Consider the following 57671-nt stretch of genomic DNA (forward strand, 5'->3'; position numbering starts at 1 on the left):
TTCATTTTCTCAATTGCTCGATCTTCCGTAATATCTTCTATTGTGCCAACATGACCTATCAGTTCGCCTAACTCGGAAATTATTGGAACTGAGTTCATGTGGCAAAATCGTATCGTTCCATCCCGATGAAGAGATCGAAACTCGCAAGAAAATTCCTGGGGCGCTGCTACTGTTGCATTCCACTGAGGCATGATGATATCTAAGTCTTCAGGATGAATAAACTGCATCCAGCCATTCCCCAAACCATCTTCTAAAGTAAAGCCGCCAATGGTCTGACAGCAGGGATTTGAGTAAATATTTTTTCCTTGTGGATCGGCTTTAAAAATACCTACAGGTGCAAACTCGCAGAGAGAACGAAACAAAGTTTCACTACGCCGTAAGGCAAGTTCTACGCGTTGACGTTCGTAGAGTTCTGCTTGCAGTTGTTGATAGAGTTGTTGTAAGGTTGATTGAGAAGTGTCTAGCTCGTAAGTTCGTTGTTGAACTCGCATTTCTAGTTTTTCATTAAGTTGCTGAAGGCTGGCTTCTGCTTGTTTGAGATCGCTAATGTCCTGTGCAATCCCCACTAAGCATTTAACTTGCTCGAGCTCATCCCTAATTGTATACCCCCGGTCTCGAATCCACCTCACCGTTCCATCAGGAAGGATGATACGATACTCCTTATCAAAATCTCCTTCAACAATTCTGTCATAAAAAACCGTTTTCACATACTCTCGCTCTTCGGGATGAATGCTATCTATCCATTCTTGACTATTGGCGTACAAGCTTTCCCTCTTGCGTCCCCAGATTTTTTTGTATGCGGGACTAATATATAAGACTTGGGAATTTGTTGCATTTGAAATCCAAAAAACATCCTGGATAGTTTCCGCTAGCAGTCGAAATCTCTCCTCACTTTCTTTCAGTGCAACTTCTGCTTGCTTTCTCTCAGTAATCTCCATAACAGTTCCCAGCATTCGTACTGCTTGAGCTTCATCGTTATAGACACATTTTCCTTTCGATTCTATCCAATGGATGCTACGATCCGGCCAAATAACGCGGAATTCTTGATGAAAATCATACCCCGGAGTACAAGCTTGATACGAAGCTGAAATCACTTTTTCTCTGTCATCTGGATGAATACAATCAAGAACAGCGTTGTAAGTTCCTAGAAAAGTTCCCGGTGGTAACCCAAACAATCGTTCGTGACCGATTGACCAAATAACATGGTTAGTCAGCAAATCCCAGTCCCAAATGCCCATATTAGCTGCTTCTAGAGCTAGGGTAAGTTGTTCATTAATCTTCGCTAATTCTGTACAATTACACATAAGTTTGTCACTGGTCACTGGTCACTGGTCACTGGTCACTGGTCACTGGTCACTGGTCATGTGTTTCGTTCCAAACGATTAAAAATATGAGTAATTAATTCATGTTCTACAATTGGTTTCTTTACATAAGAGTCTGCTCCTACTGCATAAACTTGATGCAAAATTTTTTCATCGGAATGCACGGAAAGAAATAAGATGGGCAACCAACTCCAACGGCTGTCGTTACGTACTGCCTGACATAGTTCAATACCGTTAAAGTACGGCATTTCAATATCTAAAATCAGCAGATCGGGAGTTGTCGCTTCTAATATTTGCCAAAATTGTTGAGGGCATTGCAGGGTAGTGACTTGAAGTTCCCAAGGTAGTAGCAATGTTTTGATACGATGGAGTATTAGGGGATCATCATCTACAATCATGACTTTTGCTTTGTTCACAGAAGATTGATTAACAACTTCTGTGATTTTGGAAAGCACTTCATCGACAGGTGTATTTTTTTGTAAAAAAGTATATGCTCCCAATCGTGCAACTTCTACTCGATAGTGCAGTTGATTAGATGTGGTAAAAACTATAACGGGAAGTTCAGGTTTTGCTTCCGTAAGTTGAGCTAAAAAGTTTAAGCCATTTTCATAACTATTACCGAGATTAATATCTAGCAGAACAACATTAGGAGGGCGTGAAGCAACTATACTTTTTGCCAAGGTGAGATTTGCTGCCACCTCCACCTGCAAACCATTAGTAACTGCCTCTTGTTTAATGCGTTCGGTGAGCACGGTATCATAGTCAACAATGAGTAATCTTGTTGATGGTAATTGACGAATAACAGGACTTACAGGTATATATGGCTGCTGCTGTAAGGTCTCTTTTAGCCATATTGTTAATTTTTCAAATCTATTTAGTAATAAAGCTGTATGTTGTCTCCAATTTGTCAAAGTTTGTAATAAAAATTCAGCTTCTCGAGCAACTTTGGAACCTGTTGGCAAACCATAGTTGCCAAAAGAGCTTGCGAGATGATGAGCTTCTGCTTGTGCTTGTTGAAGTAATTGACTATCTAGTACTCCAATAGATAAATGACTGAGGACTTTCTCAAACAATTCCAATCGTTCTGCCAAATTGACTTGTAACTCTTTTTGTTTCTCCAATCCGCTAGCTAAGGCTTCTATTCTAACTTCTTGACTTTTTTTTGAGGATAAATGGTTTGATATTATTGGAGTCTTGAGTTGACTTTTTTGTTGTTTGGCGATCGCAGATTTTTTCTGAGTCGCAAAAACTTTTTTTGCGAGATAACTATTCTTATCTTCTTCATCACACGGTTGCTCTTGTAATGTTTTTTTTAAGTCCGTTGTTAATTTTTCCAATCTATTCAATAGTAAGGCTGCATTTTCCTTCCAAGTTATTAAGGTTTGCAACAGAAATTCGATTTCTCCAGCCACTTTTGAACCCAATGGCAAACCGTAACTTCCCAAGGAGCCAGCCAAACGATGAGCTTCTGCTTGTGCTTGTTTAAGCAAGTGAATGTCTGGAGTTTCAGTTGATAAATTGTTTAATGCCAATTCAAATAACCCAAACCGTTCTCTGAGAAAACTTTCTCTAAAATCTTCCCAAGCCTTTGCTACTACAGCCAAGACTTCTACTTCAACGGTAGAGGAAGATGAGGGAGATATAGGCGACAAGGTAGAAGAATTTTCTTCCTTGCTCCCCTGCTCCTCTACCCCCCCATTTTTTTCCCTTAACCGATACCCTAATCCATAAACTGTTTCAATCAAATCTGCAGTCATTCCTGCTGCTTTTAGTTTTTGTCGCAAACCCTTAATTTGAGTTGTGACAGCCTCCTCTCCAGGAGACTCTGAGGATGACCAAAGACGATTGAGTAATTCATTTCGACTGAAGATTTTGCCCGGATTGCGTAAAAAAAGCTCTAATAAACCGTATTCTTTAGGTGTGAGGTGCAAGCGCTTTTTTTCATAAGACACTTCTTTAGTATTCACATCTAACTGTAAATTTTCCCAAGCGAACACTATCGGTAAGATTTCTCTTCCCCGCCGCAGTAACGCTCGGACTCGGGCAATTAATTCTGATAATTCGCAGGGTTTGACAACATATTCATCTGCGCCTGCTTCTAATCCTCTGACGCGATCGCTTGTGCTGTCTTTGGCGGTTATCATCATAATAGGCAGTTGAAAGCCTTCTTGGCGAAGTTGGCTGCAAAGGCTGATTCCGTCTAACCCAGGAAGCATCACATCCAGTAAAATTAGGTCGTAGTTAAACGCTCTTATCAACTCCAGCGCTGTTTGACCGTCTTTTACTGTCTCGGTTTGGTAGTGATAGCTTAAGAGTGCTTTTGATAAGAATAAAGCACTGTGTTCATTATCTTCTACCAAGAGAATCTTCATGACTACCTCACGCAAGTGGAAAAACTATTTAGCTAAAAGAGGAAACATTTCTAGCGAGAGACTTCAGTTGCCGTCAAGATACTCTCGGCAACACGTATAAATTTTCTCAAAAAAAATGAGGTTCGTTTTGTTGCTACTTGTGAAACTTAACACCCATTTGAATAAGGCAGATAAAAATTTCTTTTTATTATAAGAAAATGTATACTTAGATTCAGGGTTAACTGTTTTGAAAAAGCCACTTTATCCATATTTTAGACTAAGTTCAATTGTATTATTTTGTATAATCACCCTGAATAACTAAAGATAGCAAACTTTTGCTCTAATAACAAACTTGTTAAAATTCGAGTGTTAGCTTGTGACTAGACACTATCATCTAGGATACTATAAATTTTCAGATTATTTCTACAGAATTATTCTGAAATTTTGTATGACTACTCATAATACAATATAAAAAATCTTGCCAGAGGATGAAGATCGGGTTAAAAATAACGTTGTCAACTAGATCGAAATTTTATGTTTTCCCCTAATATATCTCAAGATCGACAAACTGCTATTCGAGGTATCTACGAGGTCTGTATTGGAATTCAAGAACCAATTTCTGCCATCCAGTATTGGGAACAATTTGGCTACCGTATTGGTCAGATAGGGGAATTACCTGCGGATAGAGCCTACCAACTTTACGGGGTCAATTCATCTTTACGCTCAATTCGCCTTTATCACCAAAATGCAGATCATGGGTTGATTCGTCTGATGATTTGGCAAAACCCCACAAATGAAGGATTGAAGATGGGGTCAATGAAAGTGAAGGGAAATCGTTGGGCTACGACCCTCACTGCTGATGTACTAAATATTTTAAACCATATAGAGGATGCAAAAGCAGCAGGTTGGGCTATCTGGTACACTTACCCTCGTTGGGAAGTTATTTACAACAAAGAGAGAAAAAGCCGTCCTTTTATTGAACCTGCTGTCGGGGTACGAGAAATGCTTCTGTTGCAACCCCTGACGCGACAGGTTTTATTTGAGAGGTTTGGTTACACCGTACCAAACTATGGAGTCATTAACGAAAGTTCTGCTTTGAAAACCAGCCAATTTACTCATATGGGTATGGTGATTCAGGACGACTCTAAAGAAACTTTAAAATTTTATGACGAGGTTTTGGGTCTGCTGCGAGTACGGGATGATGTGGAGACTAGTTATGAATCTTCCTTAGCAGGGCGGGAGATTTTTAACCTCCAACCAAAGGAAAAGTTTTATGTAACAGCTTTTGACGATCCCCGTTCTTCAAAAACAGACTTGTCTGCAGCTCGTTCTGGTAGACTTTACATCATTCGCTTTCCCGATTCTGTCAAATTAGATTCCCGCTTTGAATTCGCACAACCAGGGTGTTTGGGAACGTGTTTGTACACTTACCAAGTCAAAGGACTGAATGTGTACTGCGATCGCATCAAAGCCAGTCCAGTACAAAAATATACAACGGTAGTGACCAATGAGTTTGGGGAAATGAGTTTTTCCTTCGTTTCGCCAGATGGTTACTTTTGGACGTTGTTAGAATCCTAAAAGAATTGTTACAAAGGTTAAACAAGTTTATTAATTTGAAATCGGGGAATTTTCACAATGCCCAGTTATCAGACGAGAAAATACTGGTTAGCCTTGGTGTTGCTTGGCATTGCATCTGCAACTTTACTTGTGTTTGTAACAACAGCATTTAGTATTTACTTTTACGGCAATCCCAACAATGTTGTCAAGGCTGATGCAGCGATAGTCCTGGGAGCAGCCGTTTGGGGAGAACAACCATCTCCAGTGTTTCGCGAAAGAATCAGTCATGCCATCAATCTTTATAAAAGAGGAACAGTTCGTACCATAATTTTTACTGGCGGTGTTGGTGCGGAAAAAGCAGTAGCCGAAGCGATCGTTGGCAAACGCTATGCTATGGAAAGGGGAGTTAAAGAAGCCGACATTCTGATTGAGACTGAATCTCACACAACTCACCAAAACTTAAAAAATGCCCAAGAAGTCGCTGCTAAGAAGAAATTGAGAAAATTTCTGATTGTCAGTGACCCCTTGCATCTCAAACGAGCAGTGTTAATGGCGCAAGACATGGGAATAGACGCGTATCCATCCCCCACACCCACTACCCGCTATCGCAGTTTCAAAAGCCAATTTGAGTTTTTGATGAGAGAAACTTACTTTTACTTTGTGTACCTTGTGTTAAAATTTTGACCACTCACTGGTTACTGATAAAAACGAAATGTTGGGTTTCGTTCCTCAACCCAACCTACTGGTCACTGGCAACGGAAACCTTTCTCCAGCCAGGTAAGCATCAAAGTGCTTTTGAAAGTAAAGCCAGGAAGTCATATCGTCCCCCTCCATAAAAGCTTTGGGCGCATCCCTATACAAAGGAAGGCGTTCATCAATCTCATTTTGAAGCAATTGTGGCAATCCTCTAAAGCCATCAACTTTGCTGCCATAAGCACTATAAATAAGATGACCGGGGCTAGCACCCATTTTCATCCAAGGAAGCCACTGGCCGATCCTATCCCAACTCAGCCTCAGTTCAGTGACAGAGACAACTTCGGGGTTTAATAGATCTGCAGTTGGCACTGTTAATTTAAACAACTCTGCAGCTTGATAAGTCGTATAGGGGCTATAGGCTGCAAACTTAGGATCTCCTCCGAGTGGATTGGGGTAGACAGGAAAGATATCAAACACAAAAGTTGTACTATCTCCCTCTACGGGTGCGGAAAACTTTCCTTTGAAATGACCTTGTACTGGATTATTTGCAACGTGCATTACCGAAACAGTTTCGTTCGTCCAAGGATTATCCCATTTGTGCAAAATTTCATCTGTTTCGGGGTTAAGGTAATAAGTCAATTCGCGAGAGGTAAAATCCCAGATACCTTCTTCTGTGGGTATACACCTACTGACACTCATGCCCATTATTTTAAATAAAAGTTTTTTCTTCTCTCCTGGGATAAAAGCGTAAATGTTCCCCTTCCAAGCAAGAAAGGTAGATTCGCTGGGATTCAGAGAGGAACGAGTTTTTACCCAGTGCTGGGCATCAAATTCTTTGATTTCAGCAACCATTGATTAACCTTTATTTTTGTAATAATTATATCTGCTCAGATCCCCGACTTCGCATGAGTTGTCGGGGACCTAAACCGCTAGCTTTATAATTCTAAACCTTAACAAACCAGCGTTGTCGATACATTCCGTAAGCAACTGCCAACCATAGCAGAACAGTGACAATGGCGAACAATAAAGAACCGTTGACTGTACCTGTCCAGGAGGCAAAAAGATTTTGATAAATCCACTCGTAAGTGCTTAGCGCCTTCTCTCCAGAACCAATTTTGGTTCTTACTAAGATTTTAATTAACAATATTGAAGCCACAAAGATTGCTATGGCATTTAATCCCATCACTTCAAAAGGTTTACTCCAACGCCGTATCCGTCGCACTTCAATCAATTCGTAACAAGCTGCAAGTAATAATAATGCCCAACCACTTGTAAAAATTACATAGGAACTAGTCCACAGCTTTTTATTCATAGGAAATGCTAAATCCCAGATTCCACCTATAACTAGGCAACTTAGTCCAAACAAAACTAAATCCATACTGGTTTCAGAATGAGTGTATTTTTTATTCCGTATCCACTGTCCGGTAAAGTAACCGATAAGAACACTCACAACGGCGGGTATCGTGCTGAAAAGCCCTTCTGGATCTCCCAAGTTATTAAACCCATCTCCCTTATATAAATGTGCTGCGGGAATAATCAAACGATCTACGTAAGCACCGAAATTCCCGAATCGTGTCAGCACTCCAGCACCATAACCGGGAACTGGTACGTACATCATTGTTAACCAGTAGCCAAGGAGTAAAACTCCTGCTAGTATCCACTGTCCCTTACGAGGTAAATTGAGAACTGCAAGCGAAGCAAGTAGGTACGACAAACTGATACGTTGCAGCACTCCCATGATACGGATGGTACTTAAATCAAATGTCCAAAGCCCTTTATTCCAAAAGCCGTTAAGTAGCAATCCCAAAGCAAATAGAATAGCAGTACGACGTAGAATACGCCAGTAAACAGATGCATCTGGTTTATTTTTCTCGGTGTATTTTGACAATGAAAAAGCCATTGCCACACCGACAATAAACAAAAAGAAAGGAAAAACCAAATCAGTTGGAGTACAACCATGCCATGGTGCATGGAGTAATGGTGCGTAAACATTAGGTTCGGCAAGACTCGCCATGTTGACAAGAATCATACCAGCGATAGTGATGCCCCGAAAAACATCAAGAGAAGTCAGACGCATAAGACAGAATATTGCAAAAGATATTCTAAAGTACTCCGCCTGATACTACCGATCGAGACTAAGCAAACCAATAACCAAGTAAAATTTTGTTAAGTCAATACCATCGAACGAATTCCACCTTTAAATCTAAACTACCTATGTCAATTAAAGTAGGCGACACTGCCCCCGACTTTACGTTACCTTCTCAAAATGGTACGCCCATCAGCCTTAAAGATTTTCGTGGCAAAAGATTTGTCATCTTGTATTTTTATCCTAAAGATGACACACCAGGATGTACAGCCGAATCCTGTGCTTTCCGCGACCAGTATGAAGTTTTTCAAAATGCTGGTGCAGAGGTTATTGGGGTGAGTGGTGACTCACCCGAATCGCATCAAAAATTTGCCACAAAATATCAGCTACCCTTTACCCTCTTAAGCGATAAAGGAGACCAAATCCGTAAGTCTTACGGTGCAACCGCAGCTTTTGGTTTGTTTCCAGGTCGCGTGACTTATGTCATTGACAAAGAAGGGATAGTACAATATGTTTTCGACTCCATGTTTAATTTCAAAGGACATGTCGAAGAAGCACTAAAAATACTGCAAAAGATTGGGGTTTAGTTAGTGGTTAGTGGAAACAACTAACTACTGTAGGGGCGCAATGCCTTGCGCCCCTACTTACTATTTCTGATAATATTTCTCAGGAACGGCAACGTGGGCTGTTTTGCCGTTCTTGCCGTTTGTGTGACCGTTATGAGTGTGACCGTTATTATTGCGTGGTTGGATCACACCGTATCCACCATGATTGCGTTCGTAAACAACGTTTATTTCTCCAGTGTCTGCATTACGGAACATATAAAAATCGTGACCGACTGATTGCAGTTGATCTAAAGCTTCTGCAACAGTCATTGGGGGCATAGAAAAATATTTGCATCGCACTACTTCTTCTGGTAGTTCGGGAGTGCGATCGCCTATTAAATCTTTTACAACAGTTTCTTGAACAACTCCATCAATAGTCGTTTGAGCATGAGTTTTCTGTTCGTGACGCCGTTCTTTATATTTACGCAGTTGACGAGCTATTTTATCAGCTACTAAATCTATGCTAGCGTATAAGTTCTCGCTGTTTTCCTCTGCACGGATGACATTGCCATTTGCGTAAATGGTAACTTCAGCCGACTGCTTTGGACTAATTCTGGGGTTGCGAGCCACGCTTAAATGCACATCCACTTCGTTTGTGATGTTTTGAAAATGATTTACCGCCTTTTCAATTTTTTGATGCACGTAATCCCTAATCGCTTCGGTAATTTCAATATTTTTGCCGTGGATGACAAGCTTCATGTAAACTCTCCCGCTCAATGCTGTATATAAATATTGGCTTGGATGAAAAGGAATTGCGGTAAGGTCTAACAACTGCCGCCAGAACAATATAGTACTGGGATGACACCTACCCCGATGCCAACTGAAGCTGAAATTTCAGAAATTCCTTAGCTCAAAGTTACCTACAAAACTTGCCAATATTTCCAACTGTATTGAAAGGCAATTGGAATTGGTGCAGACATCGTAGATTGAGCTTCTTCAGTGGCTTGTTGCCTTTTAAGAAAAAAACGAGTTTTTACAGATTTTTTCTATTGTATGCTGTCCATCGCTTAGGCGTCATCATCGGTGTTCATTCTTAACTATATGTTTTGGCGTGACGGTTATTGCAGAGAATTCCTCCCAACACCATTGAGGTTAATATATCAAAACTAGCATCTTGTATTCTGGAAAACCACTTCCCGTGACTTTCCTTTAAAATCCTTTGCATAGCTTGACAATTTTTGTTACTTAGTTGGTAACATGAAATACATTTTATTCTCACACTACTTGATTTTTTAGGTTATCTGTAGTATGTTTCTGCGCCAACGTCGATGTTTGTTATATAACCAAGAAGTAATGTGTTACGTAGAAACACTGAGATTGCAGCGTCAACTTCAAATGGAACGCATTAACGACGTTCGTCTAGATGACGTGCTGATATTGCTAGAACACCCACCAGTCTATACTTTAGGACAAGGAGCGAACCCAGAATTTCTCAAGTTTGACCCAAGCAAAAGCCAGTATGAAATCCATCGGGTTGAAAGAGGTGGTGAAGTGACTTATCACTGTCCCGGACAACTGGTTGGGTATCCAATTTTAAATTTGCATTATTATTGTAAAGACCTCCACTGGTACCTGCGGCAACTAGAAGAAGTGCTAATACTCACATTAAAATCCTACGGGTTAGCAGGGGAACGCAATCCTGGATTCACAGGAGTGTGGCTCGAAGGACGTAAAGTCGCAGCGATTGGCATTAAAGTCAGCCGTTGGATTACTATGCACGGTTTCTCATTAAATGTTTGTCCCGATTTAAGAGGATTTCAACATATTGTCCCCTGTGGCATTGTTGATAAACCTGTGGGTAGTTTAGCCCAATGGCTTCCCAGTATAACTTGTTCTGAGGTACGCTCTCAAGTGGCAAAGAATTTCGCAGATGTCTTTAATGTTGATATGATAAATGTGGAATCGCTATGAAAGCGATAAATCTGTCGCGCCCGCCAGAGACGAACTCAGCTAACATTCTGAAAGAAATTGGGCGTTGCTGAATCAAGGTATGAATCCTAGTTAAACCCTTAAGATTTGCCCTCACCCTAGCCCTCTCCCAAAGGGAGAGGGGACAAGAATTCTAGCTCCCAAATCCCTTTGGGAGAAGGGTTGGGGATGAGGGTAATTCATACTGTTATTCAGCAACGCCAGAAATTCAATGAGGGAAACTCATCCATTAATGTAGTATTAAGCTACAATGTAACTCTGCCTTTCTAAATCATAATGAATATGATTTCTGAGGACTAATTATCGGGGTAATTTCCGTAGTTCCTATGAGTTACATAATATTAAAATCCAGGGTCATCGCTGAAATTAAAGAGTGTCTAATTCTAGCAGTTCCTTTAGCTGGAGCACAGCTATCTCAAGGAGCGACAACGTTTGTCGATACAGTCATGATGGGCATTTTGGGAAGCCAAATCATTGCAGCCGGAGCATTAGGAGCGTCTATATTTCACATACTTATGTATATGGGTTCTGGAATCGTTTCCTCCGTGAGTCCGCTAGCTGCTGAAGCCTATGGAGCCGGACGAGTCGAGCAAGTGAGTCGGGTGGTACGACAAGGTTTGTTGTTATCACTCATCTTGGCAGTTCCGACAACATTAATTATATGGCATGGTGGAACACTACTGCGCTTGTTCGGGCAAGAACCGAAAACTGTGGCATTAGCAGAAGAGTATTTGAGGGCGATCGCATGGGGCTATCTACCAGGGTTGGGGTTTGCCGTTCTGAAAAGTTTTGTCTCAGCCTTATCAAAACCCCGTCCCGTGATTGCGATCGTCATAGGTGGTACGTTGCTCAACATTGTAGGTAACTATATTTTAATGTTCGGTAAATATGGCTTTCCTGCATTAGGTTTAGCGGGAATTGGTTATGCAAGCGCTTTCTCCTTTTGGGCAATGTTTGCTGCTTTGGCAATTTACATCCTCAACCACCCTCAACTGCGAATCTACGTTGCATTTTCTGCATTGCATCAATTTGAACGTAAAGTCTTTTGGGAATTGATGCAAGTTGGTGTACCCATTGGCGTACTAGCAGGAGTCGAAGGTGGGTTTTTCACCTGCGTCACTTTTTTAATGGGACAATTGGGAACAGTGACATTAGCAGCCCATCAAATTGCTTTTCAGACAGCAATTCTTACCTTTATGATTCCAGTTGGACTTTCAATAGCAACAACTGTGAGAGTTGGGCAACTCGTGGGGCAAGAAAACCCCAAAGGGGCGCGACTGGCAGGATTTGTCGGTATTGGCATGGCTGCAGTGTTCATGGCAGCAATGGGCATTTTGTTCTGGGCATTTCCAGAGAGGATCGTGTCACTTTATATTGATACTACCGATCCTAAGAATGTAGCTGTCGTCAGTTTGGCAAAGCAACTTCTGGGAGTAGCAGCAATGTTCCAAATTGCAGATGGCATTCAAGTGGCTGCGGCTGGTGCGTTGCGAGGATTAAAGGATACTCGAATTCCCCTTTTGATAGGTGCTTTAGCATATTGGGGCATTGGCTTAACCTGTGGTTACACACTTGGTTTGTTGTTGGGATTGGGTGGCGTTGGCTTATGGTGGGGCTTTGTCATGGGTGATCCTGAGAGATGGAAGTTATCGGAATTTTTAGTACTTCTCTCTCCTTTTCTCGCTCCCGATGGGTATGCCTCGTCAATAGCTTTGCAGGCTTGCTGCTACTATATATGCACGGGTAATCCAAACACGTCGAGAACGCATGGGTAGAACCACTAACCCTTACACAGCTACCATGCCAAATGCCTTTCTGGCTGCTTGGGTAGCAAGTAAACCCTGTTTTTCAACTTTCAACCTGGGCTTTTGGTAATATCTCGCAAAAAAACGTAGACCTATATTTCGGGCGGCGTTCAGATCGGCATTGCCTCTATGTTCAACGGTGTCGGAACAAATATAATTTGGCGCTCCCGTACTGTAATCAACTTTCTCCAATGATTTATTCATGATTATTTGAAAAAGTCTGGCGACATCAGTACTAAATTGAGCTTCTATTCTGGAAACTAACGAATCTTCTTCTTCGTTGCCATTACATAATGCACAATGCCTGCTTGTATCTTTTGGTGAGACTTGAGCCGTGATAATTCCATAAGACTGAAAAGCTTTGTATTTGGTTCGTTTCCGAATTTTCGACGAGAGCCAATAAGCTCTTTTTTGATTAGAACGACGGCTAAATTTCGCTCTATCGGGTCGAAGATTAGTTAAACACTCAAATACAATTACTGTCGCTCCATACTGATGAGCAAAGTCAGCTATACGTTTAGAGATTCGATGAGATTCGTAATTATCTCTATTCTTAATTTTCTCAAAGCGTTGAGAATTATCACCAATCTTTTTAACTCCAAAACCTTTATTTGTCTTGGAACTAGCTACTGCAATTAAACCTAACTCACGCTTCCTACGATGTTGGATAGTATCATTACCCTTAACAAAGAGAGTGGCAATCTCGGTAACGCTACCCGTAACGTCGGAGTGTAGAATTGTTGCTACAGCTATATCACCATCAAGATTTAGATCTACGTTGCAAGTTGTTAATCCATCAGGGTTCAATGCTTGTTGAGCCAGTTTCCCGTTGGATTTGACTTGTTTAATCACAGGAACATGAAGATGTAACCTATCTTTTAAAACCAGCGTGGGACTTCCCCATTCATAACCATAAGGAAGTTCTCTACCTTCTAGGTTGATAGGCTGCTTCATAAAAACCCATCTGTTGCCTGTCCACAGTTTTAATATGATTGATGAACCGTCAAACTCCTTGTACATCCCACGATAGAAAGTAGGATGAATGTTTGTATAATTACGAGGTGGTAGCGGTGGTTTATCTGTGAACTTTTTCGGAGTGTATTTCTGGCCCTTAGCTTCAGAAATGGCTAATTTCTTGGCTTGTTTTTCTTCATGCTTATCTCTACGTAACTCCCATTTTTTATAGTTCGAGTCCCAAGACTTTGCTATACCAAAAGCGGTTTTAATGCAAGAACGACGCATGTCTTGAACTGTGTTGATCTGCAAGGGAATTTCCGGGGAGGGTCTTTGTTTGGTAATTAATGTTAATTTCTCTACAACGCTATACAAGTCATCAGATTTTAAATTGAGTAGCTCTAAATTCTCCAGAAATACCAAAACATAAAACTCAGTTGTATCTGCGTACAATTGTTTGGTAGTAATAATATGTTTAACTATTTCTTCCCTGTAAGCAGTTTCACTTTTAGCTCTTAATATCACTGTCTTTTGAACTTCAATATGTCCTTTGACTCGCCCCACGTTGTATCACCTCCTTCGCTTGACTGTTTTAGTATACAAAAATGTCCCCGACATTTCCGATTTAGACATCATTCTTCATGGAATCTTCATCTAATTTTTCTACTTCTAAAGTTTTTCTGATCGGTTTTTCATACTTTCGCAAGCCGTAAAGCCTTGCAGAAAAACAATGCATGATTGCTAGCAGATCTTGCACTAACTCTTGTTGAGGAGAAAGCACGACTTGATTCAACACAATAACTTTACAATCAAATTGAGCACAAAGCCAAACTACAAGGTCAAAACCGAACCTGACCAACCGATCTGAATAAGCTACTACTATTTCTTTTACTTCGCGATTAATCACTCTTTCTAATATCGATAAAAGCTTTTTCCGCTTAAAGTTCAACCCCGAACCTACTTCGTAAATCATCTCTCCTTTAGGGTAGCGCGAGCGTAAAAAATCTAACTGCCGTTGCAAATCATCCTTTTGAGAATGCGTTGAGACTCGTCCATATATGATGACTGCTCGGTCGTCCTCCCCAATCATCTTTCTGAGGGAGGTCACATCGTATCGGCGATAACCACTCTCAGCTTTGATAAAGTCAATTTTCCCGGCGTCTGCCCACTTAGCTAGAGTTTTTGGATGAAAGCCTGTTAGTTCTGCGGCGTCTTTAGGACTGATATAAGGCATAAACTCAGAAATAGTATTAGATATCTTAAAATTAACACTAATTCCGACTTGTTCCATGAAACCGTTACTAGCTACGTCTCTTGCTTTAGCAGCCGCCATTTTAACATGGCGGTTTAGCACGATTGAGATACAGCAGCAATTTACAGCAGTTTTCAAGGTCTAAAACCACACCGCTGTGGCGTTTGATTCGTTGGGCGCTGTTCATACAAAGTTAGAAGCACGGGAGTTTTGCACTTCTCGTCTTACTGTTAAACAGCATTTATCCAAAAATCAGCTGTGACGATTTTACCATTGCGATTGAACTGACCCCAGAGCTTATACTTTCCTGCTTGAGGAAAGCTAGTTATAAAATGAACCTGTCCTGCGGGGGTATCTTTCAGCGCGTGAGCATGAATGTAATTTTCTGCTTTCAATGGATTTGACTGCCGTAAGATGACTAAATGTCCTCTTTCTCCCAAGTAAGGCTGCAAGTCTGTAAGCGGTTGATTATTAGAAGCATCTAGTAATTTAAACATCAAAGTAACTTCTTTACCTGCTTTCACAGTTGGTTTAGAAAGAGCGAGATTGATTTTAGTATCATTGAAAGTTTTACTGTGATTTAGGTCAATTTCTGGAGCAGCAATACTGTTTCCAGTAACTTGTGTTTTTAATACTGAGACTTGTTCTATTTGACCAGCAGGTTTGTAGTCACTAAAAAATGTGTAACCACCTGCTTGCGGAAAATGGGCTTCAACTTCAAACTGCCCATTTTCTTTATATGTGGGATGAAGATGACTAAAAAACTGAAGATCATCACTGACAAGAATGAGGTGCATTAACTTTTCTTGGAAAGTGTCAAAGTTTGCAATTGCTTTCCCATCAGAATCTTGAACGCCAATCACTATCGGAATATTTTTATTATGGGTAATGATGCTTGGAACTTTGAGTTTTGCCTGAGTAAATGCTTTCTTCCTATTACCCGCGCCACTTGTTGAATGTTCTCTGCGATCGCTCTCATCCATCGAATGCTCCTCATGCTGATGTGTGGCAGCAGATATTGGTTTCCCTTCTTCTCTAAGTAATAAGGAGCAACTTTGAGCTAGTATCAAAGTAGTTGTTATAGTAATTGCATTCAGAAATCGATTCATTGATTTTGCTCCATTTTTTAAACAGATAACTAACTCCTAGACAAATCGTCAGTGGGATCGGAAAAAGCTAGCCCATACGATTCACATCTCTTGCTAAAAGCAGAAGAACTTTTTTGAAATAAATATTTGACTATCAGCAATTAGTTAAATGCTAATTACTGATAGTAGAAAAGCTCAAATTCCTAAACAGATGGATAGCCGATAGCAGCTATTATTTCTTTAATTTTTGTCTCAGATACTTGAGTTTTTATACTGACAAGTTTTGTTTTTGGATCGGCTTGCACTGTGGCTGTAGAATCAATTGATTGAATTGCTTTGGTAATAGTCTTCGCGCAAGCAAAACAAGCCAGTTTGGGAACCGTTAGTTGCAGAGTCATAGTATTGAATTCCTTATTGAGGATGGCTAAGTCAAAGTCCGGTATTAGCAATTTATCAAAGCACTTGCTCAGATTATGACGTTGGAAGTTCTGGTGTTTTCACTGCTTTTGATGCTGACTCTGTAGGCAAAGAAAGCTCTGGTTGGATCTGGTGAGTAGATTGAGAAGTCGTTACTGGAGTTGCTTTTGCAGTGGAGTCAGTAGGTTGAACTTCTATAACTCCTCGGAACATATTCATCCCGCAGTTGAAGGTATAAGTACCTGCTTTGTCGGGTCTGAACTCAATGGATGTGACCTCCATCTACAGTAATGCTAACTTCTTGAATACCATCATGGGCTTCGGCTTTTTGGGACTTAGGTTTACTCAAGAGAAACCACCAGATTTCTAGTCCGATTAACCCCAAGCCGCCTGTTGTCACTGCACCTTTTACCCAGAATGGTTGCTCAATAGGGCGGAACTGAGTTGTCTGCGATCGCTCAGTCGTTGGCATTTCATGATTCATCTGTGTAACTGCTTTACCTGAGGCAACACTAAATACCAATCCTAAGCTTGCTATACTGCCAAGAATTACTTTACTCAACATTTGCTACCTCCTTATGCTACTGCTTTAGCTTGAAATTTACGCAAACGTAGCGCATTTGTCACAACTGAAACCGAGCTAAATGCCATTGCTGCACCCGCAATGATGGGGTTAAGCAACCAACCGAAGATGGGGAAGAGAATTCCAGCTGCAATTGGAATTCCAGCAACATTGTAGATGAAGGCGAAGAATAAGTTTTGTCGAATATTGCGAATTGTAGCGCGGCTTAATTGAATGGCAGTGACTATGCTTCGTAAATCACCGGAGATGAGCGTGATGTCACTGGCGGCGATCGCGACATCTGTACCAGTGCCAATTGCCATTCCCACATCGGCTTGGGCTAACGCTGGTGCATCATTGATACCATCTCCAACCATGGCCACAATCTTTCCTTCTGATTGCAGTTTCTGCACTGTAGCGGCTTTTTGCTCCGGGCGGACTTCTGCCAAAACGCGCTTGATACCAACTTCACGAGCAATGGTTTCTGCGGTGCGGCGATTATCACCCGTAAGCATCACCACTTCTAAACCTAGTTTTTGCAAAGCGCGAATTGCTTGTATGGAGGTGGGTTTGATAGCATCAGAAATACCCATCAATCCCTGAATTTGTCCGTCAACCGCAATCCAAATCGCAGTTTTACCTAAATACTCCAAACGCTCTTTATCTTGTTGCAAGGCTTGAGTGTTAATACCCAATTCTTCCATCCAGCGTTGCGTACCAATTTGCACAAGATGACCAGAAACTATACCCCGTACACCACTGCCTGTAATTGCTTCAAACTCCTTGACATCTACTAACTTCACTTCTTGAGATTGGGCGTATCTCACAACCGCTTCCGCCAGTGGATGTTCAGAATTGCGTTCCACAGATGCCGTAAGTTGCACCAACCTCATTTCGTTACCATTAGCAGTACCGTTAACGGTGACAAAATCGGTGACTGTTGGTTTACCCTGAGTAATGGTTCCAGTTTTGTCCAGCACGATTGTTTGGATTTTATGCGCTAGTTCCAAGCTTTCGGCACCTTTAATCAAAATGCCATTTTCTGCACCAATACCCGTTCCTACCATGACAGAAGTTGGTGTGGCTAAACCCAGCGCACAAGGACAGGCGATAATGAGTACTCCAACTGTGGTGATGAGTGCCAAAGTAACGTTGCCCGTGAAATTAAACCAAATGATGAAAGTCAGCAGTGCGATCGCAATCACCGCAGGTACAAACCATCCAGTTACTTGGTCTGCTAATCTCTGAATTGGGGCTTTGGAACCCTGTGCTTGCTGTACTAGCTGGACAATCTGCGCCAGCACAGTATCGCTTCCGACTCGTGTCGCCCGAAACTTGAAACTCCCAGTTTTGTTAATGGTAGCTCCAATCACTTCATCGCCTGGTTGCTTTTTCACGGGCAAACTTTCCCCTGTCACCATCGCTTCATCAATTGTGGATGCTCCCTCAATGACTTCCCCGTCAACAGGAATTTTCTCGCCCGGACGAACCAGTATCACATTTCCTATCTGTACTTCTTCAATTGGGACATCTACTTCTTGTCCATTGCGAATCAAACGCGCCGTTTTAGCTTGTAACCCAATTAGCTTGCGGATAGCTTCTGAGGTTTGTCCTTTAGCGCGATTTTCAAATAGTCTTCCTAGCAAAATCAGGGTCATGACGACAGCAGCAGTTTCATAATATACATCTTGCGTTAATCCCTGATTGATGAAAAAGCTGGGAAATAAGGTGGGAAACAGCGAATAAAAATACGCTGCACTTGTACCCAAAGCAATTAGGGTATCCATTGTGGCAGCATGACGTTTTAAAGCTTTCCAAGCATTGATGTAGAAGGAGTAACCACACCAGAACTGTACTGGGGTAGTGAGTATCAACTGCACCCAAGGATTATGCAACCACATGGGGATAAAGGGTAAGTGCAACCCTGTCATCATTGGCAGTGACCCAATGAGCAATACAATGCTAATGATGCCCCCCACCGTCACTTTTCGCATTAAATCGCGGGATTCTCTTAAGCGATGTCTTTTCTCAGCATCATCTTCTCCCGCCATCAGGTTTTGTTCTAGGAGTGGGTAGGCAGAGTAACCTGCTGCATCTACCGCCTCTTGAATGGCTTCTAAATCAGTTCTTCTAGGGTCATATTCAACTGTTGCCTGTTCTGCTCCAAAATTCACGATACATTCATTGACACCGGGGACAGAATTAATCGCGTCTTCAATGCTGCTGGCACAAGAGGCACAACTCATGCCGCGCAGTTTGAGTGTGGTATTCTCCATCTGACTGCTCCAATGACTAAATGGCGCTAACGCTCTTTCATCTTGAATGCTCCAGTACACTGGAGAGTCAAGGGTCGGGCTGAAAATTTTTTCAAGCGCATATTAGATGCGGCGCTATGAGTGCTTACACTTAGAGATGTAGATAATGAAAGCATCATGCGGAGACAGAGAAGAAACTTTAGAGTACCCACCGCTCCTATCTCCCATATTCTCCCCACCTCATACTCACTACCGATGACAAAAATCGCTAAAGATTGATGTAATAAAAATGCTGTGAATCGTACTGGAGCAATGACAAATCGGGTTTTGATTCTTGGAGGACGCGGACGGATTGGCAGTAGCGTTGCCCAGGATATTCTCACTCATACACAAGCAGAAGTTACTATTACTGGACGTACCCCAGATAACGGAAGCCCCAATCCGCGACTCCATTATCTGGTTTTAGATTTGGCAGATGTGGAGAAACTTAGAAAAGCGATCGCATCTTCTAACATAGTTATCCATTGTGCAGGTCCGTTTCATTATAGAGACGCTAACGTTCTTAAAATCTGTATTGAACAAGGCGTTCACTATGCTGATGTCAGCGATCACCGTTCTTTCACCAGAAAAGCCTTAGAGTATCATGATGCTGCTGTCAACGCTGGAGTGACTGCAATAATTAATACAGGAATATTCCCAGGTATTTCTAACAGCATGGTACGTCAGGGCGTAGAACAATTGGATGAACCAGAAAAAATTCATTTAAGTTATTTAGTCTCTGGTTCCGGCGGTGCTGGTATCACCGTCATGCGAACAACTTTTTTAGGCTTGCAACAACCTTTTGAAGCTTGGATAGATGGTAATTGGCAGATAGTAAAACCTTACAGCCAGCGCGAAAACATTGATTTTCCCAACCCATACGGTCGCAGTGGAGTTTATTGGTTTGATATGCCAGAAACCTATACACTGCCTCATGCTTATCCATCTGTCAAAACTGTTATCACTAAATTTGGCTCAGTTCCTGATTTTTACAATCACATGACATGGATAGCTGCTCATATTTTTCCCAAATGGGTCATGCAGCAGCGAAGTGCAATTGAATTTTTAGCTCATGTCAGTCACTTCATGACTGATGTAACCAATCGCTTTAGCGGTATTGGTGTAGTAGTGCGCTCGGAAATTACTGGTCAAAAAGATGGAAAAGAAGCTGTTTTTTGCTCGACTTTAGTGCATAGAAACACAGCAGTTGCTTCTGGTTGCGGTACGGGTAGTATTGCCCAAATGTTACTTGATGGAAAGCTGAAAAAACCTGGTGTGACACCAGTGGAAGAAGCATTGCCAACAAACTTATTTGAACAAGCCATGCAAAGCCGAGGCATCAAAATTAATCATGAATGGTTTTGATGCAAAATTGGGTTTGAATTTGAAACACTTCAAATCCAAAATCTAAAATCCAAAATCCAAAATCTAAAATCCAAAATCCAAAATAGCATAACCTTTCTTTTGGCAGAAGTCAAAGTTGCATCCAGACGCGTAATATTCCTGTGAGGCTAAGAGTGTGTATCAGTATTTATCCCTACACTCAGCAAATCCAACCGCACAATGTATAATCAGGAGGGTAGTCGTATGCAAACGTTTTTAGCCATTGTTAATAAAGCATTACGTCAAAGCGTTGTTGTTTTAGGGTTGATGCTTTTCATCAGCCTATCGGGTTTATTTTTTTTTACTCAGCAGCCTAGCTATGCCGTAACATCTCGTGCCAATCAACTAACACCAGAAGAAAAGATTGACCGCGCTTACGAATACAACGAAGCTGCTGGGCTGCGAGAAGAAGATAGACAAAAAGCTTACGAACAAGCCATCGAAGACTCTAACAGCCCTAAAACCATAGAGAAAACTTACGAAAGAAATATAAAAGCTGAAGAACAAGAAAATCAGAGTCCCAACATCCTTGAACAAACTAAAGAATTAGTCGATCAAGTCACAACAAAATAAGCATCGGATGGGCATGGGGCATGGGGCATTTGTAATTGATGATTCTCCCTTGTCCCTTTCCCTAAACCCAAAAAACCCTTACCCCCATGAGATTTTTAGCCTATAAATAGTTCAAAAAGTAGTACAGATTAACAGCCGTAGTGAATAAACGCTCAAGAGAAGTACACAAAACGGAGCAATTCGTAATAAATCGGAGTCATTCGATTTATTGACTTCACCATGACTCAGCGTAGAACTGTTTATTCTGCGTTACCTGCAAAGGTTTAAGTCCGCTTTTAAATCATGACTTAATGGGATTTGCCAGTCCCAAGCGTCGAGGGAGGAACATGGCTGCTTTGTGCCAGTGCAACACCGAACCTTTTCGAGAAGTTTAAAAGCAGTGTCGAGGCATACCATACCCCGTAAGGGAGCTAATCAAATGATTACTAATTCCGTATTCGTCGAGAGTAAAAATGGCAAAATACTAAAGCCAACAACACCTGCAAGAGCGAGAATTCTACAATCTGTTGGCAAAGCTAAAAAGCTGAAATTATTTCCATTTACTTTAATTTTAGAGAAGGAGGTAGATGAAGATGTAGAACCGTATTTAGAACTGAGGATCGATCCAGGCTCAAAATTTACAGGCATTTCTCTAGTGGATTTAAATAAGAATGAAGTCATCTGGGCGATGGAATTAGAACATCGGGGTCTAGCCATAAAAATGGAGATGATTAAAAGAGCAGGTGTTCGACGTTCTAGAAGGTCAAGAAGACTTCGCTATCGCCAAAAGAGATTTGACCGGAAAAGACCAGATGGCTGGCTAGCACCGTCTTTAAGACACAGATTGTTAACCACTGAAACTTGGATAAAAAGGTTACTGAAATTAGCACCAATTAAATCCATTGCAATTGAATCGGTTAAATTCGACTTGCAAAAAATGGAGACACCAGACATAGAAGGCATTGAATACCAGCAGGGGACACTATGGGGTTACACCTTACGCGAAGCACTTCTAGAACACTGGGGTAGAAAGTGTGTTTATTGCGGTAAGACAGACGTTCCCTTACAGATAGAACATATTAATGCACGAAGTAAAGGTGGTAGTGACCGATTTTCAAATCTCACATTATCTTGCGAGAAATGTAACCAAAAAAAAGGAAATAAATCAGTAGAACAATTTCTTAAAGCTCAACCGGAAATCCTCAAAAAAATTAAATCGCATCAGAAAAAGTCATTAAGTGATGCTGCTGCTGTTAACTCTACCCGTAAAGCCATATTTGAAATGGCGCATCAATTCGGATTACCAGTTATCAGTGGGAATGGTGCATCTACAAAGATGATTCGGATTAAAAGTGGATTGCCAAAAGCTCACTGGATTGATAGTGCTTGTGTAGGAACATCAGAAATAGTTAAATTGTGTATCTATCAACCATTGCGCGTTACTTGCAAAGGACACGGTACAAGACAAGTACAAAGAATGAATGCTAAAGGCTTTCCCGCCATAGCCAGCATTAAAAAGAATCCCATTACTGGTAAAAAAGAAGTTAAGCTAGTAGCCAAAAATCAGAAATATACTCATGCGACAGCTGGTGACTATGTGATTTGCAATTTGCTGAAAGATCGGAAACACATTAAAGCGGGAATTTATCGAGCTAGAATTAAAACTCCAACTCAAAAAGGGGTAGAAGTGCTAATTAGCGATCATCGGATTGCTGTAGATCGACACTACATTAAACTAATTCACCGCTCTGACGGTTATGAATACAGTTTTACTACGATTGACCAAGATTTACTACGTTTTAGCGCTATTTGATAACATGACAAGTGAAGCTTCGTTGTAATGTATGTGGTGCAATAATTTACTTTCCCAGTTGAGACTCTTTATTTTTGTTATGGCTTAAGCCGAATGCTGTTTCTAAAGAAATATAAAGACAGCAAACTCAGGCGATCGCTTCAAATGAAGATTGATTTTGAAGCAATATAGTAGTCATCTCAAAAATGAAAACCGATATCTTTAAGTGGGTTGTCATCTGTGCTTTGTGTGCTTTCCTAACAACTTCGCTCCCCGCCTTTGGTCAGGTTAAGAGCACACAGAATTCCTTTACAAACGAAGCTCTCAAAATCCCAACCGCAAAGGCGTTTCCCAATTTTCCCTTGGTATACTTTGGATCGGGAAGGTTTAAGGAGGTCGGCAATCCCCAAAATCAATTGGTGTCTACGTATGAGTTTGATATAAAGCAGGGCGTCAACCGCGAACTCGCCTACTATATTGACAAGGAGATTCTGATCTACAACGTATATGACCTCGACCCATCTGATGGTAAAGACCCAGATAAAGAGTACTTCATCCAAAAAGATCCGAACACCGGGGTGACTACCTGTACTCTCAACCCCTTACCACTGCCTAATGTCTTTAGTCGCGACTGGTGGTTAGCCAACAACATGGTTTACAAGGGCACAACTACCATCAACGGGTTCGCTGTTGATTGCTGGACGGGCGTTATTCCCGGAACGGAAATACCCAGTCGGTTCTGCAATCGCGCCGACAAATACCCCGAGTTTGCTCCTATTCTCAAGAAAATCGGAACCTTCGAGTTCTACGATCACTATGGCGAGTCTAGGGAGGACTTCCGCTACCCCACAGACTTTTTCAAGGTGCCGGAACTTTGCGATGCCAACAGCCAACAACATTCTTGATTTTCTAAGCAACCAAGCGCGAGCGATCGCCTTAAAGCAAAAACAGCACGAATAATGCCTATAGCAGTGACGACTCCACATTCATGCTTGGTTTACCCATGACAACTATATTCTTATGAAGAACAATATCTCGCGTCGCAATACTTTGCAAGGTTTGATTGCTAGTGCTGTTATCGTTAAATTTGATACAGTTAATCGTTCCTGGGCAACATCTGCTAACGCTATAGACTCGTTTGTCAACCTACCGCCTTTAGATGGAGTACTTTACACTGATGATGCCACACGCGCAAATGCGAGTGATGATTTTGGTCACCTAGTGCATCGTCACCCAAAAGCCGTACTTCAACCAGGTTCGATTGATGATATCGTCAACATTATCAGATTTGCTCGTACTCACAGCCTTAAGATTGCCGCACGCGGTCAGGGTCACTCCTGCTACGGTCAGGCACAAGTAGAAGAGGGTGTAATCATTGATATGAGTACACTAAACACAATCCATTCTATTAGTGCAAAACAAGCTGTTGTTGATGCTGGGATAGTATGGAGTCAGCTATTGCAAGCAACGCTACAGCAACAATTGACACCACCAGTCCTCACTGATTACACCGAACTGTCGATTGGAGGAACCTTGTCAGTAGGCGGCATTGGCGGCGCGAGCCATCGCTATGGCGTACAGGTTGATAATGTGCTATCTCTTCAGGTTGTGACAGGTGAGGGTAAGCTAGAAACTTGTTCTCCCGATCAAAACCGCGATTTATTTGAAGCAGTACTAGCCGGTTTGGGTCAGTGTGGAATTATAGTACGGGCGACAATTCGGCTAATCGAAGCCTTCACCCATGCCCGTGTGTTTCTTTTGTATTACGATGATTTGACTACATTGATTCATGACCAACGCTTACTAATTACTGAAGAACGGTTTAACTATGTAGAAGGTCAGGTAGTATCTGATCCTAATGGAGGATGGCGTTATATGTTAGAAGCGGCTAGCTTTTACACCCCACCTAATGAGCCAGACAACACCAGTTTACTGGCTTCTTTGAGCTATACTCCGGGTACAGAACAAATAGAAGACAAATCTTACTTCGACTTTCTTAACCGTTTGGCAGAAACTGTTGCTTACCTCAAATCCATCAACATTTGGTCTAACCCTCATCCTTGGATTAATCTCTTCGTACCGAGCACAGCCGTTGAGCAATATGTTGGCGAGATTGTTTCTACTTTGACACTGGTTGATACAGGAAATGGTCCAGTTCTGCTGTACCCTGTCAAAACTGATCGTTTCAAGCTGCCTTTATTTCGGACACCTAACGAGCAGGTTGTGTTTCTCTTTGCTATTCTAAGGACTGCACCGCTTGATGATGCTACAGTTCGCAAAATGCTTGATGACAATCGAAGATTTTTTGAGAAAAACCGCGATATTGGCGGTACTCGCTATCCCGTAGACGCTATTAAATTTTCTGACTCGGATTGGCAACAGCATTTTGGTTCAGCCTGGAGCAGATTGATAAATGCCAAGCGACGTTACGATCCTGACAATTTGCTGACTCCCGGTCAGGGTATTTTTTAAAACTTTGTTCTAAGTGCTTGCCTGGATGCTATTCGTTCTAAACCTTTTCTATCCAAGATTTTTAGCCTAGAATTAGTTAAAAAAATAGTACGGCAGATCTAACTCCTTATTCAAATTCCTTCACTGTAGCTGGGGGTGAGGCATTGCGATTTTCAGGAGAAAGATTTCGCTCATACCAACTCATAAGTGGAGTGGCGCTGATGCCATGCACAATGACAGAAACTACTATCGTAGTGTAGGTAATCCAACCGATTTGCTCGCCAAGACTGTTTTTCAAACCGTTACCATATGCGTAGGCAAGATAGTATAAAGAGCCTACACCCCGAATACCAAACCAGCCAAATAACCAACGGGTTCCTGGATGCATTTTTCTATGGTGCCGATGTCCAGAAGGTTTACCAATTGTACTTATCCAAGCACCCACTGGTCGAATGACAAAGAACAGTAAAGCTATTACTAATAATGATTGGGTAGCATAATTCAGCATTGGTTTAAATAACAAAATTGAACCTAAAACTAAAATTGTGCCAATCTCTAAAAGCTTTTCAACTCGCTCTATAAATTCCAATTTGGCCAGAGATTTTTCTGAATTTCTATAACTTCTTTGAAAAATTAACCCGGCAACAAACACTGCAAGAAATCCATAACCATTGACAAATTCTGTTAGTGAATACGTGACAAAAATTGTCCCAAAAGCAATAAAATCTTCCATTAATGCATCAGCAGGTCGTTGTCTTTGAATTTTTTTATCAATCCAAACGATCGCTTTAGCGACAAGAATACCCATAGCTATGGCAGCAGCGATCGCCCAAATTAAATCAACAGCAACCCATTGTTTAAACCAGTTTTCCCAGTTCTTATCTTTTAAAGCATAAAGACCAAAATAAACAAAAGGAAAGGCTAAGGCATCATTTAACCCGCCCTCTGATGTTAAACCAAAACGTAACTCATCTTGGTCATTAACATCAGTCAATTGCACTTCTGAAGCCAATACAGGGTCAGTGGGGGCAAGAATTGCTCCTAGTAAAATTGCCCCTCCCCAATCCATACCTAAAAAAACTTTCCCGACAATAGCAAGCCCAAAAATTGAAATTGGCATTAAAAATCCAATGAGTCGTGCTGTAATATCCCAAGCCCCTATTTTGAGGGGACGCACAATTTTTAAACCGCAACTAAATACAGAGATAATCACTACAAACTCTGTTAGCCGTTCCAACAATTCGGCGTTGAAAACTCCTTCACGGCGCAATTGAATGAGCTTAAAGCCGTAAGGACCAAGAAGAATACCAACTAAGAGATAGATCAGAGCAAAAGAAAGCGGTAAGCGTGAAATCCAGCCAGACAGTAAGGTAACTACTAGTAACAGTAGACCTATAATAAATAGATCAATAATATAAATATCTACCATAGAAATTTATATAAAAAATAGGGAGTTGCTATGAAAGTCTAGGGCGATAGCTTTTATTTCAACATAACCTTGCGATAGATTTGTCAAAAATACTTTATACAGCGATCGCGGTTATTGTCTAAGCCATGACTGAAAATTAGCTGTATCTCTTGTTGAGTAAGAACTTTGGCTCGACCGTGCCGATTGATTTTCATTGTCCCAACTGTAGACCCTGTATCACAGCCTACACCCGATCTAAGACCCAGCGATCCCCGTTTCTACGTCTAAGGATATAAGTTTGTTGTGTTGAATTTTGAGATATTAATGAGATATTAAATTGAAAAATTAATTCAGATAGAAACTTATGGCAACCGAGCAAGAGCTTCAATCTCTTTTTAATACCTTAGATCGCGATCTAGACGGCAAAGTCTCCATTAATGAGCTTTTTTTAAGTCCTGGCTTAAGTGCAATCATCTCATCAGAAACAAATACCAGTAGCCCCCAGGAGTTACTAGTAAGGTATGATTCAGACGAAGACGGTAGTATTACCTTTGAAGAGTTAAAGGAAGCAGTTGAGAAAGCAAATAATTTAACCTAGCAGTCAAAAAACCCAATACCCAAAATCCCTCTCTAGCCCACGCTTTGAGGGATTTGCAATTTCTAGGTCATTGGCGACTCGCTAGCCCTTCAGGATGACCTTGGAGGTGAAAGGCTGGCTGTAGGCGATTGTGGGGGAGAGGAGCGATAAGCACTCTTTCGCGTCATTTCGATTGCCCTTCGCGGTATCATCTCCGGTATAGATGGCGCGGGAATCCCGGTACTATCTACCAGAATTACACTTCTGACTTTTTCACCGAACAAATGTAGATAAAGTAATGGCAATACCGCCACCAAATGAGTGTCCTACTACATGAAATTGTTGTAAATCCAAAACTTCCAGAAATGAAAGGAGAAATTTGCTATAGCTAACGTAATCGGGAATTAGCTCAGAGTAAGTCGATCTCCCAAAACTGGGCAAGTCAGGAGCAATTATGGTATGATAAAGTGCTAGTAGTTTCAGTACTTCAGTATAAGGCTCAGTCGAAATTCCCCATCCGTGTAGAAATAGGATGGGGATTGAACTCGACTCCAACCTACTTTGCTGATAAAAAATAGTGCAATCTTGTAAATCAACCCGATGATTAGTTAATTGGGATTTCAAAACCACAACCTCATTCACACTTGACTCGATAAATCACTTAAGCGTGTTATATAACAGTAGCAAGCCTACAGGGTTGACGAACCTTTCTCAAGGATTATATAAGTCCTGTTAGGGAAGATATCGGTTTTTTTGACTAAAAAGAGGCGTCCACGCGTACAAAGTTATTTAGTGCGATCGGCTGGGTACAGCTTGCGCCGAGTTGTTAATCTTTACTGTGTGCCTGTTTTTTCCCGATGTCTCCCCCTATTAAATCAGTGTGGGAGAGAATGTATTAATAATTACATAAAAGCTTAATAATATATATGCCTAATGGTCGTATAACATCTACTGTCACTAAGTAAAACTAGGATTAAGTTCGTAATCTAAATTCAATTCCAGCCCTGCACCTGCACCTGCACCTACTTTTGAACGCGTACCTCTTGTTGTAGGGCTTTTCTTTATTTAATGTTATCTAACTTAAAGATTAATCCATTCGGACGAGGTAGTTTTTTACAGAATTAGTAATGAGTATACCGTGGTATGTGGCAGTACATTCCCACCCTTTAGCTAAAGGGAATTATTCTTACGCGATTGCTATCCATAACATATTAGAGCGCAACCCATTCCCCATTGCCGACTTTGACTCATGCCTGTTCGGCTATTACTCTACATCACTCCAAGCACTGAATGCCGCAGTTGAGGAAGCAAAGAAGAGAGCATCTGACTTTAGCAAAAACATCAAATAATTAGAAAGCCAATTACTCCTTTTCCGCCCGAAAACTACCTATTTAAATGAACCGCACAAGGGCGCAAAGAGCAAGGGAGAAAGAGGAAAAGAAATCGGTAATCTTATAGCGGTTCGAGAGTAACATCTTCCTCGCAATTTGTGTTTAAATTGAGTATTTCGTGATGTATTGCCAAATTGTCAAACGGGAGATTAATGAACAGTGGTGGCAAGAGTAAGGATGGTTCTTGCGTACTTAGCTTGACTCAAAAATATTAATTTGTGAGCCTTTTATATCCTTCTATATTTTTATTTTTAAGCTAAGAGATGCTATTTGATAAACCATCTTCCAAAAGTTGTATATGACCAACCAACTGACCCTTGACATTTGTGACCTGTTTCTAGCATTAAACTAGAGTATCCAAAGAGCCATTTTGTGTCATATTAGCTACGTAAGTGTTTAAAAATCTAGTGCTCACCATGCAATTCAATAAATTAAGTACTCTTTTTTCGATCTCTATCTTAAGGTTAGTAAAAGAGAGAAACAAAGTAGGATAATGTTAAATACCAGTCTAGCTATTAATTTGTTTATCATTAGTAAAAAAATGCCATGTTTCTTCAAAACAAACAGACTGGTACCTTAGTAGAAATACGTGACTTAGAAGCACTGACCGCTCTTCTAAAAACGACTGTAGTTGCTCAAGGTCAGGCAGGGCAAGAGAAACAAGATCCAGAAGAATTTGAGCAACAGAATTTAGTTTTCCCTTCTGGTGAAAGTCTTCCATGCTGTTGGGTAGATGAAAACTATGAAACACTTGAAGGTTTAGATAACTAGAATAACCTCAGTACAAACATTGTATTTATATAATTGGCTGAGGTTAGACATAGGAAATTAAACTTCTATGGACGTGTTTACTTCCGTGATGCTCAAGGTCGTGCTAACTGGGTAACGCCGCTATCATAAGGCATTCGTGTTCCTGAATCAGAAGTGCAACAATACCGTGATTTCCAAGGGTATAATAACAGTCCAACAGGGCGAGACTTGAGAGGTTTAGGTCAAGCTCCAGCACCAACATTTTAAATGGTGAGAATCCGTAAAAATGTGTAGCTACCACATTAGTCTAAAAATTTAGTGGCATTAAGCCTTAGGAGAAACAAATGAATTTATTGGAAAGTATTTTCGGTGGTAATCGAGAAGCAGAAAATGACTACCGCAATTTTATTAATCGCTATGAGCAAGGTTCACCCTCTGAGGGATACACGGATGAGGAAGTCTTAGGTCGTTATCAGCAAGTATCCAGACAATTACCTCCAGACCTTTATCAAGAATCTGCACAAGAAGCTTTTAGCCGGATGTCACCACAAGAGCGAATGCAGTTTGGACAGTATTTTCAACAACAATCACGCTCTTCAAACTTGAATTTCCCCGATCTCAACCAAGATGGTATAGACGATCGTCTTCAAGACCCAAATTATCTTGCTCGAGCAACAGGTAGAATTCATCAACAACAACCAGATCTGCTCGGTCAAATCTTTGGAGGTGCGACAGGTGGTTTGATGGGTGGTCGAGGTAGTAACATTTTTGGCAATCCATTAGCGAAAGGCGCGATGGCTGGTATAGCTGCTCTTGCCATGAAAAAGCTGTTTGAAAGAGGGGGACAGGCAAATTATGGACAGTACGGTGATATCCGCCCAGCTAGCGAAGATCCCTATGGTGACCCGGCTGATTACGGACAATACGGTAACATCCGTCCAGCAAGTGAAGACCCCTATGGCGATCCTGCGGATCAACAGTACCGCTAGTAACGTCAACTAAGCAGAGGAAATATCTGATGTGATTCGCCAAGCACGAGTAGATGAGAACGGAAATCGAATTTGGTGGTAAGAGATGGTAAGCAACCCACTGTTAACAATTAAAGATTACGGTCAGAGTATCTGGATGGATAATCTGACCCGTGACTTGATTAAATCTGGTGAACTTGAACGCATGGTTTTGAGTCGGGGTATTTGTGGGATCACTTCTAACCCGGCAATTTTTGAAAAAGCGATCGCAGGTAACGCGCTATATGATACTGGTATCGAAGCAGGAATTCGTGCAGGTTTACCTGTCTACAAAATTTACGAATCCCTCATCTTTGATGATATCCGCAATGCCTGCGATATTTTCCGACCTATTTATAAAGAGTCAGGTGGTTTGGACGGCTATGTGAGCATCGAAGTCCCCCCGACGATTGCTCACAACACAGAAGCCACGATTGAAGAAGCGCAACGCTATTATTATGAGATTGGGCAGGAAAATGTGATGATTAAAATTCCCGGTACTCTCAGTGGCGCACCCGCAATAGAACAGGTTATAGGATTGGTGAAAGAAAAAAAAGGTTAGGCTATTGTTATAACCAGTTTGGCTGAGCAAGTTCGTTCAACATTCATTAAAACAAAACAACTTCACCATGTTCTTACAAAATAAGCAGACCGATAGTCTAGTAGAGATCCGTGACCTAGAGGCATTAATTAGTGCTACAAAAAATACTGTCCTTGGTCAATCTCAGCAAGGAGAAGAGGAACAAGATCCTGAACAATTTAAGAAAGAAAATTTAGTATTCCCTTCTGGTGAGAACCTACCACGTTGTTGGATAGATGAAAATTATAGAAAATAAAGGCTTAGAGTAAGAGTGATAATCTCAATGCAAATATCTATACTTATATAGTTGACTGAGGTTAAATAAAGGAAATTCAAGTTGAATCTAAATAAACCTTAGCAAAAGTAGAAGCGTCTATGACATACGTAAATCGAAATGTGGATAATATCGTTACTGAGCCTGCTATTGTTAATCAATCGAGCGATTACCACGACCGTGTTCGTTGGGGTTCAATTATTTCTGGTTTGTTAGTTGCCATAGCGACTCAGTTGATTTTGAGCGCTTTATTTGGTGCAATTGGTGCAGGCACTGTTGAAGGTTCTGGTAGACCTAGAACAATTGCAGATAATGTTGCTGGTAATGTAGGAATTTGGTCAACTATTGGTTTGTTGATTTCTCTATTTACTGGTGGTTGGGTAACAGCTCGTGCTTGTGGTCCAATGAATCGCAATACTGCTCTTCTCAACGGTGCGATTCTTTGGGCAACAACCTTAGTATTAAGCTCTTGGTTACTAGCAAATGGTGTCTCAGGTGCTTTTGGTGTTGCGGCTTCCAATGCTGGAGAAGTTGTTAACCAAGTACAACAGCAGGGTGGTGTGAACTTACCGCAGAATGCACCTAACATATCTGCTCAACAAGCGCGTGATGTTGCTGCAAATGTACGTCAAGGATTGTGGTGGTTTGTCTTCGGTTCCTTGTTAGGTTTACTTGCCTCAATGATTGGCGCTGTTGCTGGCGCTCGCAGCCCTCGCGTACATAGGAGCGAAGTATACACTAATACGTAATTTGAGGCGATCTCTCCTAGGGCTAGACATCCGCCTTCATCCCAATGTGGCTTCTTCGGGAGTGCGTTGGTGGGAAATTGATGTGACTTGGTGGACGATTCAAGCTTTGAATATTTTGGTTTTAGCTAAAAAAATTGTGTCTTGACGCACGTTCGCGGCATTGACTTACCCGATAGTACTGGTATTAAATTTGGCAATTCAGGTGCGAAGCAATAAAACAAGATGAAAAGCTGAGACCATGTAGGGGCGCAAGGCATTGCGCCCTACTAACCCTAACCACTAGCTACTAACGAACTTGCTTCCTAGAGGCACCAGAACTTAAAAACAGTACAATCAACAGCAACACAAAAGGCGCGATCGCTGATGGCTCTGGGACTCTTTCTACCTTCCCTGGTGGATAAATAACACTTGGAGTACAAGGAATCTCAGTCACTTGGCTGGAGTTGCCAGGTAAACCACATCCACTAGGGGTGGTTGGAGGAATAATATCGGGAGGTGTTGTTCCGACAGTTAAAGGTGGTTGACCGGAAGCGCGATCGTTATTATCTCCACCACCTAAAGATAAAAGAAGAAGTAATAAAACAAGCCCGCCACCTCCAATAAACCAACCTGTCAATGAATTTCCAGAACCTTGTTGGACAAGAGCACTTTCTGGAACTATATTTTCTGGGATTGTACGTTCTGGAATTGTAGAAGGAACGTCAAGAGCGATCGCATCCGGGGCTAAGAAGACTGGATTCATTCCTACAAACACATCTGGTGAGAGACCCTCGCCAGTTAGTTGGTCGAATTCTGGAGGAATCCCAATATTTGGGCGTCCAAATGGCGTATTTTCTGTATGGAATGGTACGGAGAGCACATCGAGAATGCTATCTTCAAGTAGCTTCTGATTGCCAGTGCTTAATGCCTGTTTTGCTATGGAAATTTTCTCCAAATAAAATTTCGTCATCTCTTGCGGTAAATTCAGAGCTTGAACCTGCATCTCGATATTGGGAATTTTTGCCATTTCCTCGTACAGCAAACGTCCAAAAGAATACTTCAAGTTCAACAACCCACTGCGAAGGTCAAGGGAATTACCAACTCCCTGCAATGGTGTCCAATAAAAATTTTTAGTGACAAGCCCCAAACCTGATACAGGAGACTGTTTCACTGTCCCGCCAAGAAGATATCGATATCCATCCACAACTTTGGGGGTGTCATCTTGCCAAAATGAAGCATATGGCGTTTGAGCAAGATTGCGATCGTTATTGTAAAAAGCAGCAAATTTGCGGAGGTTTTCTTCTCCTCCAGCTGCTCTTATCAATAGGTCTTGATAGCTGGGTCTACTTCTAGCTGCTAATAATTCCTCAAGAACTGCTGCAGTTTTGTTACAGTTGAGACCGTATCCGATCGCGCATGCGGGAATACCTCGCATTTGGCTCAATTTTTGCCCTGATATCTGGTATTGGAGATAATTAGTTTCCAGTCCCCGTTGGACTCCATAGCGCCCAAGGTTTAGCTGGGCAAATACTTCCTTATAAGGGATGAGTACTGATGCAAAACAATAAAATGCAATTGTGATTTTCTTCGTCAATGGCTTCAACAAGATCCACCTCCATTAACTAGGGTTTCTTCAAATCCTTAAGCTCTAAAAAGACTGGAGAAGAACTTAATTTCTGAGGTAAGTCAAGGTTAATCGTAATTGCCGTCCCCTTAATTTGTCCCTGGCTAATACGGTTGTAAAAAACGAACGCTGGATTGGGCTGATTAAAGAGATAGCCCTGTTCTGAAGGTTGTACCTTCCCTTGCTTGATGAGTGTAATAAAGGTTTCTATGTATTGCCGTATGTTAGGCAAGTTCTTCGGATTTGTGCTTGTGTGATTTTGAATCAGCATGAGAAACAAGTCTAAACTGCGGCTGTCTTGTTCCTCAATCATGCGATCGTTCTCTAAAAAAGAACTTGCTACAAGCTTTTTATCGATCTGCTGAACCTTGAAGAGAGTGTAATAGCGTCCTGATTTTCGAGGATCGTTAACGTAACAGACCCAAGAACCATCGTGAGTCTGTGTAAAACCTTGTTGTGCGAGGTAGGAAAGTAAAGAGTTGCTTTTCTCGCTTGTGGAAGGTAGTAAATTATTTACAACATCGAAAGAACAAATCTTCTGTGGTGTTGTCTGTGTTGTTTTTTGGGGATTCATTGGAGCCTGTTGTGCTGTTGCAAAGTTAGACGCACTAACAGATGCAGACACAGACAGAACAAGTGTGCTAATCCAAGAAAGACTAACATTCATAATCTTTGGTGTGTGAGTTGCAATAGAGAGTGGTGGCGAAGTCTTTCTCGAAGATCGCCTAATTAACGTGAATTCGACAGACCTCACCCTCCCAACCTCCCTCTCCTTTTAGAAGAGGGAGGAGCAATCTAATAATCGGGGTTTGAAGCCCCTCTCCTTGAAGGAGAGGGGTTTGGGGTGAGGTCTGATTTGGCTTCGTCGAACTCACGTCCAATTAAGTACAACCAGAAACAGAATGTGCAATCTTAACTATAGAAACGGGAAAGGATAGTCCGTTTGCTCGGAGACTGGTAAATGGAAGCTAAGGATTTCTAGGACATTAACTATCCCATCCTGTGGGACGGGCGTCCCCACCCGTCCTTTATTTGTGGCGGGCGGGGACGCCCGCACCACAATAAATTTGGGATATTTGTTTATTTGGAAGTCCCCTACAATACTCAATCATCAGATCCAACAGCTGAGTTTTGCTGTGTGCAAGTTACAATCGTCAAAACTTATCAAATAAACGGCTTATTATTCTACCATTAACGAATTTTTTGGCAAACAAAACTGTAGATCTCAATGAAGCCATAGAGATACTTTCCTCTCTCTTTATTAAAGATTTAAAAAGATGCTTTTTTTGGACAATGTAACCTCTCCAACCTAGGGCGATCGCACCAGTTGTTGATAATGTTGAACAGATTACTTGATCCTTAACTCCCTGATGATACCCAAATAGTTTTTACTAGTTTTCAAGACTTCTAAAATGCTGACTTGATTCTAGCACTTTAGAGACGAACAAAATAAAACAATATAGTAGTTTGTTGAATATTGCAAGTAGGTTTGCCGATTTTTAATTATTAAATTAAGTAATCTTTTGGCGGTTCGGGAGTAAGATTGAGACAATGGGAGTGCAGTCATAGCCACAAGTTATATCAGTCGTGAACTCTCAAACAAGCACTCCCGCAGCAACGCAGTCCCGCAAAGCAGATCACATCCGTATTTGCCTGGAAGAAGATGTTCAATTTCATCAAACGACTAATGGATTGGAACACTACCGCTTCACTCATTGTTGCCTACCGGAAATAAATATTGACGAAATTGACATCAGGACTCAGTTTTTAGGCAAACAACTTGGTGCGCCCCTGCTGATTTCTTCCATGACTGGAGGAACTGAACAGGCGGGAGTCATAAACTGTCGCCTTGCGGAAGTTGCTCAGCACTACAAATTGGCGATGGGCGTAGGTTCCCAACGGGTAGCAGTAGAAAAACCTCAAGTTGCTGAGAGTTTTGCAGTTCGGAAGTATGCTCCTGATATTCTTCTGTTCGCTAATTTGGGCGCAGTCCAACTGAACTACAATTACGGTTTGGATGAATGTTTAAAGATAATTGATATTTTGTCAGCCGATGCTTTGATTTTGCACATCAACCCCTTACAGGAGTGCATTCAACCTAGAGGTGATAAAAATTTCAAAGAATTAATTGACAAAATAAATAAATTATGCATTAAATTACCTGTGCCAGTGATTGCGAAGGAAGTTGGTAACGGCATCTCAGATAGAATGGCCCAAAAGCTCATTGCGGCTGGGGTCAAAGCAATTGACGTAGCTGGTGCGGGAGGGACTTCTTGGGCAAAAGTGGAAAGCGAACGGGCAGAAAATGCTTTACAGCGCCGTTTGGGAAGTACATTTGCCGACTGGGGTTTGCCTACTGCAGAGTGTATTACCAGTATTCGTGCGATCGCACCTCATGTTCCTTTAATTGCTTCAGGAGGATTGCGTCATGGATTGGATGTAGCAAAAGCACTAGCGTTAGGGGCAGATATTGCAGGATTGGCTATGCCTTTTTTACAAGCGGCGGCGGCTTCTGATGTAGCTGTGCGGGAATTAGCAGAGGTATTAATTGCTGAAATGACTACCGTGCTATTTTGTACTGGCAACGCTACACTAGATGAACTAAGGTGTTCCGAAAGTTTACAACGCATAAAATAAGTATTGACCAATGACCAATGACCAACGACTAATGACCAATGACCATTAACTAAAATGCGTAATTTTCTCAAACAAACTTTTGCCAGTTTAGTTGGCAGCCTCTTGGGGTTATTCATCTTTTGCGGTTTGGGTACTACTGGGCTACTCTTGCTGCTCTTTGCTGCTGCTTCTTCTAAAGATGTTGGTCCTCTAGTGAAAGATAAGTCAATGCTGGTGTTTGACTTGTCGATGAACATTACTGATGGCGAACCCAGCACGGGCGAATTGCTGGAAAAAGCATTATCAGGTGAGGAAGTCAACAGGATGTCTCTCCGCAGCATTCTGAATGCTTTGGAAAAAGCACGTCTAGACAAGCGAATTATTGGCATATATTTGGATGCTAGCCGCACATCACAAGGAAGTGTTGCAGGTTTTGCCACTCTTAAAGAAATCCGCCAAGAACTGGAGAAATTTCGCGCCGCAGGTAAAAAGATTGTCGCCTATGGCTCGGATTGGGGGGAAAGGGAATATTACCTGAGTTCGGTGGCAGATAATATCGTGGTTAACCCCTTGGGAGCGATGGAAGTTAATGGTTTGAGTACACAGCCCATGTTTTTTGCAGGAGCATTGCAAAAGTATGGGGTTGGCGTTCAAGTCGTGCGAGTTGGTAAGTTCAAGGGAGCCGTTGAACCGTTTGTCCTCACAAAGCTAAGTACAGAAAACCGCCAGCAAATTCAAACTTTATTAAATGATGTTTGGACAGAGTGGCGAACAGTTGTAGGGTCGAGTCGCAAAATAGCCCCTACCCAATTACAAAATATTGTCGATAATCAAGCGTTGTTGCTGGCTGAGCAAGCCAAAGCCAATCGGTTGGTAGATAAGGTGGCTTATTTTGATGAAGTGGTTTCAGACCTGAAAAAGTTAACTGAGAGCGATAAAGATGAGAGAACGTTCCGCCAAATTAACATCAATGAGTATGCAGCAGTTCCCGGCAAATCCTTGGGTATAGAACGTGAATCGAAAAACAAAATCGCCGTTGTTTATGCTGAAGGTGAAATAGTCGAAGGTCAAGGTGAGAATGGAGAAATAGGAGGCGATCGCTTTGCCAAAATCTTCCGTCAGTTGCGCCAAGATAAAAACGTTAAGGCTGTTGTGCTGCGAATTAACAGCCCCGGTGGAAGCGCTACTGCATCTGAGGTCATGCAAAGAGAAGTGCGATTGACTCATCAAGAAAAACCTGTTGTAGTGTCGATGGGTGACATTGCTGCTTCTGGTGGCTATTGGATTGCCACTGACTCCAAACGGATTTTTGCTGAACCCAACACCATCACAGGTTCTATTGGTGTATTTGGAGTGCTTATCAATGCTCAAAAATTGGCAAATGATAACGGAATCACCTGGGATTCAGTCAAAACAGGGAAATATGCTGATGTTCAAACAGTCGCTCGTCCCAAATCTCCCGAAGAACTGGCACTATACCAGCGTAATGTTAACCGCGTTTACAGTGTATTTATAAATAAAGTCGCACAAGGTCGGAAACTGTCAGAACAAAAGGTGGTTGAGATTGCTCAAGGACGGGTTTGGTCGGGTGTTGCAGCGAAGAAAATAGGTTTGGTGGATGAAATTGGGGGTTTGGATTCTGCCATGAAACACGCCGCTTCCGCCGCAAATCTGGGAGATAATTGGGAGGTGCAGGAATATCCTCGATTGGGAACTCTTGAGGAGCGTTTATTTGGGCGAGCAGCGCAGGAGACACAGGCTATCCTGGGGATAGATAAACTTAAGCTAAGAGCTCCAGACCCTTTGATGGCTGAATTTGAAAAACTTCAAAAAGAACTGGCGATCGTACAAAAAATGAACGATTCCCTGGGCATTTATGCTCGCCTACCCATCAACCTCCGAATTGAGTAAGCAACCGACTCTTGTGGGGTGGGCGTCCCCGCCCGCCCGTTCTCTGGGACGGGCTTTCCGGCCCATCCCACAAGAAATTCCCAGAGAAAAATCAATTTTTGCGGCGTGGCAAGTCAAGATTAATTGTAATTGCCGTACCCTTCAGTTTTCCCTCTAAAAGAGGGTGGTATAAGATGAACCCATGATTTGGGTGGTCGAAAAGATATCCACGATGTGAAGGTAGTATTTTCCTGGAGCGGACTTGGGTAATGAAGCTTTCCAGGGAAGAGCGTATAACTTGTCGGTTTACCGGACTTGTGTTGGTGTGATTCTCGATCAGCATCATAAACAAGTCTAAGCTGCGGTTGTCTTGACCTGCAATCAAATGACCACTGTCTAAGAAAGTGCTTGCTACAAGCTTTTGATCGATTTCTTGGATCTTGAAGAGGGTATAGTACCGCCCGATTTTCTGCGAATCATTCACATAACAGACCCAAGAACCATCTGGGTTTTGAATAAATCCTTGCTTTGCTAAGTAAGAAAAGTGTAAATGACTTTGCTCGCCTAATGGCGGAGGGAGCAAATCTTCTATGGAATCGAAAGAGCAAATCTTTTGCTTTGTTATCTCTGGGTGAGCAACGCTCGTCACCTGTGCGATGGCAACACTAGAAATCGCAGCAAGCGCAGACATCTGGAGAGCCAATGTGCTAAACAAACGCCAAACTAAATTCATGTTTTTCCTTCTACTTTTGTTAAAAAGAATGTCCGAGCGCAGTTTGCAATAGTTGCACGTGCGCTCTTCAGTTAAGGGTCTTCCAAATAAAAAAATTTCCCAAAGTTTCTTGTGGTGCAGGCGTCTTGCCTGCCATCAATGTCAGTTGTGTGTGGAGATATTCACCCTGAACATCTTTTATGTTGAAGTATAAATATGAGTATCTTGTGAGGATTTCTACTGAATTCAAGTCCCTTAACAGAAAAATTCCAGCAGACCGCCAAGCATTGACGACAGTGAGGCGATCGGGATATCGTCTGCCTTGGTGTATAGCTGGATATTATGGGGTCAAAACTACTGACAAAAAGGATAATGATGTGTAAAGTAGTTTTAAGCCAATAACAATTTACCAAATTCTATGCAACCGCCTAAAGACATAAAAACCAAACGCCTCCTCCTTCTTGTTGTTTCTTGTAGTATAGCTGGTGTCATTGTAGGTGGCACTTCAGCTTGGGCGGAAACCAATATGTGCTTGCAAGCCAATACAGTCACCAGTGAATGCATAACTCAAGACCCAAGAGTTAAAACTATAGAGGGAATGGCAACTGGGTTAATAGCTGGGGCAAGTGCCGCTGTTGGTGTAGCATGGCAACATTGGCAGGAAAAGTGAGGACTACACACACCCCTAATTCGATAGCAAAATCCGCGTCACTTTAGTGCGCGGAGTGGCTCAACTCCGCTATGCCTGAGGGCACGCTTTCGCGAACGCGGTAGGTGTGCGCGTCTTAAGAAATTAAGCGGCTCGTCCGACGCCTCAGTGACTCTAAAAGTCCAAGGGGAACTCCGCAATACACGGTATGTTGGAAAATTTTCATGGACAAACCTTCTAATTTATTAGTTAAACTGTCGCGACGTTTATTTACCAACTTAGACGAACAAGAAAAATTTATTGGGGCTTTAACTCATCCACAGCGTTTTAACCCTTGTATTCTTTGGTGTAAGGAAAAGCCAGAAGTTTCTCCTTTTTATATTGAAATAGCAACACCTTGGCAACCACAATTTATAGACCGTTTGTCTTTAGGAGAAAAACCTGGACAGCATCCCCTACACGAACAGGGATCTTTTTATTGTTTGGACTTTTCTTCTGTCTTTGCGGCTTCTATATTGTTGACAATTCCTCAACCTATCAACCAAATTTTTGATATGTGTGCTGCACCAGGAGGAAAAAGTGTTTTTGCTTGGAAAAGTTTGCAACCAGATTTACTGATTAGTAATGAAGTGATTGGCAAACGGTTGGGAATGCTGATTTCTAATCTGAAACGCTGTCAGGTTGAGCCTTCTCTTGTTGCAAGCAAAGATTCAAGTTTTTTTGCTGACACGATACCTTTATCGAGTCGTTTAGTTATAGTAGATGCTCCTTGTACTGGGCAGTCTTTACTTGCTAAAGGAGAAAAAGCACCGGGTTGTTTTCATCCAACTGCTATTAATAAAAGTGCTAACAGACAAAAAAGAATCATAGCTAATTCTGCTCGGCTTGTTGCTCCTCAAGGATATCTTGCTTATATGACTTGTACTTACTCTCCTGAAGAAAATGAGGAGGTTTGTGAGTGGTTTTTGCAAAGATTTCCCCAGTTTAAGGCTGTGGAAGTGAGGCATTTAGAGGGCTATCAGTCACATTTAACGTCTCTGCCTTGTTACCGGATGTTTCCTCAATATGGGTTGGGTGCTGGTGCGTTTACAGTGTTGTTTCAGAATACTGAGGAAGGCGAGGGAAAGGTTTTGGATGTGGAGGTTTTGCCTGTGATATGGAGGAACTAACGCAATACTACTCTCCTACGCGGAAACTAGAACCCCGGTTTCTTTAAGAAACCGGGGTTCTGACACCTCAATTATCGTTAATCGAGCAGTATTGTCATCCGATCGCTCAAGGGTTTTCAGATGTTTGTCTGATAATTTCTAATTCGTGGTATCCTGTTTGCTCGTCTGCTGTTCTCAGAAAAGTATATTCTTCACTGATACCAATAACTATCTCGGCGGTTGTGTAGATAATGCATCCACAGTCAAGATGTCCGCCAATGGTTTTTCCTTGTTGGTTGGATATGGCAACGTGGAGATGCATTCCAGTGGTTGCTATTGTTCCATTGAGGGAAAGAATTTCAAATTTGTCAGTTAAGACTGTACTATTGTCTTGGTTGGCAAAGCGAATTTTTGCTTGTTTCAGACTACCAATAGCAGTTACGATAAACCCTGCTTTAATGTTTTCTTGACTAGCAAAGTTCTTTAAACTTTGTTTTAAATCTTCATCAGGTTTCAGTCGAAGAGGAAATATTTTCATGGGTTTCATCAATCATAAACAACTTTGTTAAATGAATCTTAGAGGTTTAGTAACAGACAAAAAAGCTTTTATGATAAGCTTTTGCGCCTTCTGCCAAAAAGGAATGCCAGAACGATCGCCAAAATTGCGGGAGAAGTCAAAATTTTTCGCTCTCATTTGTTAGACAAGATGATGTGCTGGGAATTCTAAGTTTAGTACTTTTCGTAAAAAGTTATGAGCGCAAAAATTGATGGAACTGTAAGGCTTGCTGGCTACCAAATCATAGAGCAATTATATTCAGGTTCGCGTACTCAAGTGTATCGGGCAGTACGAGAATGCAATCGCCTACCAGTTGTCATCAAGCTCTTAAAACGAGAATACCCTACCTTCAGCGAACTATTACAATTTCGCAATCAATATGCGATCGCCAAAAACCTAGATATTCCTGGCATTATCAAACCCTACAGCCTGGAAATTTATCACAATGGCTATGCCCTGGTAATGGAGGACTTTGGTGGCATTTCCTTGTGGCAATTTACTCAAGGAAAAATACTGACATTACAGGAATTCCTACCTGTTGCTCTGCAACTGCTAGACACCTTACACCAGTTACATCAACAGCGCGTCATTCACAAAGACATTAAATCAGCCAACATCCTGATTCACCCTGACACGAGACAAATTAAGCTGATTGACTTCAGTATTGCTTCGCTCCTACCACGAGAAACCCAGGAGATCCAAAGTCCCAACGGACTGGAAGGAACGTTAGCGTATTTGTCGCCAGAGCAAACCGGACGGATGAACAGATGCATAGACTACCGCAGCGACTTCTATTCATTGGGTGTGACTTTCTTTGAACTACTGAGCGGACAACTGCCCTTTGAGTCCCACGATCCGATGGAGTTGGTGCATTGTCACATTGCCAAGCAACCACCCCTCGTCTGCAATTTCAACCCCGATTTGCCTTTGATACTGGGCGAGATTGTCCGCAAACTGATGGCGAAGAACGCCGAAGACCGCTATCAGAGTGCGTTGGGACTTAAACATGACCTAGTGACCTGTTTAGAACAGTGGCGAGAAACAGGCAAACACACCTGGTTTGAGTTGGGACAGCGAGATATGAGCGATCGCTTTATTATCCCTGAAAAGCTTTATGGACGAGAGCAGGAAGTACAAACGTTGCTGGAAGCCTTTGGACGAGTTGCCAACGGTGCTTGTGAGCTAATGCTGGTGGCAGGTTTTTCGGGCATTGGCAAAACATCTGTCGTGAACGAAGTGCATAAGCCGATTGCGCGGTGGAACGGCTACTTCATCAAGGGCAAGTTTGACCAGTACAACCGCAATATTCCCTTAAATGCCTTTGTGCAAGCCTTCCGCGACTTGATGGGGCAACTGCTGAGTGAAAGTGATACTCAACTCAAGCATTGGAAAACCAGAATTTTGGACACCTTGGGCGAGAATGCTCGGGTTATCATTGATGTGATTCCCGAGATGGAAAAGATTGTGGGCGAACAGCCTGCGGTGCCAGAACTGTCTGGAAACGCGGCGCAAAATCGCTTCAACCTGTTGTTTGAGAAGTTCATTCAGGTGTTTACCACCCAAGCTCATCCCTTGGTGGTTTTCATTGATGATTTGCAGTGGGCTGATTCCGCCTCGCTGAAACTGCTGCAACTTTTGATGAATGATACAGAGTATTTGCTGATCTTAGGAGCTTATCGTGATAACGAAGTCTCGCCAGCCCATTCATTGATGCAGACTCTAGACGACATTGAGAAAGTGCATGCGATGGTCAACACCATTACGCTGGCTCCGTTAGACCAGTCGTCGGTCAATCAATTGATAACCGATACATTGAGTTGTGATGTGAAATTGGCATTGCCATTAACAGAGTTGGTGATGACCAAAACGAAGGGCAATCCATTTTTCACAACGCAGTTTCTCAGGGCACTGCATGAAAATGGACTCATTACCTTCAATGGCAGTGGTAACTATTGGGAATGTAACATTGCTCAGGTGCGACAACTCGCACTCAGCGATGATGTGGTTGAATTCATGGCGCTGCAACTCCAGAAACTGCCTGTTGCAACCCAGACTGTCTTGAAGTTAGCGGCGTGCATTAGCAACCAGTTTGATTTGACGACGCTAGCGATCGCCTCTGAGCAATCCGAAATAGAGACTGCAACCAATCTTTGGAAGGCATTACAAGAAGGATTGATTCTACCAACAAGTGAAGTTTATAAGTTTTACCAGGATTCGTCATTCGTCATTCGTCATTCCTCAACAGTTAACAATCAAGCACAAACACAAATGACCAATGACCAAAGACAAATAACCGTCTTTTACAAATTTCTCCACGATCGCGTCCAGCAGGCAGCTTACTCTCTCATCGCTGAGGAGCAGAGACCATCGATCCATCTGAACATGGGTCAATTGCTGCTCAATAACACGTCTGATATAGAACAGGACAACAAACTATTTGATATAATCAATCACCTGAACAGGGGATCGAGATTAGTCGTTCAGCCAACAGAGCGAGAGCAAATCGCCCAGTTAAATGGGCTTGCCGCCAAAAAAGCAAGGTCTGCAACCGCCTATGAGTCTGCTATGAACTACGCAACCACGGGAATAACACTGTTAACACCCGATTGCTGGCAGAGTCAGTACGAATTGGCTCTAATGCTGCACGAATTAGCTGCTGAAAACGCCTTTCTTGCCAGAGATTTTGAGCAAATGGAACATTGGGCCCAGACGGTCTTGCAGCAAGCAAAAACACCACTCGACCAAGTGAAAATCTACGAAATCAAGATTCAAACTTACGTATCGCAGCATCAACCATTGAATGCGATCGCCCTGGGGAAAAAAGTACTGAGCCAATTTGGGATTCAATTGCCCGATCGACCCACCCAGGAACATATTCAGCAGGAATTTCAGCATACGGCGGATCGGTTCGCTGGTAGATCGATAGAAGAGCTATTAAACCTGCCCTCCATGACGGCATCTGAACCTCTAGCAGCGATGAAAATTGCCGCCTGCACTGCACCAGCCATTTACTTCGCGGCCCCCTCCCTGTATCCATTAGTGATTCTGTCGCAGGTGAATGCCTCTATTCAACACGGCAATGCACCATTATCTACCTTCTTTTATGCCAGCTATGGTCTGCTCTTGAATGGCATTTTAGAAGACATGGAAGCAGCCGATCGCGCTGGCAAACTCGCGTTAGAAGTCATGGAAAAACTCAATGCCAAGGAGGTTGAATCTAAAACCCGGTTTCTTTTGGGGGGATACGTTCTGCATGGAACCAATCACCTGCGAAAGTCACTGCAATTTTTACGCCAGAGCTATCAATTAGGACTAGAAACTGGAGACATCAAGTTTGCGGGTCACGCCGCATTTCATATCTGCCAATATTCCTACTTCAGCAGTCAAGAACTCTTAACGCTGGAGCAAGACATCCAAGCCTACAGCCAGATGCTAAAAAACCTCAAACAAATCATGGCGTTTAACTACTGTCAACTATTCAGGCAAGTGGCTTTAAACCTGTTGGGCAACGCTAAGAATCCTCGGCTTTTGGTGGGTGATGTCTACGATGAGGCACAAGCTTTACCCCAGTTATTGGCAGCAAATGACATGATGGCGCTGCATTTCTTCTATCTGCATAAACTGATTCTTGGCTACCTGTTTGGCGATACGGCACAATCTCTATCAGACATTGCGACTCGGAGCAGACAGTATTTAGCAGCCGGTGCAGGTTATATCACAGTGCCAATCTTTTACTTTTATGATTCTCTTGCTACTTTAACTGGGGATTTTAGTGAGGATTCTGAATTGGGCGATCCCCTGCAACGGGTAGCAGAGAATCAGGCAAAGTTGCAGAAGTGGGCACACCATGCACCGATGAACCACTTGCACAAGTGGCATTTGGTGGAGGCAGAAAAGCATCGAGTGTTGGGGAATAAGGTGGAGGCTAGCGATCAGTACGATCGCGCTATCTCCCTTGCCAAAGAACACGGCTATCTCAATGAAGACGCTTTAGCCAAGGAACTCGCCGCCAGATTTTATTTGGAATGGGGCAAAGAGCGCATTGCTCAGGACTATATGATTGAAGCATACTACGGCTATATCTGCTGGGGTGCCAAAGCCAAAGTCACCGATCTGGAAACTCGCTACCCTCAACTGCTTGCCCCCATTCTTGGGCAAACTCGCTCTATCCTCTCAATCAATGAAACTGTTTTCCCCTTGGGAACTGTTACCTCTACTAGTTCTTCGGCCACCATCTCCGATTCCTTGGATTTAGCTACTATTCTCAAAGCTTCCCAAACCCTTTCTAGCGAAATCGAAGTTAAAAAACTACTTTCATCCTGGCTTTCTATCGTTATCGAAAATGCGGGGGCTGAGAAATGCGTGTTAATGCTCTTTCGAGATGATTCGCTACGGGAAACCAAAGACGAGCAACTGCTGATCAAAGGGTTAATGACTGTGGGATCGGAGCCAGTTGTGTTGCAGCGCCTTCCCATTGAGGAGAGCCAGGACATTCCCCTGAGATTGATTTACAAAGTGAAGCACGAAAGGCAGACGGCTGTGCTGATTGATGCGACAACCGATCTGACTTTAGCCAATGATCCATATATCATGCGTCAGCAGCCCAAGAGTATCTTGTGCAGTCCGATTTTACATCAAGGGAAGTTGTTGGGGGTGTTGTACCTAGAAAACAATATAGTAAGGGGGGCGTTCACAAGCGATCGCGTCAAACTACTGAATCTATTCTGTACTCAAGCCGCCATTTCTCTAGAGAATGCTCGACTCTATGAGCGATCGCAGAACTATGCTCAAAAACTAGAGCAGTCATTGAATGAGTTGAGCGCTAGTAACTCTCGCTTCCATCACCTGGTAGACAATGTGCCTGGGGTAGTTTATCAATTCCGCATGAGTGACGATGGGATCTTATCTGTGAGCTATATCAGTGCTGATTGTTATAAACTGCTCGAAATTACCCCGGAACAAGCCATATCCAATGCGGAGTTTCTTAAAGATATGGTGCATCCAGATGACATAGGAAGTTATCACCAGTCCGCCACTGATGCTATTCAAACCCAATCTCCTTGGTGCTGGACAGGGCGCATTGTGACTCCATCAGGAATCCTTAAGTGGATTCACGGAGAATCACGCATTGAACAGTTGGGTGATGGTTCAGTCGTTTGGGATGGATTGTTGTTGGATATTAGCGCTCCTAAAAAAGCTGAACTTGCCTTGCAGCAAAAATCGCAAGATTTACAACAAGCATTCCTTGACTTACAACAAGCGCAATTACAAATCATCCAAAGCGAAAAAATGTCTGCTTTGGGTAACTTAGTTGCTGGTGTAGCTCACGAAATGAATAATCCTTTGGGTTTTATTGCGGCCAGTCTCCTACAAGCTAAACCTACTTTCGCCGATGTTGTTGAACATCTGAAATTATATCAAGAAACTTTCCAAAACAAGAGTGATGAAATTATCAAGCATGCTCAAGAAATTGACTTGGAATATAGCTTAGAAGACTTACCAAAAATGCTTGAATCCATGACAATGGCGTGCGACCGCCTCAAAAATATCAGCACTAGTCTCCGCACTTTCTCTCGCGCCGATCGAGATTACAAAGTGCCGTTTAATATTCATCAAGGCATTGATAGCACAATTTTAATTTTGAAACATCGTCTCAAAGCTAACGAACAACGTCCAGCAATTGAAGTGACAACTGAGTATGACAATCTCCCTCAAGTTGAGTGTTTCCCAGGACAATTGAATCAGGTATTTATGAATATTCTGGCAAATGCTATTGATGCTTTAGAAGAATCAAACAATGGATGCTGTTTTGATAAGATTAAAGCTAATACTAACCGAATTAAAATTACTACCTCAGTGAAAGATAACCAAGTAAAAATATCAATTACTGATAACGGGATTGGCATGAGTGAATCAGTTAAACAAAAAATCTTTGACCATTTATTTACTACCAAAGCAGTTGGTAAAGGGACAGGTTTAGGACTTGCGATCGCTCGTCAAATAGTTGAAGAAACCCACGGCGGTTCGCTCCAATGCTACTCCTCTCCCGGTCAAGGTACAGAATTTGCGATCTTAATTCCAGTTCGGTAGTTAAGGGGGAAATTTATATTCACGAAGGAAGAGGGAAGACGGAAGAAGGAAGTGGGAGCATCCCAATTTGGAAAAAACACGCAAGAGAATTGAAATCGCGGCTATACAAACAAAGCCTGCGAAGGCTGGCTTTGATGCATCAGTCCACGCATGTGGACTTTGTTTGTATAGCCCCAGAATTCTATTCTGAGGGGCTTTAAACCCACAACTAAATTTCTTAATTATAATACTTCTTCCTTCTTCCTTCTTCTTTGTGACTGTTTAGAAAAATAACTTAGTATATTTCCTGATGCTATTACGCACTTTATCTCTGTAAAATATACTGAATAGAATATTTTTATACTTTTAGGATGCTGATTATGCAAGGGTTACCGCTCCAGTGCAAAAATTTGCAGGAGCAAGTTAAGTCTATATTACAACTTATACAACAAGAGCCATTTTTCCGTTCTGATAATGTAACATCGATACAAAGCTATGGTCATGTCACTATCGACACTCCAGGCATTGCTAACCCAGTTGAGAAAGATTCACATTTCGCGTATGCTAGAATTGGATGCTCTGATACTTCATCGGTGATTTGTGTGTTAAAATCTGCGTCGGTTGGTGATATGACCAAGGAAGAAACAGAACTGTTGGAAAAAATAGGGGAAAATTCTGGAATTCGCGATCGCGTGTTCTACCTGTTTAACCGTATTGGTCAGCACCCCGCACGCTTAGTGACGGGGCGTCTCCCAAGGGGAGACGCCAAGGGCGAACGTGCCTGGTGCATTTTAATAAAATTTTACAACAGTATCCCAAGGCGCGTACTTATTGAGAGCCATCTCTAGAAAGAGAAGCTGAAGAAAAAATTCTCTCAAATCGACATTTATTAAATGTTGTTGGGCAAAAGATAGCAACTTATAATTCAACCGTTACGGCTATTAATGAATGCATACAGGCGGTGCAATTGTATGATTGTCTGCTACCTACTATTGAACAACTACAATCACAAAAATTTGATATGAATTTTTCTAAAAATGGTTTGTTGGGACTAAATGGTGCAGTTAAATCTGTAAAATTGTAGGCTTCAATACACCTAATACGCAGGTACATAATGTAAATTATACTATCTGTGTCTTTTCACTCATTCCCTCTCTTTGGCTTGAAAATAGAGTTCAGGGTCTAAGGAAATGTCTAATATAAAAGAAAACATAAAGCTACTTAAATGGAATGATAATAATGTTTTATTGTCTCTACTCTGGGTTGTTCAAATGCTGTAATGTAATTGATGATTAATTATCATCCTTACATTTCAAAGATTTCAGAATTCTCGAGATTTTCAAGGCGATCGAGAATATTACAAGTAAAAAATAGGAGGGTCATCTCAATATGCTAAACAACAAACTTAAACGATTGGAAGGAACAGAAGATATTATTCTTCTAGAAAATAAAATATTTAATCCCGTTCAAATTATTAATCACATAATTGAACATTTTGAACCAAAGGGTAATGACCTAAATTTGTCTCGCAAGAATTCGTTCATAAAAAAATACTTTAAGCAGAAAAATATGCAGGGCATATTTAATCGCTTAGAGTGGAAGTTTGCACTCAGGCAAGGAATCAAATGTGAACTTTTGATTCCAAATCATAATCGCAAGCAGAAAGGCAAGCTAGAAATCAAAGTCATTATAGACTTTTCTCCAATGAAAAAACAGGAGTCTTCTATGCTTGACGATGACGATGCATATAATATGCTATCTCTTGAAGACAAGAAAAGCTCAGAAAACTTAGAAATAAAAGTTTCGTTAGATTTTTGCCCAGATGAATCTGAAGTTGAAGAAACTTTTACGAACAATCAACCCAATTCGTTAATTAATAACGTTTATTGGATGGCGAATGATTATAAGTAGCCAGGAAGAGCAGGGGGAGTGAGAGAGTGAGGGAGTGAGGGATCAGAAGTGATAACTAATACTCAATGACCAATGACCAATCCTGGTCACTGGTCACTGGTCACTGGTCACTGGTCACTGGTCACTGGTCACTGGTTAACATCAACTGCCAACTTTTGGCCCAATTTCAACAACTGACTGCTATAAGCTGCATTTTCTTGATTTGCCGTTTTGGTGACTATCTGCGGCACAATTTGATTGTGCAAACGGCTGAAGTATAGTTCCTGGGATCGGTTAAGGCAAATACCAAGGTTAAGCTGATATCCCGCATCTATCAATCGTTCCAAGCGTTGAATATCTGCATCAGAGGTTCCCGTGGGATCGTACAGTACCTGCCAGAGAGAATGGAGTACTATTTGCTCTAACATCTGTTTGCCTTCAGGAATATTTAACTGACAATGCAGGTGTTTGGCTTCTGTGGCAATTGCTTCTAGCTCTAAAATATGGTTCCAAGTGGATGTCGGTTCGGATATATCTTGCTCTAATGCACGCAATGTCATCATACACCGATACCCTAACGATATCTCTGCTGCTACCTGCAACTCCTGCGGTGCGGGAACTCCATCGCGATGGAATGCCATTAAGATACCGTAATTATCTCTGTATGTTTGTGTGTAGAGTTGATCCAAACGTGTCAAGGTTTCCTGACTTAATATGTGCATGAGGCGGTGGCGTTCTTCGGCGAATAGATTCTGTAAGTTGAATGCTTCTTCACCAAACAATTGCACCATCGCCAAAATTGTGTGTGCTGCACTTGCTTGTTCGAGTGCGCCAAACAGTTTGTCCTTTAACTGGGTGTAAACACGGCGTCCTTGGAAAGGTTGAATACAACAATGGAAATCCCAACCCCCAAGGTGAAGAACCGCAAACACCAGATGTTCGCTTTCCCAGGTAATTTCTGAAACTAGGTTCAAATTCCCCACTGCCAAAGTGAGCGATCCCATCCTTTGGAGTTGATAATCTAGTTCGTTGATTGTGTAGCAATAAGCTCTCTTTTGGAAAGCGCTGGATGCTAAAGTTTGATTGTTGTTTGAAGGCAGGCGATCGCTTAAGCTCGATCGCTGACCGTTAAACAATGAAGTAATGGCATATTGGGCTGCAACTTGTCTAAAGCGAATTTGGGCTGTCAGCACAAGTTGGCGGTAAATTTCCGCACCATGTTTGAAGAATTCAACATTACTGGTTGCAGCAGCAAGGCGTTTGATGAAACCTTTTTCTAATTGTACGCCTGCTACATCTCCTGCCAGTTCTAGAGCACGGGCAGCGTAACGAAGAATCTGCGTTCCTTCTGGGCGCGAGATTTCTTCAAAGAACCATCCACAACTGGTGAACATGAGCAAAGCATGACGCTGCATTTCTAACAGGCGCAAGGCGTCTACTTGTTCGGCTGCTGTCAGTTTGTGGTTTTGGTGGCGCTCTAGAAAACGAGCGACATTTTCGGGAGTGCGATCGCGAATAACGTCTATGTATTCGTCTCGTGCATACCAGGGATCGCGGAACAATAGCTTGCCATGTTCTTCATACACCTGGATGAGGCGATCGCGCAACCAATCTAAAGCATCTCTTAAAGGACGACGCCATTTTTGGTGCCACGTTCCACCACCACCGCAACCGCAGTCATCTTGCCATCTATCCACACCGTGAGCACAACTCCATGCCGTGATCGGCTTGAGTTCTACTTCCCAAGTGGGAGAACTCAGGCTGAGGTAGTGGGCAAAGTTTGTGACAGTCCAACCCCACTGGGTAAATTCTTGTGTAAATGCGTAGGCTAGTGTTTTTTCCGTCCCGCCTTTGTGGTGTCCAAAGGTTTCCCCATCTGTGGCCACAGAAATTAATTGTGCTGGACGGTGATCCCCGCGTACTGCCGAACCAATTCGCCCTGCCAAGTGGCTTGAATTATATAGGACATCACTAAATCCCATATCTCGCGAGATCGGGCCGTCATAAAAGAAGATATCTATGTAGGGGAGGGATTGGGAATTGGGGATCGGGGAGTGGTCTTTTTCCCCATTCCCTACTCCCAATTCCCTACTCCCCTTCAAAAAACACCGATATGGACGTGTGGGATCGATTTGACTTCCGCCTACTTCATGCCATTCTGGGTTGGGATTGTCTTTTGTTGGCATGAGACGACAGCGCTGTGCTTGCGATGGAGCCAGTACAATAAAGCGAATCCCTTCGTCAATTAAGACTTTTAGGGTTGCATAGTCTACAGCCGTTTCTGCCAGCCACATTCCTTCGGGATCGCGCCCAAAGCGGGATCGGAAGTCTTCTTTGCCCCAGCGAATTTGGGTGTATTTGTCGCGTTCGTTGGCTAAAGGCATGATGATGTGGTTGTATACTTGCGCGATCGCATTGCCATGCCCGTTCAACCTTTCGCAACTCTTGCGGTCTGCCTCCAAGATGCGTTGGTAAACCTCCACATCATGGCGTTCCAACCACGACATCAGCGTTGGTCCAATATTAAAGCTCAAATACTCATAGTTGTTAACGATCCCCACCAACTCGCCTCGGTCGTTTAACACTCTGGCAAAGGCATTGGGACGGTAACATTCAGCATGAATGCGCTCGTTCCAATCATGAAAAGGTGCTGCACCAGGTTGACGCTCAATTGCGTCCAAATAAGGGTTTTCCCGTGGTGGTTGGTAAAAATGCCCATGAACAGTTACGTAAACACCCGTAGCTTGTCTTAGGGGATCGAGCATTTGGGTGCTTTTAATAGTTTCATGTGACATCAAATTTGTACCAGTACTAGCTGGCAATTCAGCTGCTGAGGTCATGGAGTTACGATTCCAAATAGGATAGATAAACTTGCAATTGCGTCCGAGAGTAAAATTTCTATAAACCTTTCTAAATTGGCATTGCAACAACAGTGGGGAAAAGAGAGCAACTATGATATGTGAACAGATTCCGCTCTTGGCGGTCTAAATGTTGGAGTAATTTGCACTTCTTAAAGCAGCCTTCCAATTAAGTAACCATTGACAAAAGTGGGGTTAGCAGATTTCATCGTTGGTGGTGCTAAAAACTTAATTGTCTTTTAATAATATTAACCCGCATCCTTGTTGTAAAATTCCGCATTTCATTGAAACTTTTGCAACGAAAGATTGCGAATACGACTTATATCGCAATCTTATTTTACAAATAAAACTTCTTAAAGGAAACAGTAAAATCTCGGAACCCTTCTACTGGAGGGTTGGGAGTATCCTGAGTAAGAAGTTGAGGACAGTAGAGACGTGCTATGGCATATATATACAAAAGTGTTATTTTTCACTTTTAACCCTTAACTCCGTTTCTGTTAACTTTTTCAGCCCAAAATACACATGTCAGGTAAAAACATCATTTTTTTCGTTTTGTCTTTGTTTATTCCGGTTTCCTTAGCGGCACATTACTTGGAATGGGGAGATCTCGTTGTTTTTGGAACCGCCTGCTTGGCAATTTTGCCTCTAGCTGCATGGATGGGAACAGCTACAGAAGAAATTGCTGTTGTCGTTGGTCCTTCTTTAGGGGGATTGTTAAATGCCACTTTTGGTAATGCCACAGAGCTGATTATTGCCCTGGTTGCCTTAAAAGCCGGATTAGTGGATGTTGTCAAAGCTAGTATCACGGGATCGATTATTGGGAACTTACTGCTAGTGATGGGTCTTGCAATGTTTTTAGGTGGACTGCGTCACAAGGAACAAAAATTTCAGTCAGTAGTAGCACGGGTAAATGCATCTTCTATGAATTTAGCAGTCATTGCCATTTTGCTGCCAACCACAATGAGATTGGGTTCTCAGGCAGTTAGCGAACAAATATTGCAAAATCTTTCCCTAGCTGTTGCCATAGTCCTAATGATTGTTTATGCTTTAACACTATTGTTTTCTATGAAAACCCACGCCTATCTCTATGAGGTAGGTGTTGCAGAAACAGTGGAAGAAGAGCATTATAGAAAACCGAACATTTGGTTGTGGGCGAGTGTATTGCTAGTTTGTACTATTCTAGTCGCATTAGAATCAGAAATGCTAGTCGAATCACTGGAAGTGGCTACAGCCCAGTTAGGTGTGACTGCGTTATTTACAGGGGTCATTCTTGTACCGATTGTTGGTAACGCTGCGGAACACGCGACAGCCGTCACAGTAGCTCTAAAAGATAAGATGGATCTTTCTCTTTCGGTAGCAGTGGGATCGAGTATGCAAATTGCCCTGTTTGTAGCTCCTGTCTTAGTTTTAGCAGGTCGGGTATTCGGTCAACCCATGGATTTAAATTTTAATCCCTTTGAACTAGTGGCTGTAGCTGTATCAGTTTTGATTGCAAATAGCATTAGTTCCGATGGAAAGTCAAACTGGCTCGAAGGGGTATTGTTATTAGCGGCATATACAGTATTGGGATTTGCGTTCTACTACCTTCCCGTTGCTTAGACATAAAGATAACGTTAAAAAAGCCACCACATAGGTATTCTTTTCGCTACAACTGTATCTGGTAGTGACCGAACAGACCTAACCAACGGGGGTAAATTGGCTCCTCCCTGGGGAATATCACCCTATAGGGGTAATGTCGGAGTGAGTCTCGCAACACTACCTTAGATTGATAGAAAAGTAATCTTACACCTTAAATCATTCACGGAGGGTGAATATGACACAAGCTGCCGATTTCAATACAGTGCTTGAGGCTGCTGCTCGCTCCATCAGCTTGCCACTCGTGGTACAAGGTGACAATGGTGATGCCGTGAAATTTCTCCAACAACTTCTAAACGCTTATAGAAGCAAGATTGGGGATGGAAACGCTGCACCGCTTCAAGAAGACGGAAATTTTGGTCGTAACACTTTCGCTGCTGTTGTCAGATTTCAACAAGAATACAGAGCAATTATTAGCGATCCAACTTTTCCTATTGATGGAAAAGTCGGTCCTTTAACTTGGCGTGCTTTGGGTGATTTCGCTTATCGTCGGTGTCGCTAATCACCTGACCAGTGACCAGTGACCAGTGACCAGTGACCAGTTAACTGACTTTATGTGACTGACTATTGTCAACTCACCTGGTACTGGATCGGTCAAATGAATGAACATCATTGAAACAAACAGAGGAAGGTTAAATCATGGCTCAAAAGAGTTTACCCCCAGTACAAAATGGTTCCACTGGTGAAGCTGTAAGATTTCTACAACAACTTTTAATCGTTTTCGGCAAGCTGAGTAACAGCGACTTCGATGCCATCTTTGGCAGTAACACAGAGAATGCTGTTAAAGAGTTTCAACGCGAACAAAATTTAACAGTTGATGGTAAAGTCGGTCCACAAACATGGGCTGCATTAGGTAACCAAACCAAGAATACCTGTGCACAGTTCCAGTAAGGGATTAGGGATTAGGGATTAGGGATTAGAGGTTAGGGATCATCAGAAGAGGAATGTTCACATCCTACCGACCACTAACCACTAACCACTAACGATGACAGGCGAGACGCCTGTCCTACACCACTCAGGCGAGACGCCTGTCCTTACATCACTAACCACTAACGATGACAGGCGAGACGCCTGTCCTACACCGCTCAGGCGAGACGCCTGTCCTACACCGCTCAGGCGAGACGCCTGTCCTACATCACTCAGGCGAGACGCCTGTCCTACATCACTCAGGCGAGACGCCTGTCCTACATCACTCAGGCGAGACGCCTGTCCTACACCACTAACAACAAAGGTGAATCATGACACAAGCTGCGGATTTCAATGCCTCGGTTGAAGCTAGTGCTGCTTCTATCGGTATGCCACAAGTAGTACAAGGTGACACTGGCGACGCCGTGAAATATTTACAACAACTGCTCAATGCTTACAGAAGCAAGATTGGGAATGGAAATGTTACACCATTACTGAAAGTAGACGGAAACTTTGGTAGCAACACTTCTTCAGCTGTTGTTCAATTCCAAAAAGAATACACAGCAGTAAATACGAGCAATATAAAATTGGCCGCCGATGGAAAAGTCGGTTCTGCGACTTGGCGGGCTTTGGGCGATTTTGGTTTCCTTAAGTGTCGCCCCTAATTCAGTGACCAGTGACCAGTGACCAGTGACCAGTGACTAGTGACTAGTGAGTGGTTAATAGTTAACAACGAAGAAGAGCCAAATCAAAGTCATTTAAAAAATTTAGGGAAGGAAATCATGGCTGAGCAGAAATTGCCCCAATTAAAAAAGGACACTAATGGTGATGCTGTAAGATTGCTACAACAACAATTGATTACTTTTGGATATCTAGGGAGTAGTAGTTTTGATTCAAAATTTGGTTCAGTTACAGAAGCAGCTGTCAAACAGTTCCAACGCGATCAAAACTTAAAAGATGATGGGATTGTTGGTCCTAATACTTGGTTGGCTTTAGCAAACTGGGCAAATCGTTTTTGTCAACAACTAGCACCACAATAAAGTAGGGGCGTAGAAGCTAGTCCTTGTAGGGGCGCGGCGGCTTTGCGCCCCTACTCACAACTAACCGTTAACCATTAACATTTTTCCTAGCTGTGTCAGTTTTTTGAAAGATAGTTAAAATTAAAAAATAAAATTAATTTATAAATAAATTACTATGGAAGAGTCTACAAATCCAGCACAGCCTCAAGAAGAACTTGAAGCACAATTTGAGGAACAATCCGAAGCACAATTTATGTCAGCACGAGCATCAGGTTTACCAACTCTAAGATTTGGCTCCTCCGGTCATTCTGTTAGAGTATTACAACGACTTTTAGTTTCCAACGGCTACTTCGTGAGAATTGATGGGAATTTCGGTGCTCTCACAGAGTCTGCTGTAATGGCTTTTCAAAGTGGGCGGGGTCTCAACCCTGATGGTGTGGTTGGTTCGAGAACTTGGGCTGAATTAACAGGTTAATTAGCCGTTTCTCAATCCAAAATCTACGCATCCAAAATCTAAAATCCAAAATGGTATTGCAAGGAACAGCAAACACCATTTTACGGAATCTTTGGAAAAAATTATTACATTTTTTATTTTGTAATTACTGTTTATTCCGGAACGACAGCTATATTAGATGTCAAATAAAGCATGGGCCTTAGTAAAATGTGACACAATGACTGATATTGCCCTGCTGATGACGGGCGTATTGCAAACAGGACAATTTTCTTTGCTGAGTTTAGCGAATCAGCTATTTCTTCAGTTAGAGACCAGCGTGGAAGAGTCAAATCAAGACCAGCTATCTCCGATAGTTTCACCTGCTCAAATTACACCACCTGAATTTATGCAATATGATGAGACAATATACGTCTCTCCATTAGAACAAACTACAGAAAATAAAAATATAGTGAATCAAGCTCAAACGGCTTCTATTGTAGAGTCCTTAGTAGCGTCAGAAAATACCCCTGCGGTCAATTCTCGTCGTTACAGGCGAAGATTCACTGGTAAACGAGGTGGTTACCAAGTGGTGACTGCTGTATCTTATGACTATACTAATCGAGCCTTACCAATTTTGAGTTTTGGCAATGAGGGTATTGCTGTTAGAGCTTTACAACGTCTGTTATCGTACAACGGCTATGCTGTTCAAATTGATGGAGTTTTCGGTGCGCTAACAGAAGCGGCTGTTAAATCTTTTCAAAACCAACGCAGTATAGCAGTAGATGGCATTGTTGGACAAACAACTTGGGTGGAATTAACACAATAGTCATTTGTCATTGGTCATTTGTCATTTGCAAGTGACCAGTGACCAGTGACCAGTGACAAATGACTATTTATCGATACTTATGCTGCTCTAATAGTTGTTGCGCTCTTGGTTTGTAAATTAAATAAAACAAAGCTTCTATATAACGCAACAAATCCTCTCGATTTTCTTTGGAAATGAAGTTCCAAAAGCCATAAATCCTGGCTAGGGATAACAGCTTAGAGGTATGAATTTTCCACGTATAGGTGCTGTAAACCCTTTCAATAGCTCGTTGTGAAATTTCATTCCAATAATTGGAATTCTGTTCGCAACGCTTGAAAAATTCCAAAATTTTATCGGCTGTTTCTTCTAAATTTGTTGGGTTGATGTAAAAGCCATTAACTTTGTCTTGAATAATCTCTAAAGGACCGCCAAATTGTGTTGCAAAAGTGGGTAATCCTGAAATCATTGATTCTAAAATTGTCAAACCAAATGCTTCAAATAAAGCAGGTTGTACAAATATTCCCTGACGATCGCCAATCACTCGGTACACTTCCCCTGAGTCACTTTTGGTCAAGCGCACTCCCAACCAGCGAATTTTACCTTGGAGATTGTACTTTTCTATAATCCGGTAAAGTTTGACAATCTCATCGCGTTCTTCATTGTCGCCTGATTCTTCAACTCGCAATTTACCTGCAATTAATATAAGATTGCAATGTTTTTGCAATTCTTTGTTTTGACCAAAGCATTCGGCTAAACCAGTCAAGTTCTTAATCCGGTCAAGACGCGCCATTGAAAAAAGCGGGCGTTTGTTGGGGTCGTCTAAAGTCCCAAAAATTTCAGTTGGATCTTCCAGAGTAAATAGCATTTCTTCTATTCTGGAGCGATCGCTTTCAATTCGGTCTTCAGTACGCGTGTAGGGGAAATAGCAATTCTCGTTCACCCCTGGTGGTACAACGTTAAATTTGGGGCTATACAATTCAATCCCGTTGACAACGTGATATAATTCTGGCATCGTAAAGCACTTTAGAGATTCGTACTGTCCCACACTAT

At 42.1% G+C, this 57671-nt stretch carries 52 protein-coding genes and 2 pseudogenes (2 of these 54 cut by a window edge); 34 read left to right on the forward strand and 20 right to left on the reverse strand.

The window, feature by feature from the left end; genetic code table 11:
• Both WA1_RS44685 and WA1_RS60960 read right to left on the reverse strand, forming a co-directional pair.
• Positions 1-1322, reverse strand: the 5' portion of a protein-coding gene (locus WA1_RS44685; RefSeq protein ID WP_158516778.1) for a PAS domain-containing protein. It extends 685 nt beyond the left edge of the window; 1322 of the gene's 2007 nt are visible here — the first part of the coding sequence; its start codon is at positions 1320-1322; its stop codon lies beyond the left edge, outside the window.
• Positions 1323-1360: 38 nt separating this feature from the next.
• On the reverse strand, positions 1361-3694 hold the full coding sequence (locus WA1_RS60960; protein WP_017744838.1) for a response regulator: 2334 nt from the start codon (positions 3692-3694) through the stop codon (positions 1361-1363).
• 513 nt (positions 3695-4207) lie between these two features.
• Here WA1_RS60960 and WA1_RS44695 point away from each other — a divergent pair.
• Positions 4208-5251: a hypothetical protein gene (locus tag WA1_RS44695; protein ID WP_017744839.1), complete on the forward strand. Its 1044-nt coding sequence runs from the start codon at positions 4208-4210 to the stop codon at positions 5249-5251.
• A 57-nt stretch (positions 5252-5308) separates the two neighbouring features.
• Complete coding sequence (locus WA1_RS44700; RefSeq protein WP_017744840.1) at positions 5309-5914, forward strand: YdcF family protein; 606 nt, start codon at positions 5309-5311, stop codon at positions 5912-5914.
• 45 nt (positions 5915-5959) lie between these two features.
• On the opposite strand, the gene WA1_RS44705 is transcribed toward WA1_RS44700, so the two are convergent.
• Positions 5960-6778 (reverse strand): DUF1838 domain-containing protein, encoded by an 819-nt coding sequence (locus WA1_RS44705; protein ID WP_017744841.1) that lies wholly within the window; start codon positions 6776-6778, stop codon positions 5960-5962.
• 91 nt (positions 6779-6869) lie between these two features.
• A complete protein-coding gene (locus WA1_RS44710; RefSeq protein WP_017744842.1) occupies positions 6870-8003 on the reverse strand; it encodes an acyltransferase family protein in 1134 nt (377 codons plus the stop codon).
• Positions 8004-8140: 137 nt separating this feature from the next.
• On the opposite strand from WA1_RS44710, the gene WA1_RS44715 reads away from it, so the two are divergent.
• Positions 8141-8599, forward strand: a complete 459-nt coding sequence (locus WA1_RS44715) for a peroxiredoxin (RefSeq protein WP_017744843.1) — start codon at positions 8141-8143, stop codon at positions 8597-8599.
• A 60-nt stretch (positions 8600-8659) separates the two neighbouring features.
• Here WA1_RS44715 and hpf read toward each other — a convergent pair whose 3' ends face one another.
• The gene (gene hpf, locus WA1_RS44720) at positions 8660-9316 is read right to left on the reverse strand and encodes a ribosome hibernation-promoting factor, HPF/YfiA family (protein ID WP_017744844.1); all 657 of its coding nucleotides are present in this window, start codon (positions 9314-9316) and stop codon (positions 8660-8662) included.
• Between the two features lie 594 nt (positions 9317-9910).
• Here hpf and lipB point away from each other — a divergent pair.
• A complete protein-coding gene (gene lipB, locus WA1_RS44725; protein ID WP_017744845.1) occupies positions 9911-10528 on the forward strand; it encodes a lipoyl(octanoyl) transferase LipB in 618 nt (205 codons plus the stop codon).
• A 344-nt stretch (positions 10529-10872) separates the two neighbouring features.
• The gene (locus WA1_RS44730; protein WP_081403065.1) at positions 10873-12321 is read left to right on the forward strand and encodes an MATE family efflux transporter; all 1449 of its coding nucleotides are present in this window, start codon (positions 10873-10875) and stop codon (positions 12319-12321) included.
• A 12-nt stretch (positions 12322-12333) separates the two neighbouring features.
• On the opposite strand, the gene WA1_RS44735 is transcribed toward WA1_RS44730, so the two are convergent.
• The 7 genes from WA1_RS44735 to WA1_RS44760 all read right to left on the reverse strand — a co-directional run bounded on the left by WA1_RS44735 (position 12334) and on the right by WA1_RS44760 (position 18900).
• The gene (locus WA1_RS44735; RefSeq protein WP_017750186.1) at positions 12334-13869 is read right to left on the reverse strand and encodes an IS200/IS605 family accessory protein TnpB-related protein; all 1536 of its coding nucleotides are present in this window, start codon (positions 13867-13869) and stop codon (positions 12334-12336) included.
• 61 nt (positions 13870-13930) lie between these two features.
• Positions 13931-14659 carry an IS607 family transposase gene (locus tag WA1_RS44740; RefSeq protein WP_272819361.1) on the reverse strand — a complete coding sequence of 243 codons (729 nt, stop codon included), beginning with the start codon at positions 14657-14659 and terminating at the stop codon, positions 13931-13933.
• Between the two features lie 128 nt (positions 14660-14787).
• Positions 14788-15666: a hypothetical protein gene (locus WA1_RS44745; RefSeq protein ID WP_017744035.1), complete on the reverse strand. Its 879-nt coding sequence runs from the start codon at positions 15664-15666 to the stop codon at positions 14788-14790.
• A 182-nt stretch (positions 15667-15848) separates the two neighbouring features.
• Positions 15849-16043: a heavy-metal-associated domain-containing protein gene (locus tag WA1_RS44750; protein ID WP_017744036.1), complete on the reverse strand. Its 195-nt coding sequence runs from the start codon at positions 16041-16043 to the stop codon at positions 15849-15851.
• A gap of 73 nt (positions 16044-16116) precedes the next feature.
• Positions 16117-16344, reverse strand: a complete 228-nt coding sequence (locus WA1_RS60965) for a hypothetical protein (RefSeq protein ID WP_272819362.1) — start codon at positions 16342-16344, stop codon at positions 16117-16119.
• Entirely contained in the window at positions 16325-16627 is a 303-nt protein-coding gene (locus WA1_RS60970) for a hypothetical protein (protein WP_017744038.1), read from the reverse strand. Before WA1_RS60970 ends, WA1_RS60965 begins: the two co-directional genes overlap by 20 nt.
• An 11-nt stretch (positions 16628-16638) precedes the next feature.
• A complete protein-coding gene (locus tag WA1_RS44760) occupies positions 16639-18900 on the reverse strand; it encodes a heavy metal translocating P-type ATPase (RefSeq protein ID WP_017744039.1) in 2262 nt (753 codons plus the stop codon).
• A gap of 291 nt (positions 18901-19191) precedes the next feature.
• On the opposite strand from WA1_RS44760, the gene WA1_RS44765 reads away from it, so the two are divergent.
• From WA1_RS44765 to WA1_RS44785, 5 genes are all read left to right on the forward strand, one after another.
• Positions 19192-20283, forward strand: coding sequence for a saccharopine dehydrogenase family protein (locus tag WA1_RS44765; RefSeq protein ID WP_017744040.1), 1092 nt, complete (start codon positions 19192-19194; stop codon positions 20281-20283).
• 222 nt (positions 20284-20505) lie between these two features.
• Positions 20506-20874, forward strand: a complete 369-nt coding sequence (locus tag WA1_RS44770) for a hypothetical protein (protein WP_148662893.1) — start codon at positions 20506-20508, stop codon at positions 20872-20874.
• A 418-nt stretch (positions 20875-21292) separates the two neighbouring features.
• Positions 21293-22666, forward strand: a complete 1374-nt coding sequence (gene iscB, locus WA1_RS44775) for an RNA-guided endonuclease IscB (protein ID WP_017744042.1) — start codon at positions 21293-21295, stop codon at positions 22664-22666.
• Positions 22667-22851: 185 nt separating this feature from the next.
• Positions 22852-23550, forward strand: a complete 699-nt coding sequence (locus WA1_RS44780; RefSeq protein WP_066613275.1) for a hypothetical protein — start codon at positions 22852-22854, stop codon at positions 23548-23550.
• Positions 23551-23665: 115 nt separating this feature from the next.
• Positions 23666-25117: an FAD-binding protein gene (locus tag WA1_RS44785; RefSeq protein WP_017744044.1), complete on the forward strand. Its 1452-nt coding sequence runs from the start codon at positions 23666-23668 to the stop codon at positions 25115-25117.
• A gap of 106 nt (positions 25118-25223) precedes the next feature.
• Here WA1_RS44785 and WA1_RS44790 read toward each other — a convergent pair whose 3' ends face one another.
• Positions 25224-26525: a cation:proton antiporter gene (locus WA1_RS44790; protein WP_017744045.1), complete on the reverse strand. Its 1302-nt coding sequence runs from the start codon at positions 26523-26525 to the stop codon at positions 25224-25226.
• A 343-nt stretch (positions 26526-26868) separates the two neighbouring features.
• Here WA1_RS44790 and WA1_RS44795 point away from each other — a divergent pair, with 343 nt between their 5' ends.
• Positions 26869-27102 carry an EF-hand domain-containing protein gene (locus WA1_RS44795; RefSeq protein WP_017744046.1) on the forward strand — a complete coding sequence of 78 codons (234 nt, stop codon included), beginning with the start codon at positions 26869-26871 and terminating at the stop codon, positions 27100-27102.
• 252 nt (positions 27103-27354) lie between these two features.
• On the opposite strand, the gene WA1_RS44800 is transcribed toward WA1_RS44795, so the two are convergent.
• Positions 27355-27705, reverse strand: coding sequence for an alpha/beta fold hydrolase (locus tag WA1_RS44800; RefSeq protein WP_201789165.1), 351 nt, complete (start codon positions 27703-27705; stop codon positions 27355-27357).
• 503 nt (positions 27706-28208) lie between these two features.
• On the opposite strand from WA1_RS44800, the gene WA1_RS44805 reads away from it, so the two are divergent.
• The 7 genes and pseudogenes from WA1_RS44805 to WA1_RS56210 all read left to right on the forward strand — a co-directional run bounded on the left by WA1_RS44805 (position 28209) and on the right by WA1_RS56210 (position 31977).
• Complete coding sequence (locus WA1_RS44805) at positions 28209-28430, forward strand: hypothetical protein (protein ID WP_017744048.1); 222 nt, start codon at positions 28209-28211, stop codon at positions 28428-28430.
• A gap of 588 nt (positions 28431-29018) precedes the next feature.
• Positions 29019-29243, forward strand: a complete 225-nt coding sequence (locus WA1_RS44810; RefSeq protein ID WP_017744049.1) for a hypothetical protein — start codon at positions 29019-29021, stop codon at positions 29241-29243.
• Positions 29244-29566: 323 nt separating this feature from the next.
• Positions 29567-30211 (forward strand): hypothetical protein, encoded by a 645-nt coding sequence (locus tag WA1_RS44815; RefSeq protein WP_017744050.1) that lies wholly within the window; start codon positions 29567-29569, stop codon positions 30209-30211.
• Positions 30212-30296: 85 nt separating this feature from the next.
• Positions 30297-30764, forward strand: a pseudogene (locus WA1_RS44820) (transaldolase family protein); the annotation flags it as partial.
• 94 nt (positions 30765-30858) lie between these two features.
• Positions 30859-31065 (forward strand): hypothetical protein, encoded by a 207-nt coding sequence (locus WA1_RS44825; protein ID WP_017744052.1) that lies wholly within the window; start codon positions 30859-30861, stop codon positions 31063-31065.
• A gap of 119 nt (positions 31066-31184) precedes the next feature.
• Complete coding sequence (locus tag WA1_RS44830; RefSeq protein ID WP_017744053.1) at positions 31185-31832, forward strand: hypothetical protein; 648 nt, start codon at positions 31185-31187, stop codon at positions 31830-31832.
• A gap of 1 nt (position 31833) precedes the next feature.
• Complete coding sequence (locus tag WA1_RS56210; protein ID WP_201789166.1) at positions 31834-31977, forward strand: hypothetical protein; 144 nt, start codon at positions 31834-31836, stop codon at positions 31975-31977.
• A 141-nt stretch (positions 31978-32118) separates the two neighbouring features.
• On the opposite strand, the gene WA1_RS44835 is transcribed toward WA1_RS56210, so the two are convergent.
• Together WA1_RS44835 and WA1_RS44840 are read right to left on the reverse strand one after the other, a co-directional pair.
• Positions 32119-33417: a hypothetical protein gene (locus WA1_RS44835; protein WP_017744055.1), complete on the reverse strand. Its 1299-nt coding sequence runs from the start codon at positions 33415-33417 to the stop codon at positions 32119-32121.
• A gap of 16 nt (positions 33418-33433) precedes the next feature.
• Entirely contained in the window at positions 33434-34102 is a 669-nt protein-coding gene (locus WA1_RS44840; protein WP_017744056.1) for a hypothetical protein, read from the reverse strand.
• Positions 34103-35022: 920 nt separating this feature from the next.
• Here WA1_RS44840 and fni point away from each other — a divergent pair.
• Complete coding sequence (fni, locus tag WA1_RS44845; protein ID WP_017744057.1) at positions 35023-36072, forward strand: type 2 isopentenyl-diphosphate Delta-isomerase; 1050 nt, start codon at positions 35023-35025, stop codon at positions 36070-36072.
• Between the two features lie 54 nt (positions 36073-36126).
• Positions 36127-37962, forward strand: a complete 1836-nt coding sequence (gene sppA / locus WA1_RS44850) for a signal peptide peptidase SppA (RefSeq protein WP_017744058.1) — start codon at positions 36127-36129, stop codon at positions 37960-37962.
• A 91-nt stretch (positions 37963-38053) separates the two neighbouring features.
• Here sppA and WA1_RS44855 read toward each other — a convergent pair whose 3' ends face one another.
• The gene (locus tag WA1_RS44855; RefSeq protein ID WP_017744059.1) at positions 38054-38674 is read right to left on the reverse strand and encodes a hypothetical protein; all 621 of its coding nucleotides are present in this window, start codon (positions 38672-38674) and stop codon (positions 38054-38056) included.
• Between the two features lie 179 nt (positions 38675-38853).
• Here WA1_RS44855 and WA1_RS56215 point away from each other — a divergent pair, with 179 nt between their 5' ends.
• The 3 genes from WA1_RS56215 to WA1_RS44865 all read left to right on the forward strand — a co-directional run bounded on the left by WA1_RS56215 (position 38854) and on the right by WA1_RS44865 (position 40471).
• Positions 38854-39036: a hypothetical protein gene (locus WA1_RS56215; protein ID WP_148662894.1), complete on the forward strand. Its 183-nt coding sequence runs from the start codon at positions 38854-38856 to the stop codon at positions 39034-39036.
• 35 nt (positions 39037-39071) lie between these two features.
• Positions 39072-39323, forward strand: coding sequence for a hypothetical protein (locus WA1_RS44860; protein WP_017744060.1), 252 nt, complete (start codon positions 39072-39074; stop codon positions 39321-39323).
• Positions 39324-39526: 203 nt separating this feature from the next.
• Entirely contained in the window at positions 39527-40471 is a 945-nt protein-coding gene (locus tag WA1_RS44865) for an RsmB/NOP family class I SAM-dependent RNA methyltransferase (protein ID WP_017744061.1), read from the forward strand.
• 106 nt (positions 40472-40577) lie between these two features.
• On the opposite strand, the gene WA1_RS44870 is transcribed toward WA1_RS44865, so the two are convergent.
• Positions 40578-40988 carry a PPC domain-containing DNA-binding protein gene (locus tag WA1_RS44870; RefSeq protein WP_026134720.1) on the reverse strand — a complete coding sequence of 137 codons (411 nt, stop codon included), beginning with the start codon at positions 40986-40988 and terminating at the stop codon, positions 40578-40580.
• A gap of 213 nt (positions 40989-41201) precedes the next feature.
• On the opposite strand from WA1_RS44870, the gene WA1_RS44875 reads away from it, so the two are divergent.
• From WA1_RS44875 to WA1_RS44885, 3 genes and pseudogenes are all read left to right on the forward strand, one after another.
• Positions 41202-47096 carry a trifunctional serine/threonine-protein kinase/ATP-binding protein/sensor histidine kinase gene (locus WA1_RS44875; protein ID WP_017744063.1) on the forward strand — a complete coding sequence of 1965 codons (5895 nt, stop codon included), beginning with the start codon at positions 41202-41204 and terminating at the stop codon, positions 47094-47096.
• A 476-nt stretch (positions 47097-47572) separates the two neighbouring features.
• Positions 47573-47797 (forward strand): annotated as a pseudogene (locus tag WA1_RS54160) (hypothetical protein); the annotation flags it as partial.
• A gap of 667 nt (positions 47798-48464) precedes the next feature.
• On the forward strand, positions 48465-48986 hold the full coding sequence (locus tag WA1_RS44885; RefSeq protein ID WP_017744065.1) for a KGK domain-containing protein: 522 nt from the start codon (positions 48465-48467) through the stop codon (positions 48984-48986).
• A 128-nt stretch (positions 48987-49114) separates the two neighbouring features.
• Here the strand turns inward: WA1_RS44885 and WA1_RS44890 are convergent, their stop codons facing one another.
• Positions 49115-51805 carry a DUF3536 domain-containing protein gene (locus tag WA1_RS44890; protein ID WP_017744066.1) on the reverse strand — a complete coding sequence of 897 codons (2691 nt, stop codon included), beginning with the start codon at positions 51803-51805 and terminating at the stop codon, positions 49115-49117.
• Between the two features lie 540 nt (positions 51806-52345).
• On the opposite strand from WA1_RS44890, the gene cax reads away from it, so the two are divergent.
• From cax to WA1_RS44925, 8 genes are all read left to right on the forward strand, one after another.
• Positions 52346-53422, forward strand: a complete 1077-nt coding sequence (cax, locus tag WA1_RS44895) for a calcium/proton exchanger (RefSeq protein WP_017744067.1) — start codon at positions 52346-52348, stop codon at positions 53420-53422.
• A 214-nt stretch (positions 53423-53636) separates the two neighbouring features.
• On the forward strand, positions 53637-53960 hold the full coding sequence (locus WA1_RS44900) for a peptidoglycan-binding domain-containing protein (RefSeq protein WP_017744068.1): 324 nt from the start codon (positions 53637-53639) through the stop codon (positions 53958-53960).
• A 137-nt stretch (positions 53961-54097) separates the two neighbouring features.
• Complete coding sequence (locus WA1_RS44905; RefSeq protein ID WP_017744069.1) at positions 54098-54349, forward strand: peptidoglycan-binding domain-containing protein; 252 nt, start codon at positions 54098-54100, stop codon at positions 54347-54349.
• Positions 54350-54443: 94 nt separating this feature from the next.
• A complete protein-coding gene (locus WA1_RS58405) occupies positions 54444-54731 on the forward strand; it encodes a hypothetical protein (protein WP_169886893.1) in 288 nt (95 codons plus the stop codon).
• Positions 54697-55029: a peptidoglycan-binding domain-containing protein gene (locus WA1_RS44910; protein WP_017744070.1), complete on the forward strand. Its 333-nt coding sequence runs from the start codon at positions 54697-54699 to the stop codon at positions 55027-55029. Before WA1_RS58405 ends, WA1_RS44910 begins: the two co-directional genes overlap by 35 nt.
• Positions 55030-55068: 39 nt before the next feature.
• The gene (locus WA1_RS44915; protein ID WP_017744071.1) at positions 55069-55404 is read left to right on the forward strand and encodes a peptidoglycan-binding domain-containing protein; all 336 of its coding nucleotides are present in this window, start codon (positions 55069-55071) and stop codon (positions 55402-55404) included.
• A 154-nt stretch (positions 55405-55558) separates the two neighbouring features.
• Positions 55559-55858: a peptidoglycan-binding domain-containing protein gene (locus WA1_RS44920; RefSeq protein WP_017744072.1), complete on the forward strand. Its 300-nt coding sequence runs from the start codon at positions 55559-55561 to the stop codon at positions 55856-55858.
• Between the two features lie 196 nt (positions 55859-56054).
• Entirely contained in the window at positions 56055-56642 is a 588-nt protein-coding gene (locus tag WA1_RS44925; RefSeq protein ID WP_026134722.1) for a peptidoglycan-binding domain-containing protein, read from the forward strand.
• A 67-nt stretch (positions 56643-56709) separates the two neighbouring features.
• Here WA1_RS44925 and WA1_RS44930 read toward each other — a convergent pair whose 3' ends face one another.
• A protein-coding gene (locus WA1_RS44930; RefSeq protein WP_017744074.1) for a sucrose synthase crosses the window boundary here: on the reverse strand, positions 56710-57671 show its 3' portion. 1459 nt of this gene lie beyond the right edge of the window; only the last 962 of its 2421 coding nucleotides appear in the window; its start codon lies beyond the right edge, outside the window; it ends in the stop codon at positions 56710-56712.

The organism is Scytonema hofmannii PCC 7110 (assembly GCF_000346485.2).
GTDB classification, from domain to species: Bacteria; Cyanobacteriota; Cyanobacteriia; order Cyanobacteriales; family Nostocaceae; genus Scytonema; species Scytonema hofmannii.

Bases quoted from the DNA above. Each gene is read 5' to 3' on its own strand.
- iscB (WP_017744042.1), top strand. From the start codon at position 21,293: ATGATTACTAATTCCGTATTCGTCGAGAGTAAAAATGGCAAAATACTA.
- WA1_RS44810 (WP_017744049.1), top strand. From the start codon at position 29,019: ATGTTTCTTCAAAACAAACAGACTGGTACCTTAGTAGAAATACGTGAC.
- WA1_RS60965 (WP_272819362.1), bottom strand. From the start codon at position 16,344: ATGGAGGTCACATCCATTGAGTTCAGACCCGACAAAGCAGGTACTTAT.
- WA1_RS44765 (WP_017744040.1), top strand. From the start codon at position 19,192: ATGACAAATCGGGTTTTGATTCTTGGAGGACGCGGACGGATTGGCAGT.
- WA1_RS44825 (WP_017744052.1), top strand. From the start codon at position 30,859: ATGTTCTTACAAAATAAGCAGACCGATAGTCTAGTAGAGATCCGTGAC.
- WA1_RS44790 (WP_017744045.1), bottom strand. From the start codon at position 26,525: ATGGTAGATATTTATATTATTGATCTATTTATTATAGGTCTACTGTTA.
- WA1_RS44805 (WP_017744048.1), top strand. From the start codon at position 28,209: ATGAGTATACCGTGGTATGTGGCAGTACATTCCCACCCTTTAGCTAAA.
- WA1_RS44795 (WP_017744046.1), top strand. From the start codon at position 26,869: ATGGCAACCGAGCAAGAGCTTCAATCTCTTTTTAATACCTTAGATCGC.
- WA1_RS44855 (WP_017744059.1), bottom strand. From the start codon at position 38,674: ATGAATTTAGTTTGGCGTTTGTTTAGCACATTGGCTCTCCAGATGTCT.
- WA1_RS44885 (WP_017744065.1), top strand. From the start codon at position 48,465: ATGCTAAACAACAAACTTAAACGATTGGAAGGAACAGAAGATATTATT.
- WA1_RS44730 (WP_081403065.1), top strand. From the start codon at position 10,873: ATGAGTTACATAATATTAAAATCCAGGGTCATCGCTGAAATTAAAGAG.
- WA1_RS44715 (WP_017744843.1), top strand. From the start codon at position 8,141: ATGTCAATTAAAGTAGGCGACACTGCCCCCGACTTTACGTTACCTTCT.
- WA1_RS44780 (WP_066613275.1), top strand. From the start codon at position 22,852: ATGAAAACCGATATCTTTAAGTGGGTTGTCATCTGTGCTTTGTGTGCT.
- WA1_RS44760 (WP_017744039.1), bottom strand. From the start codon at position 18,900: ATGGAGAATACCACACTCAAACTGCGCGGCATGAGTTGTGCCTCTTGT.
- WA1_RS56215 (WP_148662894.1), top strand. From the start codon at position 38,854: ATGTTGAAGTATAAATATGAGTATCTTGTGAGGATTTCTACTGAATTC.
- hpf (WP_017744844.1), bottom strand. From the start codon at position 9,316: ATGAAGCTTGTCATCCACGGCAAAAATATTGAAATTACCGAAGCGATT.
- WA1_RS44910 (WP_017744070.1), top strand. From the start codon at position 54,697: ATGACACAAGCTGCGGATTTCAATGCCTCGGTTGAAGCTAGTGCTGCT.
- WA1_RS44785 (WP_017744044.1), top strand. From the start codon at position 23,666: ATGAAGAACAATATCTCGCGTCGCAATACTTTGCAAGGTTTGATTGCT.
- WA1_RS44870 (WP_026134720.1), bottom strand. From the start codon at position 40,988: ATGAAAATATTTCCTCTTCGACTGAAACCTGATGAAGATTTAAAACAA.
- WA1_RS44920 (WP_017744072.1), top strand. From the start codon at position 55,559: ATGGAAGAGTCTACAAATCCAGCACAGCCTCAAGAAGAACTTGAAGCA.
- lipB (WP_017744845.1), top strand. From the start codon at position 9,911: ATGTGTTACGTAGAAACACTGAGATTGCAGCGTCAACTTCAAATGGAA.
- WA1_RS44900 (WP_017744068.1), top strand. From the start codon at position 53,637: ATGACACAAGCTGCCGATTTCAATACAGTGCTTGAGGCTGCTGCTCGC.
- WA1_RS44830 (WP_017744053.1), top strand. From the start codon at position 31,185: ATGACATACGTAAATCGAAATGTGGATAATATCGTTACTGAGCCTGCT.
- WA1_RS44750 (WP_017744036.1), bottom strand. From the start codon at position 16,043: ATGACTCTGCAACTAACGGTTCCCAAACTGGCTTGTTTTGCTTGCGCG.
- WA1_RS44695 (WP_017744839.1), top strand. From the start codon at position 4,208: ATGTTTTCCCCTAATATATCTCAAGATCGACAAACTGCTATTCGAGGT.
- sppA (WP_017744058.1), top strand. From the start codon at position 36,127: ATGCGTAATTTTCTCAAACAAACTTTTGCCAGTTTAGTTGGCAGCCTC.
- WA1_RS60970 (WP_017744038.1), bottom strand. From the start codon at position 16,627: ATGTTGAGTAAAGTAATTCTTGGCAGTATAGCAAGCTTAGGATTGGTA.
- WA1_RS44710 (WP_017744842.1), bottom strand. From the start codon at position 8,003: ATGCGTCTGACTTCTCTTGATGTTTTTCGGGGCATCACTATCGCTGGT.
- WA1_RS44890 (WP_017744066.1), bottom strand. From the start codon at position 51,805: ATGACCTCAGCAGCTGAATTGCCAGCTAGTACTGGTACAAATTTGATG.
- WA1_RS44875 (WP_017744063.1), top strand. From the start codon at position 41,202: ATGAGCGCAAAAATTGATGGAACTGTAAGGCTTGCTGGCTACCAAATC.
- WA1_RS44905 (WP_017744069.1), top strand. From the start codon at position 54,098: ATGGCTCAAAAGAGTTTACCCCCAGTACAAAATGGTTCCACTGGTGAA.
- WA1_RS44865 (WP_017744061.1), top strand. From the start codon at position 39,527: ATGGACAAACCTTCTAATTTATTAGTTAAACTGTCGCGACGTTTATTT.
- WA1_RS44770 (WP_148662893.1), top strand. From the start codon at position 20,506: ATGCAAACGTTTTTAGCCATTGTTAATAAAGCATTACGTCAAAGCGTT.
- WA1_RS44860 (WP_017744060.1), top strand. From the start codon at position 39,072: ATGCAACCGCCTAAAGACATAAAAACCAAACGCCTCCTCCTTCTTGTT.
- WA1_RS44840 (WP_017744056.1), bottom strand. From the start codon at position 34,102: ATGAATGTTAGTCTTTCTTGGATTAGCACACTTGTTCTGTCTGTGTCT.
- WA1_RS58405 (WP_169886893.1), top strand. From the start codon at position 54,444: ATGACAGGCGAGACGCCTGTCCTACACCACTCAGGCGAGACGCCTGTC.
- WA1_RS44745 (WP_017744035.1), bottom strand. From the start codon at position 15,666: ATGAATCGATTTCTGAATGCAATTACTATAACAACTACTTTGATACTA.
- WA1_RS44925 (WP_026134722.1), top strand. From the start codon at position 56,055: ATGACTGATATTGCCCTGCTGATGACGGGCGTATTGCAAACAGGACAA.
- WA1_RS44700 (WP_017744840.1), top strand. From the start codon at position 5,309: ATGCCCAGTTATCAGACGAGAAAATACTGGTTAGCCTTGGTGTTGCTT.
- WA1_RS44705 (WP_017744841.1), bottom strand. From the start codon at position 6,778: ATGGTTGCTGAAATCAAAGAATTTGATGCCCAGCACTGGGTAAAAACT.
- WA1_RS60960 (WP_017744838.1), bottom strand. From the start codon at position 3,694: ATGAAGATTCTCTTGGTAGAAGATAATGAACACAGTGCTTTATTCTTA.
- WA1_RS44815 (WP_017744050.1), top strand. From the start codon at position 29,567: ATGAATTTATTGGAAAGTATTTTCGGTGGTAATCGAGAAGCAGAAAAT.
- cax (WP_017744067.1), top strand. From the start codon at position 52,346: ATGTCAGGTAAAAACATCATTTTTTTCGTTTTGTCTTTGTTTATTCCG.